The 57671-nt window shown below is 49.3% G+C and carries 51 protein-coding genes (2 of these 51 only partly in view); 15 read left to right on the forward strand and 36 right to left on the reverse strand.

The features are described 5' to 3' along the window. From AC1DF0_RS18535 to AC1DF0_RS18545, 3 genes are all read left to right on the forward strand, one after another. Positions 1-602, forward strand: the 3' portion of a protein-coding gene (locus AC1DF0_RS18535; protein ID WP_477574919.1) for a helix-turn-helix domain-containing protein. It extends 229 nt beyond the left edge of the window; 602 of the gene's 831 nt are visible here — the last part of the coding sequence; its start codon lies beyond the left edge, outside the window; it ends in the stop codon at positions 600-602. A 102-nt stretch (positions 603-704) separates the two neighbouring features. Further along, positions 705-1655 (forward strand): phosphodiester glycosidase family protein, encoded by a 951-nt coding sequence (locus AC1DF0_RS18540; RefSeq protein WP_477574920.1) that lies wholly within the window; start codon positions 705-707, stop codon positions 1653-1655. 3 nt (positions 1656-1658) lie between these two features. Continuing rightward, the gene (locus AC1DF0_RS18545) at positions 1659-2723 is read left to right on the forward strand and encodes a glycosyltransferase (protein ID WP_477574921.1); all 1065 of its coding nucleotides are present in this window, start codon (positions 1659-1661) and stop codon (positions 2721-2723) included. 8 nt (positions 2724-2731) lie between these two features. Here AC1DF0_RS18545 and AC1DF0_RS18550 read toward each other — a convergent pair whose 3' ends face one another. After that, complete coding sequence (locus tag AC1DF0_RS18550; protein ID WP_477574922.1) at positions 2732-4990, reverse strand: glycoside hydrolase family protein; 2259 nt, start codon at positions 4988-4990, stop codon at positions 2732-2734. A gap of 172 nt (positions 4991-5162) precedes the next feature. Between AC1DF0_RS18550 and AC1DF0_RS18555 the strand changes: the two genes are divergently transcribed. The 5 genes from AC1DF0_RS18555 (at position 5163) to AC1DF0_RS18575 (ending at position 13356) form a co-directional block, all read left to right on the forward strand. Beyond that, the gene (locus AC1DF0_RS18555; RefSeq protein ID WP_477574923.1) at positions 5163-7232 is read left to right on the forward strand and encodes a right-handed parallel beta-helix repeat-containing protein; all 2070 of its coding nucleotides are present in this window, start codon (positions 5163-5165) and stop codon (positions 7230-7232) included. Positions 7233-7263: 31 nt separating this feature from the next. Then, positions 7264-9648: a helix-turn-helix domain-containing protein gene (locus AC1DF0_RS18560; RefSeq protein WP_477574924.1), complete on the forward strand. Its 2385-nt coding sequence runs from the start codon at positions 7264-7266 to the stop codon at positions 9646-9648. Between the two features lie 209 nt (positions 9649-9857). Further along, positions 9858-10838 carry an ABC transporter permease gene (locus AC1DF0_RS18565; protein ID WP_442048096.1) on the forward strand — a complete coding sequence of 327 codons (981 nt, stop codon included), beginning with the start codon at positions 9858-9860 and terminating at the stop codon, positions 10836-10838. Positions 10839-10855: 17 nt separating this feature from the next. Then, complete coding sequence (locus AC1DF0_RS18570; RefSeq protein ID WP_442048097.1) at positions 10856-11746, forward strand: carbohydrate ABC transporter permease; 891 nt, start codon at positions 10856-10858, stop codon at positions 11744-11746. A 50-nt stretch (positions 11747-11796) separates the two neighbouring features. Further along, on the forward strand, positions 11797-13356 hold the full coding sequence (locus AC1DF0_RS18575; RefSeq protein WP_442048098.1) for an ABC transporter substrate-binding protein: 1560 nt from the start codon (positions 11797-11799) through the stop codon (positions 13354-13356). Positions 13357-13473: 117 nt separating this feature from the next. Here the strand turns inward: AC1DF0_RS18575 and AC1DF0_RS18580 are convergent, their stop codons facing one another. The 10 genes from AC1DF0_RS18580 to AC1DF0_RS18625 form a co-directional block, all read right to left on the reverse strand. Next, complete coding sequence (locus tag AC1DF0_RS18580) at positions 13474-14181, reverse strand: multicopper oxidase domain-containing protein (protein ID WP_477574925.1); 708 nt, start codon at positions 14179-14181, stop codon at positions 13474-13476. Between the two features lie 64 nt (positions 14182-14245). Then, a complete protein-coding gene (locus AC1DF0_RS18585) occupies positions 14246-15208 on the reverse strand; it encodes an NAD-dependent epimerase/dehydratase family protein (RefSeq protein ID WP_477574963.1) in 963 nt (320 codons plus the stop codon). A gap of 108 nt (positions 15209-15316) precedes the next feature. Then, positions 15317-15850 carry a TetR/AcrR family transcriptional regulator gene (locus tag AC1DF0_RS18590; protein WP_477574926.1) on the reverse strand — a complete coding sequence of 178 codons (534 nt, stop codon included), beginning with the start codon at positions 15848-15850 and terminating at the stop codon, positions 15317-15319. 153 nt (positions 15851-16003) lie between these two features. After that, complete coding sequence (locus tag AC1DF0_RS18595) at positions 16004-17485, reverse strand: hypothetical protein (RefSeq protein ID WP_477574927.1); 1482 nt, start codon at positions 17483-17485, stop codon at positions 16004-16006. Between the two features lie 14 nt (positions 17486-17499). Beyond that, complete coding sequence (locus tag AC1DF0_RS18600; protein WP_477574928.1) at positions 17500-18999, reverse strand: AAA family ATPase; 1500 nt, start codon at positions 18997-18999, stop codon at positions 17500-17502. A gap of 23 nt (positions 19000-19022) precedes the next feature. Next, a complete protein-coding gene (locus AC1DF0_RS18605) occupies positions 19023-20696 on the reverse strand; it encodes a hypothetical protein (RefSeq protein WP_477574929.1) in 1674 nt (557 codons plus the stop codon). Between the two features lie 77 nt (positions 20697-20773). Next, positions 20774-21607 (reverse strand): hypothetical protein, encoded by an 834-nt coding sequence (locus tag AC1DF0_RS18610; RefSeq protein WP_442051446.1) that lies wholly within the window; start codon positions 21605-21607, stop codon positions 20774-20776. Between the two features lie 82 nt (positions 21608-21689). Continuing rightward, a complete protein-coding gene (locus AC1DF0_RS18615) occupies positions 21690-22652 on the reverse strand; it encodes a helix-turn-helix transcriptional regulator (protein ID WP_477574930.1) in 963 nt (320 codons plus the stop codon). Between the two features lie 139 nt (positions 22653-22791). Continuing rightward, on the reverse strand, positions 22792-23619 hold the full coding sequence (locus AC1DF0_RS18620) for a TrmH family RNA methyltransferase (protein WP_477574931.1): 828 nt from the start codon (positions 23617-23619) through the stop codon (positions 22792-22794). A gap of 13 nt (positions 23620-23632) precedes the next feature. Next, a complete protein-coding gene (locus tag AC1DF0_RS18625; protein WP_442051450.1) occupies positions 23633-24298 on the reverse strand; it encodes a potassium channel family protein in 666 nt (221 codons plus the stop codon). A 149-nt stretch (positions 24299-24447) separates the two neighbouring features. Here AC1DF0_RS18625 and sspI point away from each other — a divergent pair, with 149 nt between their 5' ends. Beyond that, the gene (sspI, locus tag AC1DF0_RS18630; protein WP_477574932.1) at positions 24448-24684 is read left to right on the forward strand and encodes a small acid-soluble spore protein SspI; all 237 of its coding nucleotides are present in this window, start codon (positions 24448-24450) and stop codon (positions 24682-24684) included. Between the two features lie 17 nt (positions 24685-24701). On the opposite strand, the gene AC1DF0_RS18635 is transcribed toward sspI, so the two are convergent. The 9 genes from AC1DF0_RS18635 to AC1DF0_RS18675 all read right to left on the reverse strand — a co-directional run bounded on the left by AC1DF0_RS18635 (position 24702) and on the right by AC1DF0_RS18675 (position 33827). After that, entirely contained in the window at positions 24702-25919 is a 1218-nt protein-coding gene (locus AC1DF0_RS18635) for an alpha-D-ribose 1-methylphosphonate 5-triphosphate diphosphatase (RefSeq protein ID WP_477574933.1), read from the reverse strand. A 145-nt stretch (positions 25920-26064) separates the two neighbouring features. After that, positions 26065-26466: a PucR family transcriptional regulator gene (locus tag AC1DF0_RS18640; RefSeq protein ID WP_442051453.1), complete on the reverse strand. Its 402-nt coding sequence runs from the start codon at positions 26464-26466 to the stop codon at positions 26065-26067. Positions 26467-26490: 24 nt separating this feature from the next. After that, complete coding sequence (gene allB / locus AC1DF0_RS18645) at positions 26491-27903, reverse strand: allantoinase AllB (protein WP_477574934.1); 1413 nt, start codon at positions 27901-27903, stop codon at positions 26491-26493. Positions 27904-27975: 72 nt separating this feature from the next. After that, on the reverse strand, positions 27976-29019 hold the full coding sequence (locus AC1DF0_RS18650) for a DUF6282 family protein (protein ID WP_477574935.1): 1044 nt from the start codon (positions 29017-29019) through the stop codon (positions 27976-27978). 44 nt (positions 29020-29063) lie between these two features. Beyond that, a complete protein-coding gene (locus AC1DF0_RS18655) occupies positions 29064-29921 on the reverse strand; it encodes a carbohydrate ABC transporter permease (protein WP_442051456.1) in 858 nt (285 codons plus the stop codon). After that, positions 29922-30821, reverse strand: coding sequence for a carbohydrate ABC transporter permease (locus AC1DF0_RS18660; protein ID WP_442051457.1), 900 nt, complete (start codon positions 30819-30821; stop codon positions 29922-29924). A 70-nt stretch (positions 30822-30891) separates the two neighbouring features. Continuing rightward, positions 30892-32238 (reverse strand): extracellular solute-binding protein, encoded by a 1347-nt coding sequence (locus tag AC1DF0_RS18665; protein WP_477574936.1) that lies wholly within the window; start codon positions 32236-32238, stop codon positions 30892-30894. 89 nt (positions 32239-32327) lie between these two features. Beyond that, a complete protein-coding gene (locus tag AC1DF0_RS18670; protein ID WP_442051459.1) occupies positions 32328-32990 on the reverse strand; it encodes a GntR family transcriptional regulator in 663 nt (220 codons plus the stop codon). Between the two features lie 270 nt (positions 32991-33260). After that, positions 33261-33827, reverse strand: coding sequence for a GbsR/MarR family transcriptional regulator (locus AC1DF0_RS18675; protein ID WP_477574937.1), 567 nt, complete (start codon positions 33825-33827; stop codon positions 33261-33263). Between the two features lie 241 nt (positions 33828-34068). On the opposite strand from AC1DF0_RS18675, the gene AC1DF0_RS18680 reads away from it, so the two are divergent. The 3 genes from AC1DF0_RS18680 to AC1DF0_RS18690 are packed head-to-tail and all read left to right on the forward strand — an operon-like array spanning position 34069 to position 37016. Further along, a complete protein-coding gene (locus tag AC1DF0_RS18680; protein ID WP_477574938.1) occupies positions 34069-35268 on the forward strand; it encodes a quaternary amine ABC transporter ATP-binding protein in 1200 nt (399 codons plus the stop codon). Next, the gene (locus AC1DF0_RS18685) at positions 35265-36110 is read left to right on the forward strand and encodes an ABC transporter permease (protein WP_477574939.1); all 846 of its coding nucleotides are present in this window, start codon (positions 35265-35267) and stop codon (positions 36108-36110) included. Before AC1DF0_RS18680 ends, AC1DF0_RS18685 begins: the two co-directional genes overlap by 4 nt. 33 nt (positions 36111-36143) lie before the next feature. After that, positions 36144-37016 (forward strand): glycine betaine ABC transporter substrate-binding protein, encoded by an 873-nt coding sequence (locus AC1DF0_RS18690; RefSeq protein WP_477574940.1) that lies wholly within the window; start codon positions 36144-36146, stop codon positions 37014-37016. A 64-nt stretch (positions 37017-37080) separates the two neighbouring features. On the opposite strand, the gene AC1DF0_RS18695 is transcribed toward AC1DF0_RS18690, so the two are convergent. The 13 genes from AC1DF0_RS18695 to AC1DF0_RS18755 all read right to left on the reverse strand — a co-directional run bounded on the left by AC1DF0_RS18695 (position 37081) and on the right by AC1DF0_RS18755 (position 53169). Continuing rightward, positions 37081-38181, reverse strand: coding sequence for a Gfo/Idh/MocA family oxidoreductase (locus tag AC1DF0_RS18695; RefSeq protein ID WP_475819493.1), 1101 nt, complete (start codon positions 38179-38181; stop codon positions 37081-37083). Positions 38182-38242: 61 nt separating this feature from the next. Continuing rightward, on the reverse strand, positions 38243-38965 hold the full coding sequence (locus AC1DF0_RS18700; RefSeq protein ID WP_477574941.1) for a ThuA domain-containing protein: 723 nt from the start codon (positions 38963-38965) through the stop codon (positions 38243-38245). Between the two features lie 70 nt (positions 38966-39035). Further along, a complete protein-coding gene (locus AC1DF0_RS18705; RefSeq protein WP_442051464.1) occupies positions 39036-40202 on the reverse strand; it encodes a Gfo/Idh/MocA family protein in 1167 nt (388 codons plus the stop codon). A 21-nt stretch (positions 40203-40223) separates the two neighbouring features. Next, positions 40224-41243, reverse strand: coding sequence for a LacI family DNA-binding transcriptional regulator (locus AC1DF0_RS18710; protein WP_477574964.1), 1020 nt, complete (start codon positions 41241-41243; stop codon positions 40224-40226). A 173-nt stretch (positions 41244-41416) separates the two neighbouring features. Beyond that, positions 41417-42244, reverse strand: a complete 828-nt coding sequence (locus AC1DF0_RS18715) for a PIG-L deacetylase family protein (protein ID WP_477574942.1) — start codon at positions 42242-42244, stop codon at positions 41417-41419. Continuing rightward, positions 42241-43080, reverse strand: a complete 840-nt coding sequence (locus AC1DF0_RS18720; protein WP_477574943.1) for a PIG-L deacetylase family protein — start codon at positions 43078-43080, stop codon at positions 42241-42243. The genes AC1DF0_RS18715 and AC1DF0_RS18720 overlap by 4 nt, the downstream gene beginning before the upstream one ends. Next, the gene (locus AC1DF0_RS18725; protein WP_477574944.1) at positions 43073-45349 is read right to left on the reverse strand and encodes a helix-turn-helix domain-containing protein; all 2277 of its coding nucleotides are present in this window, start codon (positions 45347-45349) and stop codon (positions 43073-43075) included. Before AC1DF0_RS18725 ends, AC1DF0_RS18720 begins: the two co-directional genes overlap by 8 nt. A 34-nt stretch (positions 45350-45383) precedes the next feature. Next, positions 45384-46901, reverse strand: coding sequence for an extracellular solute-binding protein (locus AC1DF0_RS18730; protein WP_442051468.1), 1518 nt, complete (start codon positions 46899-46901; stop codon positions 45384-45386). Positions 46902-46936: 35 nt separating this feature from the next. Beyond that, positions 46937-47830 carry a carbohydrate ABC transporter permease gene (locus AC1DF0_RS18735; protein ID WP_477574945.1) on the reverse strand — a complete coding sequence of 298 codons (894 nt, stop codon included), beginning with the start codon at positions 47828-47830 and terminating at the stop codon, positions 46937-46939. A gap of 21 nt (positions 47831-47851) precedes the next feature. Further along, a complete protein-coding gene (locus tag AC1DF0_RS18740; protein ID WP_337102737.1) occupies positions 47852-48760 on the reverse strand; it encodes an ABC transporter permease in 909 nt (302 codons plus the stop codon). A gap of 221 nt (positions 48761-48981) precedes the next feature. Continuing rightward, positions 48982-50568: a peptide chain release factor 3 gene (locus AC1DF0_RS18745; RefSeq protein ID WP_442051470.1), complete on the reverse strand. Its 1587-nt coding sequence runs from the start codon at positions 50566-50568 to the stop codon at positions 48982-48984. Between the two features lie 47 nt (positions 50569-50615). Further along, positions 50616-52172 carry a glucose-6-phosphate dehydrogenase gene (gene zwf, locus AC1DF0_RS18750; RefSeq protein WP_477574946.1) on the reverse strand — a complete coding sequence of 519 codons (1557 nt, stop codon included), beginning with the start codon at positions 52170-52172 and terminating at the stop codon, positions 50616-50618. Between the two features lie 142 nt (positions 52173-52314). Then, positions 52315-53169, reverse strand: a complete 855-nt coding sequence (locus AC1DF0_RS18755; RefSeq protein WP_442051472.1) for a YwmB family TATA-box binding protein — start codon at positions 53167-53169, stop codon at positions 52315-52317. A 164-nt stretch (positions 53170-53333) separates the two neighbouring features. Here AC1DF0_RS18755 and AC1DF0_RS18760 point away from each other — a divergent pair, with 164 nt between their 5' ends. The 3 genes from AC1DF0_RS18760 to mobB all read left to right on the forward strand — a co-directional run bounded on the left by AC1DF0_RS18760 (position 53334) and on the right by mobB (position 55145). Then, entirely contained in the window at positions 53334-53702 is a 369-nt protein-coding gene (locus tag AC1DF0_RS18760; RefSeq protein WP_477574947.1) for a hypothetical protein, read from the forward strand. A gap of 217 nt (positions 53703-53919) precedes the next feature. Beyond that, the gene (locus tag AC1DF0_RS18765; protein ID WP_477574948.1) at positions 53920-54528 is read left to right on the forward strand and encodes a hypothetical protein; all 609 of its coding nucleotides are present in this window, start codon (positions 53920-53922) and stop codon (positions 54526-54528) included. A 104-nt stretch (positions 54529-54632) separates the two neighbouring features. Next, the gene (mobB, locus tag AC1DF0_RS18770) at positions 54633-55145 is read left to right on the forward strand and encodes a molybdopterin-guanine dinucleotide biosynthesis protein B (RefSeq protein WP_477574949.1); all 513 of its coding nucleotides are present in this window, start codon (positions 54633-54635) and stop codon (positions 55143-55145) included. A 15-nt stretch (positions 55146-55160) separates the two neighbouring features. On the opposite strand, the gene AC1DF0_RS18775 is transcribed toward mobB, so the two are convergent. From AC1DF0_RS18775 to AC1DF0_RS18785, 3 genes are all read right to left on the reverse strand, one after another. Then, positions 55161-55829, reverse strand: a complete 669-nt coding sequence (locus AC1DF0_RS18775; RefSeq protein WP_442051476.1) for a response regulator transcription factor — start codon at positions 55827-55829, stop codon at positions 55161-55163. 93 nt (positions 55830-55922) lie between these two features. Further along, complete coding sequence (locus tag AC1DF0_RS18780) at positions 55923-56906, reverse strand: sensor histidine kinase (RefSeq protein ID WP_477574950.1); 984 nt, start codon at positions 56904-56906, stop codon at positions 55923-55925. Positions 56907-57008: 102 nt separating this feature from the next. Next, positions 57009-57671, reverse strand: the 3' portion of a protein-coding gene (locus AC1DF0_RS18785) for a PspA/IM30 family protein (protein ID WP_337102728.1). It continues 51 nt past the right edge of the window; 663 of the gene's 714 nt are visible here — the last part of the coding sequence; its start codon lies off the right edge, out of view; it ends in the stop codon at positions 57009-57011.

The following is a 57671-nucleotide window of genomic DNA, read 5'->3' on the forward strand; positions in this document are numbered from 1 at the left end:
CATACGAGCGCATATCGCTTCATTTTGTTGCCGGATTTCTGCCGCGCGAGTACCAATCCGTCCTCTTGTCTCCCTTTCATACCGAAGGCGGCTCAAGTAACATTTACTTCGCGCAAGGCGTGAAGGACGAGCTGTTCTCCTTCTTCAAGCAGCTCATGGATTGCCGCGATTTCGAAGCTGATATTCGCGAGCTGTCGCTCCGCATTCGGCTAGAAGCGCTGCTATCGCAAATATTGCAAATGAGCCATTCGCTTAAGAGCCATACGGAAGCTTCCGCCTCTTCTACTACCGTTTCCCGCGTCATTCAATATTTGAACGATCACATCGCCGAACCGATTACGCTCGATGAGCTCTCTGCCCATTTTTTCATAAGCAAACATCACCTGAACAAAGTTTTTCGCCAGGCAACCGGCACCACTGTGCTTAATTACGTCATCCACAAACGGGTCGTGATGGCCCAAAATCTCATGCTGCAAGGCCAATCCGCTAATAGCGCCGCGGCCTCGGCCGGCTTCGGCGATTACTCCTCCTTCTACCGCGCCTATAAGAAAATATTCCGGCATGCGCCTTCGATCAAGCAAGCCCCTATGCTTCTCCATTAAGTCAGCTTCTTTCCCCTTGGCGATTCCTTTAACCCTTAAGGTTCGTTTAAGCTGCCTGATTTATCGTTAGGAAACCCTAACAAACAGGAAGTGATAACAGCCATGAACTCATCCCGAAAATCAAGAAAAAAGCTATACGCCATTATCATTACCACAGCAGTAGTCGTTATCGGCGGCATCCTGTACGCCCTCGCTGACCGTTACTTAATCGAAAAGGTCGAGGTCGTCGTGGAAACGCCGCAAAGCGTCGATACCGACGATAGCAGCGCCACTCAAGAGCCTGCCGCAGAGCAAGCCGAATACGACGATTGGAATTACGAGAGCGATGAAATCAGCATTAGCATCGATCAGGTTCAGACGGGCTCCGGCGAGGACATGATTACGTATTTCGTAGCCGATGTACAGCTGTCGGGTGACGCGACCCTAAGCTCGGCTTTTGCCAAAAACAGCTTCGGCCGCAACGTGATCGATTACACCTCCAGCATCGCTGAAGACAATAACGCCCTCTTCGCGATTAACGGCGATTATTACGGCTTCCGCGGCGACGGCGTTATTATCCGGGGCGGGACGGTGTATCGGGACGAGCCGGTTCGTATCGGACTTGGCTTATTCGCGGACGGTACGATCAGCAGCTTTGACGAGACGGAAGTTTCCTCATCCAGCCTGCTCGCGGACGGCGTCGTCGACACGCTGTCATTCGGCCCCGCCTTAATCCAAAACGGGGAGATCGCGGATGACCTAGGCAGCGTAAAGATCGATACGAACTTCGGCAATCGCTCCATCCAAGGCGCTAACCCGCGAACCGGCATTGGAATGATCTCAGCTAATCATTATGTGTTCGTCGTCGTCGACGGTCGTAAGTCGAATTACAGCAGAGGCATGACGTTGGATGAATTCGCTGAGGTGTTCGCCGATCTTGGCGCAACCGAAGCTTATAATTTGGACGGCGGCGGCTCGTCTACGATGTATTTCATGGGCAGAGTCGTCAACAATCCGCAAGGCAAAAACAAAGAACGCGGAGTGAGCGATATTTTATATATCGCGGAAAGGTAGGTGATGGAGATGGTTATCCTTATTCCTTCCTACGAGCCGGATGTTAGACTGATCAAGCTGATCGAGGATCTGCAGATTTCCATTCCTGGCATGCCAATCGTTGTCGTCGATGACGGCAGCGGCGAGTCTTACAGCGAATGGTTCAAGCAAGTTGTTCAAATGGGCTGCATGCTGCTGACGCATAAAACCAATCTGGGCAAAGGCCGCGCGCTCAAGACAGGCTTCAATTATATAAGAAGCCATATGGATACCGATGGCGTCGTCTGCGCAGACAGCGACGGTCAGCATTTGCCTTCCGATATTAAGCGGATCGCCGAAGCTGTCCTCGAACATCCAGGCCGGATTGTCATGGGCGGCCGCCGGTTTACGGGCAATGTGCCTCTGCGCAGCCGCTTCGGCAATACAATGACGCGCAAGATGTACGCTTTCTCTACGGGAGTGAAGCTGTATGATACGCAGACCGGCCTTCGCGGCTATCCATCCGCCTTGCTGGACTGGCTGTGCAACCTTAACGGGGAAAGGTTCGAGTATGAGATGAACATGCTGCTTGAGGCGCCTGGAGCAGGCTACGCGTTCCATGAAATTCCGATCGACACCGTTTATTTGGACGAAAATAAATCGAGTCATTTTCATCCGATCAAAGATTCCGTTCGTGTTTATAAGCCGATCATCACCTTCATCGCGTCGTCGCTCTCTTCATTCGCCGTTGATTTTGTCCTGCTTCTCGTCTTGCAGCTGTTAAGCGGCCATCTCTTATTTGCCGTCATAGGCGCGAGAATTGGCAGCTCGATCGTCAATTACTCCCTCAATCGAAAATTCGTATTTCGCAAGGGCAGCCGGAAAACTTCGGCAGCAGCATCGACCACGGCATCGGCATCGTCATCGTCCTCCGTCACAAAGTCGCTGCCGAAATATTACGCGTTAGTAATCGTCGTTCTACTATTGAATTACGCCGTCCTGCATTTTCTCAATATTAATTTAGGCGTCCCATTACTGGCGGCTAAGCTCGCGACGGAAGCGGTTCTGTTCCTGTTCAGCTACTGGTCGCAGCGTAAATTCGTCTACTAGAACCCGTTTCAAAGGGGAATTGTCGTCGTTTCTCCCGGCCTCACTTCAACCCGCTGCCATCCGGCGGAAGCGCATTGCCCGAGGGGCTTTGCTGCTTCCGCTCTATTTTCGACCAGAACCTTAACCGCCGCGGGATAGACCGACTTATTGCATACCGAGAGGATACGCTCACCTTGCTCGTTAACGATAAGCCCGCACTCCACTTGATCGATCGCAAAAACCTTATCGTTGGCCAAGTCAACATAAATGCCGGGAAGCTCCGCATACGTAAGCATAAGCGAAACCTCGCACCAGCACGAATAAGGAATCACTTCTCCCACATAACCTTTACCTTCCCAATCGCTCATATTAACGCGCTCGCTCATATAACCCGGCGGCATATTATGACCATCCCAACCTCTCACCGGACGATCCGACCGTGACAAATATTGCGGCAGATTGCCCGCGATCTCTCGCAGCAGCTCCATATACATCGCTTTGCCGGTCGCACGATACAGCTTCAGCAACGAGTCACCGGACAACGTACAAATACCCGGTGCGCTATGCTTATTCTGAACGTTGGCAATTACCGAGCCGGTCGTACGAATGCCAAGCCTCCCGAATGTCGACTCCTCGGGAAAGCGGAAATCGTACGACACGCACCACGTCATCGCTTGTTGCGCCGCTTCCTCCGCCCGGTCTATCCAAGCCTTCTCGCCGCTCGTCTCATATAGKACAATATACGATTCGAGCAGTCCAAACGCCGATTCACTATCCGGGCATTGCAATATTTCACCCGGACCGCCTGTCGTAACTCCCTGGGCAGTGAATTGTTGATAGAAGGATTCGGCCGATTCCTTCGCAACCTCCATATACATGCTATCGCCGAAATAACGGCTGCAAAGAGCTAGCCCTGCCGGGGCAATACCCGCTCCAGCCGAACCGCCGATTATAATATCTCCAGTCCCCGTGTGCACCCATTGGCCGAATTGACCGTACGTTTGCCATAGTCTCACGAACGCATCGGCCAGCCTTCGCGTCCCGTCCGTCCAGCTAGGCGGCAATTGGAATTCAGGCTTCAACCGCTCAAGCGCGATGAAATGTTTCATAATGAAATAGAGTGCATCCGCGCTCTTGCGCAATATATGCCAGCGCTCCGGGTACAGTCGGTCCGGAGCGTCATTGAACTCATCCCCATACCACTCTCCCTGATAACAGACACCATGGAAAAATCCCGACTCCGTCTGGCTTCTGAACATAAATTCAAGCGTCTCAAGCGTCCGCTCAACTGACTCGTCATTGCCTTCCAGCAGTAAGGCGTAGCTGGACATTCCGCCTCCGACCCAGCCGATCTGCCAGTCCTGATGCTTCATATCGATTGTGCCTACCGCATAGTAGCCGAGCTGCTCATTCCAATTCAGCTCGTTGTACTTCTTCTCCTGAATCTCCCATGCGGCGGAGAAAGGCAGACTCGATGCAAGTTTCGCTGATGGCTTGCCCGAGGTTCGAATAGAAGCGAACTTCTGGAATAGTCCTTTCACATCTTCACATGGGAAACGATATACACGGCAGCGAACTTGCACGATTTCACCCAGTTCGAAATCATGCCCGCGATCGTCGCTTGGCGCTTTGGTCGTCGCCATCTCGTATTTCGTCACCGGCCTGACGCCCGGCGCTTGAAAAGAAATTCGCGCCGAGCTTCTGTCCAAGCTTTCTTCCATATGTATCGACGTATCGCCAAGCACAGTCGCTTGCTCTGTTTCGAACAACCAGCCGACAGACATTTTTTCGTCGAAGATGCCGATGATCGGCGTTGATGCATCGCCTGTCAGAAGGTGGAAGGCGGAAGACGTCTGTGGTTTCTTCGATAGCCTTGGCACATCGGTAATAATCGTCGGCACATCCGGCCCATGTTCATCGAGCTTCGTCCAGCATGGAGCATAAGGCAGCTCCCTGACCTCGAATCGATTGCCCGCGTATACCGCTCCCGGTACAAGTACATAGTTGGAACTCGACCAATCCGATAACGAAAAGGATACTGCAGCAGCCGATTGCTTAGCATAGCCTTCCGACCGAAACACCACAGTAAGAGCCAATCCTTCGCTGCTATCCATTGCTCCTTCATATGACAATTTCACCTTCCAAGCATCGCCGGATGCCCCAGCTACCGCCCCCCCTTGTTCTCCGTTCCAGTTAACCTCACCGTTCTCCACCGGAACCGCATCTTCATATCTCGTAATGAAGGCCCCCAGCTTAACGCCTGTTCCACCGAACAACTTGTTAACCATCAAAACAATCCCCTTTTTGATTACTGTAATTGATGGATACGTTATCATGGGATCTGAAAGCGGTCTACTGTGAAAAAAACGATTAAGTGTACTTATTTTGAAAGCCCTTGCAAGTGTAAAGACATCGGATTTATAACTATAATGTAGCTTTATAACCAAGGAGGGCTTCTTCATGGAAACCGCTTATTACGTAGCGCCATACGGCAATGATAGCCACTCGGGCAGCACCCATGCCCCTTTTCTTACGATCCGCAGAGCACAGGGGGAAGTCCGTACGAAAATTAGGAACGGCATGGATCAGGATATTACCGTTTATATGCGCGGTGGATTGTATGAAATGGATTCGCCTCTGCGCTTCGATGATAGAGACAGCGGCAGAGACGGATGGAAGGTTCGCTACTGCAGCTATCCGGGCGAAGAAGCACGCCTTGTAGGAGGCAGAGCGATAACAGGATGGAAGCCTTATAAGGGGAACATATGGCAAGCAAAGCTAGACAGTGATTTCCCTTCCTTCTATACGCTGTATGTGAACGAAGAAAGGATAAAGCTGGCGAGGCTGCCCGCTTCCGGCTACTTCGAGACGGCTGCCCATGAAGAAGGAGGAAATGCCTCTGACCAAGGAATTACTTTTCGCGATGCAGACCTTCCAGCCCAATATGATCTAACCGAGGCGCAAGCCTTCGTATGGCCGGGCGAAGGGGAATGGAATTGGTTCTCCGAGACGAAGAAGATTGCGTCGGTTAATTGGGAGAAGCGCTATATGAGCTTCGAGACACCGTCAACTTGGTCGATCGGAACTGGCTCGCGTTATTTCTTGCAAGGGTCGCTCGACTTCCTTCGCGCCCCCGGGCAATATCATTTGGATTCGGCTGCCGGTATCCTCTATTACTGGCCAGTAGATGGAGCAGCCGACCCGAATGAGCAGATCATTATCGCTCCATCGGTCAAGAGACTGCTCGACATTCAAGGCTCATCCGACGCTCGGACCGTTAAGGATCTTAGCTTCTCTGGCCTTGCGTTATCCTGTACCGACTTCTTCCGCGAGTATCGAATGATGGACGAAAATACCGAGCGTAAGGAACACCGCGAAGGCTTAATCTATATCAATCATGCTGAACACATCGAGATTAAGAGCTGTATGCTTCAACTGTCCGGCAGTTGCGGTATCTTCTTCGATTGTTATACGAAGCATATTGTGATCGAGGGCAACGACATCCGCAACCTCGGCTATTGCGGAATCAGCTTGAACGGATTCCCGCCAGGCCAAGGACCATTCGTAGATGCGGAATCCTCTTACACGAACTCTCATAATCGCATTGTGAACAACCGTATTACACACGGCGGAGAGCTGATCGGCCATGGCTGCGGCATATTCCTCTACCAAAGCGGTGACAACGACATCTCGAATAATATGATCGCCAAGATGCCTCGTTACGGCATCTCGCTCAAGGGCATGAGGCATAAGACACTGCCCGAGCAAGTATACGGTGTTCCGGTCACATGGGATAACCACTGGGATTTCCTTCACAGCCGCAATAACCGAATTGCATATAACGATATTTCCGAAGTAATGACGGACAGCCAAGACGGAGGCATGATCGAGGCATGGGGCCCTGGCCGCGGCAACGTTATTCATGGCAATGATCTGCATGACAGCGGCATTCACTTCTCGTTCGGTTTCGGCATCTATTTAGACGACGCCGCCGATGATTTCACCGTTACGAACAATGTGATCCGCGGGCTCTATTCAACTGGCGAAGGAAAGCTATGGATGCTTATTTTCTCCAAGGGCATCGGCAACCGAATCTACAACAATCTGCTTGTATCCAATCCTCATGCGATCTCGGCTATCGGCTCCCAAGAGATGGCGGACGAGGAGAATAAACTTATCGATATTGCCGGCAACATCATTTATAATTCAGGGTATCTCTATTACTTCGTCAATTATAGCGACGAACGCTTCGCTGCCGCCGATCGCAATCTTTACTGGCGCGAGGGCATGAGCTGCCAAGTAGCCGGCAACCTGCCGCTTGAAGCGAGCGGCGCTGATCCTCTTGAGAGGAACGAATACCCGCTGGAGCAGTGGCAACACCTCGCTAACGGCAAATACGACAAGCATACCTTAATAGCTGAGCCCGGATTCATCGATGCCGATCATGCGGATTACCGGCTCCGACCGGATTCGCCTGCTTACCGCTTAGGCTGGACCGACATCGATTTTGAACGAATAGGTGCGAAATAGTCAAATACCAATCACAGGGGGCTGGGATCGGATGAAGGTATTCGGCTTTTACAAATCCAAAAAGTATTTGCAGCGGGTCATGCTCTCCATAATGGCGTCCATGGTGCTCGTACTTGCCGCTTCATCGGTATCCAATACGTATATTTTAGAAAGATCGGTCAAGCGCATCCAAGAAGATTCCAACCTGAAGGTTCTCTCCCAAATCCAATACAATCTCTCTTATATGAACGACATTATTACGAGGCTGTCCAATTTCGTCTATCGCGACCATTTCCTTATACCGCTTATGTTCAACGGCGACTTGCCTAAGATGGATCTCATCCGCGGCTACCGCCAAATGTCCAACATTATGGAAAGCTCCTCTTTCCTGCACTCGATGGTGATTTATAATAAGTCGCAATCGGAGCTGTACGGCACGAGCAACAGCTTCCTGCTCGACGGCGGCATTACGAAGGAGAAGATCAGAAGCACGTTGCTCGATCCCGCCAATCCTCAGCCTACGAACCGGCTTATCCCCATGAGCATGTCTCAGGGCGATGAACGGATCGACTCGTTCGCTTTTATCGTGACCGATTCGCTTAAGCCGTTCTCAAGCAGCCAGTCAGGAATCATACTGTTCATTAAGTCCGACTGGGTGTTCGAAAGCTTGCGGAAGATGAACGTGGCAAGCAGCCGTGATCAAGGGGAAATCCTTATCCAAACGAAGGATGGCCAACTGCTGTCTTCCGATCCGAATGCCTCCTATTTGTCTTCGGAGCATCAGAATAATATTAACGAACTCGTCCTGAACGACAAACAAGCAGGCCAACATACGTCTGGCTTCGTCATTGGCGACCTGGCGGGGGAGAAAAACATGGTTACGTACATGGACGATGGCCTAGGTTCTTGGACGATTCTGTATATCCAATCCTATGGCAAGCTCATGGCCGACGTGACCAAAACCCGCAATCAATCGTTCATGCTGTCCGGACTGTTCCTGCTGTTCGCGATCGGCATATCGATCGGATTATCCTATAAGCTGTATAATCCGATTGAAAACATGCTCAAACGAATCAGACCGCATCTTCCGAGCACGCGGAAGGAAGACGCTCAGGAGGATGACAGCTCCGGCTCCAGTTCTGGCAGACACGCTAGTCAAAGCTACGGAGACGAGCTGACTTTGATGAGCGACAATTATATGCGGCTATCGGAGAAGCTGAACGAGATCAGCTCCGAGCATATCGTGAGCAAATATTATATCCGCCGGTTTCTGACGGATAGTCTGCTTTTCTCGCATCGCGACATGCAGCATTTGATCGAAAAGCACGAGCTGAACATTTCTGTCCGGGAACCGCTCATTGTATGCGTGCTTAAGATCGATCAGTTCGCGGTGTATGACCGTATGACGACAGGCAGTGCCAAAAAGCTGCACAGCTTCGCGATCGTCAATATTGCCCAAGAAATAATGGGCAAGACCTACCCTTGCGAATCGGTTGAAATCAGAGGCGATCATGTCGTGCTCATCCTCTCTCCAAGCGAGCTGGACGACAACGCGCAATTCAATCAGGTCAGAGCGCTGCTGCGCGACATTCAAGATACGATTGAGCGGTATTACGGCCTTTCGTTGTCCTGCGGCATTAGCGATGTGATCTCGCAATTCCCGTATCTGTCGACGGCATATGCCCAAGCGCTGCGCTGCAGCCAATATATGATCGTGAAAGGAAACAAGGCGATTATCGCGTCGGATGATATTAAGGAAAATCTGTCCAGCAAGCAAATGTCGCTGCCGGACGCCATAGAACGCAAGCTGGCCGAGGCGCTTAAGAAAGGCCAGCTGACGAATGCGGGCAATGAACTGGAGAAGGCGTTCTCCCATATCGCAACATTCAGTTACGAGGATATGCTTCGCGCCGTCAGCAATCTTGCCTGGACGATCAAGAACGCCGCTTCCGATATTGTAGAGCATCGCATTGGCACATTCTCCGTCGATATGGACTATATTCATCAGATTCCGCAGGAGAAGGAGACGCTTGAGGAAATGTATCTGTCCCTCCTCTCGCTCTGCGCCAAAATATGCGAAGGACAGCGGCCGGCCAACATGGAGCGGAACGAAATTATACTTGAGACAGTCAAGGAGCTCATCGAGCAAAAATTCGCCGATATCAATCTGAGCCAGCAGTCGATCGCATCGACCGTGAAGCTCTCCTCCGCCTACATCGGCAAGCTGTTCAAGGAAAGCTACAATATGACGATTACCGAGTATATGAACGAGGTTAGGCTGAATCACGCGCGGGAGCTGCTCGAGAGAGACAACTATACAATTGCAGAAATAATGGATAAATGCGGATATGCGAATCAAAGCTACTTTTTCCGGCTGTTCAAAGGCAAAGTCGGCAGTACGCCTAAAGAATATCGGATGAAAAAATCGATTTCTTAGAGCCATTTCAAGCACCTAACAGCCCCTTCCTCCACTGCTTAAAGTGGGAGAAGGGGCTTTTGCATGCCCGTATAGCGGGCAATTACACGAAATCGAATATTTTACAGTCGCAAACTACAGTTAATCCATCATTGTATTCTATCCGCTGTACTTCTTTCATGGCATGATGGGCATCAGAACAGGAAAACAACAGAAGGAGGAGATCATTAGTGGCACAAACCAAACTCGCCGATTCTAACGCCGATGCGCAGCGTCCATTGCCGAACAAGCCGAGCTGGCTTCGCAGAGAATGGAAACATCTGAAGAAAAACCGGGAATTGCTGCTGCTCGCGACGCCGGGTATTTTATTCAAATTCGTAATCGCTTATATCCCGATGATCGGGCTCATTCTTGCCTTTAAGTATTTCAGGTATGACCAAGGCATCTTCGGCAGCAAGTGGGTAGGCCTGAACAACTTCGAATTTCTATTTAAGGCGCAAGACGCGGTGCGCATCATCCGCAATACGCTGCTTTACAATCTTTCTTATATTGCCCTTGGAACGGTTGCCGCATTGCTTCTTGCATTGCTCCTGAACGAACTGAGCGGCAAATTGATCAAGATTTATCAAACAACGATGTTTCTGCCTTACTTCCTCTCCTTCGTCCTTGTCGGTTATATTACGAGCGCCTTCCTCGACCATAAGGGCGGTTTTCTTAATACGATGATCGGATGGATCGGCCTTGAACCGCACAAATGGTATTTGGAGACGGCGCCTTGGATATTCATCCTGCCGCTCGTCGCCCTGTGGAAGGGCATCGGCTTCTCCACGCTAGTCTACTATGCGGGCATTACCGGTATTAACACCGACTATTACGAGGCGGCCAGACTAGACGGCGCATCCCGTATCCAGATGATGTGGCGCATTACGCTTCCGCTGCTCAAGCCACTCGTCATCATCTTGTTCATCTTAGGACTCGGCAACATCTTCCGCGGCGATTTCGGCTTGCATTATTTCGTACCGAATAACGTTGGCCCGAACTTCCCGACGACTGACATCATCGATACGTACGTTTACCGAGCTCTGACGAAACTAGGCGATATCAACTCCGCGGCGGCAGTCGGCTTCCTGCAATCGGTCGTAGGCCTCGTTACTGTCGTAACCGCCAACTATCTCGTTCGGAGAACGGATAAAGACAATGCATTGTTCTGAACAAGGAGGAATTACACATGCAAAGCACCAGATCATTTAATTGGATGAACGGGTTCATCAATCTATTTCTAACGATTCTTTGCTTGATGATTGCCCTTCCGTTCGTCCTCGTCGTCATTATATCGCTGACCTCCGAGAACAGCCTTGTGCAGAACGGATATCAGTTTTTGCCGAAGGAATGGAGCGCGGAGGCGTACCGAATCATTTTCGAGAAACCGGATCCGCTGCTGAAGGGCTATCTCGTGACTCTAATCATTACCGTCATCGGTACAGTGACTTCGCTGCTGCTCACCGCAATGACTGCCTATCCGATYTCTCGGATGGACTTTAGATACAATCGTCCGATTACGTTCTATGTTTTCTTCACGATGCTGTTCAACGGCGGCCTGATCCCTTTCTACATCATGATGACGCAATACTTGCACTTAAAAAACTCATTGCTGGCAATCATCCTTCCGACGCTGCTCAGTCCTTTCAACATTATGATCATGAAAGGTTTCCTGGACAAAATCTCAAAGGAAATTATCGAATCCGCAAAGGTTGACGGAGCAAAAGAGTTCCGGATTTTCTTCGGCATCATCCTGCCGCTGTCGACGCCTGCGCTAGCGACGCTTGGCTTGTTCATCGCCTTCGGCTATTGGAATGAATGGTTCTACGCGCTGCTATTCATCGACAATGACAAATACATTCCGCTGCAGCTGCTGCTCGTGCGTATTCTGTCTCAAATCGAGTTTCTGGCCAACTCCCCCCTTGCCCAGGTTGCCGATAAGCTCGCTTATGCGAACTTTCCGACCTTGTCTGTTCGAATGGCAATGGCGATTCTCGCCGGCGGACCAATGTTAGTCATATTTCCTTTCTTTCAGAGGTATTTCGTGAAGGGTATTACAGTAGGTTCCTTGAAAGGATAAGGAGCGACTATTGTGCCAATATAAAAACAATATAAACGGAGGGTTCACAGATGAAAAAAGCAAAAGCATCTCTATTGGCCAAATGGTTCACGCTTACGCTATGTCTTGCCATTATCGCGGCATGCTCAAACAATGGCAACACGCCGAACGCTACCAATGCCCCAAGCAATGCCGGCAGCAGCACGAATGCTCCTGAAACTGAGACGCCTGCTGAGCCAGCTCTTCCCGAAGTGAAGCTTACCTTCATCTATCCGGTTTCTGCTCAACCTGGTCCGGACCAGCAGCTCGTCAATGACGAGATCAACAAATATTTGAAAGAAAAAATCAACGCGACCGTAGATTTGAAGCCGCTTACTTTCGATGAGTACGAGCCGAAGCTCAACGCCATGCTCGCAGCAGGCGAAGACTTCGACCTCGCATGGAGCTCGAAGGGCTGGCTAGGCAATTATCAGCCTTATATCGATAGAGGCGCTTACTTGGAAATTACGGAAGATATGATCAAGCAATATGCACCGGAAGCCCGTGCGAACATTCCGGATAAATTCTGGCCGGATATGCTTGCCGTAGATGGCAAAGTATACGGATTCCCAATCTATCAAGTAGCCGCCAAGACGAAGAGCCTTGTCATCCAGAAGCGCTTCGTAGACAAATACAATCTCGATGTAAATTCGATTCAATCTTACAAAGATCTTGAGCCATTCCTTAAGCAGTTGAAAGAAAATGAGCCGGATATCATCCCGCTCGGTCTTGCGCAAAACTCATGGGGCTTGTTCACGGACAAGACGAAGGTCGGCGAAGGGCTTGTGCTTAGCTACGCTAAAGACGATCCGTCGCTCAAATATATCGGCGGGCTGCAAATACTCGATGAGAAAAAAGAATACTACGATACGATGCGCAGCTGGTACCAAGCCGGATACATTAACGAGGATGCTCCGATCATCCAGAACATTAACGATTTGAAAGCCAAAGGCAATGTGGCGGTAGGCCTCGAATTCACTTCTAAGCCTGGCGGTGAAGTTGGCGAAATGGCTGTAAACGGCGGCAATGAAGTCGTCTATGCTCCGATTGCCGACAGCTACTTCACGGGTATCGCCGGCGCTATGCATGTCATCAACAAAAGCTCCAAAAATCCGGAGCGTACGCTTATGCTGATCAATCTGCTTAATACGGATCAGTACCTTTACAACTTGATTTGCAACGGTATTGAAGGCAAACACTATAACAAAACAGATGACAAGTTTATCGAGCCGATCAAAGATTCCGGATACGCGCCGAACGGCGACTGGGTATTCGGCAACCAATTCAACGCTTATCTGAAGCCAGGCCAAGCAGCGGATACGTGGGACAGAACGATCGAGCTTAACGACAGCGCCATCGTCCCTGCGACAAGCGGCTTCGGCGTTAACGAAGAGAGCATCAAAGCCGAGATCGCCAACGTAACGGCAGCCAACAACGAGTATCAAGCCGCGCTTGAATCCGGCTCCGTTGATCCAGCCAAGGAACTGCCGAAATACCGCGACAAGCTCATTGCTTCCGGCCAAGAGAAGATCGAGCAAGAAACCGAGGCGCAGTGGGAGAAGTTCAAGCAAGATAAAGGGTTAGTGAAATAGGAAGTTTTATAGCAAAAATAAGACCGCAATCGAAACGGTGCTGCCGTGTCGATTGCGGTTCTTTTCTAAATCTTTTTTTCCAAAGGCACCTCTCCATTCACGATTGCTCTCTTTGCTCTACAAATCCGGCAAATTCCCTGATTTTGTCCCCACCCGATAAGGCGTTGCGATACCTTCGTAATTGAACATCATGCTCATGCCCATGGAAGCGTGCATCAGATCGTGGCAATGCATCATCCATAATCCGGGATTATCCGCTAGTACATAAATCTCGTAGGTTTCGTCCTTTTGCGTTAAGAGGGTATCCAGATATACCGGACTTCCGGTCAAAGGCTGGCCGTTGCGGCTAAGAACCCGAGAGACATGTCCGTGCATATGAAACGGATGATTGCCGCCACCGGCATTCAAAATCGTAATTTTCACGCGATCTCCCTCCTCTACGATCATTGGAGGAATTTCATGAAAGCTTTTACCGTTGATCGTATTGATAAGAAATTCATAGTTATCCAGCAGTCCAGGCTCATTCAGGTCATGGCCGTCCATCGCAATGATCCGATAGGCTGCTCCGTTAACGCTTATGGTGTCCGTATCGTTCGTCGCATTGATCATTCTTACTCTGACCGTAGATCCCGGGGCGGCATCTATATTCAAATCGTTCGTTGATCCGTTCAACATATAAGTGCCGTTCAGTTGTTGGATGAGGACAGAGTCCTCTTCATCATAGTCGAATGCGTCTTCTTTCGGATCTATAATAAGTTTCCCCAATAACCCTTTTTTGGCTTGTACCGAACTAGCCTGATTTCCTTTGCGCGATAGCTTTCGCATAAGGGGTCTCCTCTTTCATGATTAATTATTGATTGATCAATAACTAAAGAGCAATTGAAAAGTGTTATACGCTCTTCTGCAATTCGCGAATGGTTGCAGCAATTCCGTCTGCGGGCTTTGTTACCTGGATTTTGCCAATTTGACGTTCATATTTTTCACCGCTTAGCCGTAAAGGTTCTTCCGTTAGATAAAGCATTTCGACCACTTCCCTCATGACCGGTACGAATAGGCCAAGCAGTGAAAGACCGTACTTGCCGAGCGGTATAACAGGTTTTGTTGTCCCGCTTGCTTGCTGTGCGATTCGAACGATGTCGCGACCGGAGATCAATTCCGAACCGGGAATATTCCAGTTTTGTCCATACGCGTGGTCATGATCGGATAGCTCGACAACCATTTTAGCCGCGTCTGGCAAATATACGTACTCCCGAGGAACTTTCATATTGCCGATAAAAAACGCCATTTTGCCGGCAGCGATTGCCTCAAGCGTTCCTCCCAAATACGAAGCCTGATTCGCGGTTGGCCCATAATAATCCGGCAATCGAACAATCATCGCTCGTGCCTCGCTCCAACGGCTGCTGAAGATCATCTGTTCGAATGCAAGACGAACTTTGCCCTTCTTTGTATGCGGCTGTTTCGGATGATCCTCTGTCACTTTGCTCATCTGTCTTCTGCCGTAAGGATAGATACCGTCTATCGCCACGACCTTCAGCTTCAAACGATTGGCAGCCTCCATTATGGCTTCGCCGAGCGGCAAAAGTTTGCTTGCCATCTCATGATAAGGTACATTCGCGCAATGGAATAGAACATCCGTTTCCTTAGCCGCATCTGCAATATCGTCGGAGTTGAAGGCATCACCTACGGCAATCGTTAGATTAGAGGGACTGCCTAATTGCACGGCAAGCTGCTCTAGCTTCTGGCGGGATCGTCCAAACGCAATCGTCGGTATCCCTCGTTTCGCCAGCTCTGCCGTAATCACCGCACCTGTACCGCCTGTCGCACCTACAACTATCGCTTTTTTCATTGTCATCATCCTCACTTTTATTATTTGTGATTGATTAATCACTAACTTGTTTTCACTATAGCATTTAGTTATTGATTGGTCAATAACTAAATGCTGCGGCTTGAATCGCCGGTCTTACCTTTGCTTCATCAACAGTTCCGGCATGTCGAGCGCCGATGAAATATTGCAAAGCATCCCCCGTGCTAGAAACAGGAATGTTCTTTCCTCCGCGTTGGGGATTTTGTTATTAACGAATGCATCCAAAACAATTTGCCGTACTTCTCGAAGTCCGGCCCGCATTGCCTCTCGAATCGGTTCTTCTTGAATTGTCTGTGCTTGCATCTGAAGGTAGGTTTCATTCATATGGGAGGCCAATATATCCTCGTAAGCCTTAATCAATTCGCTTTCCAACCGTTCCGGTGTTGCGGAATCCACGACTTGACGGAAAGATTGGCTTATTCTCATCCAGGACACCTCTAACGCGCTTAACAGTAAGGCTTCTTTCGTTGCAAAAAAACGAAAAATATAAGGCTGCGATATTTGAGCTCGTTCCGCTACCTGTGCTGTGGTTGCCCTGTAATAGCCGGTCTCCGCAAACACTTCGATCGCCGCCGATATAATATCGGTTTTACGATTAACGACTGCTTTTTCATCCTTTGGTTTTGGCAAGTTCTCTTCATCCTTTCGTTTAGTGACTAATCAATAATTAACTGGTTTGAGTATATCTCAAACCTCGTTGTGAAGCAAATGGATGTGCTAGGTGTAGAAAGATAAAATAACTGTCCCCACTAGCGAATAGGGGACAGTTATTTTATTCAAACCTTAAAATAATGACTTTATAAAATTTTTTGCTGTGTTATATGCTTTTCCGACTGCTTTTGCACCAGACTTGATCATATTTACCGCTGTACTTCTTACCTTCTGTCCCGCTTTGCAGATTGTTTCACCTATCGTTGAACCAGCCATATAAGCAACGGTTCCGCCAACCATTGAGCCTAATACCGCTCCAGCAACCGTTCCGACCACGGGTATCCAACTTAGTGCCATTGCCCCCACTATTGCTCCTTCAGCAGCACCGAGACCGCTGCAAATAAGTCCGCTAACCGCCGATACGGTAACACGCTCCATTTTTTCTAATCCTTGAACTATCGTTAATTCACCATTGGCTACTTTTCCTAACACTTTCACATTCTCAATGGATACGCATGCCACATTTGCTATTACTCCTGCTGGGGTACCTTTCGGTATCATTGCAATTAGCCCTTTTTCAGAAGCTATCTTTAGCGCCACAGCCGTTGCGCTTTTGACGCCAGCATCAGCTCCCGTTCTTAAAGCTGCTTTCACAACCTCATGACCCTTTATTTCTTGATTGGTCATTTTTTTATGAACAAGGTCAAATCCTACAGCAACAGTCGCGGATTGAAAGCCAGCCAATGCAATATTTTTAGTCATATGGGAGGTCAAGTCTTTCAACTTATAATAGTTCCAATCCGTATCGAGAGACTGTCCTTCTTGAGCAAGCTTTTGCAATTGTTTTCCTTCTGCCTTATCCATAGGACGGCTTTTCAGGTTATCGTTGCCTATCGATTCTCTGCCATTAGATACATCAAGTGCCTGACCTTTGGATATTAACTTCCCCTGAAAGGCATAGTTACCTTTATCGAATGCTCTATTGGTCGCAACCGCATCTCCACTAAGCTTTGCTTGGTACTTCTTCACGATCGTGCCAAACTCATCCTTAATGACAAGATCAACTGAATTTTTGGTGTACGTCTCACCTGGCTTAGGTGATAATACTTCTGCTCTTAAATTGCTTTTTCTTAATGCAGCTTCCATATTAAATGTATTGGCATGGTGGTGCTCAAATATAAATCCATCTAGATTCGAATTCATATTGATAGAACCGTCCAAATTGGTTATCGCATCTCGCATCTGCTGATTCGAAGTTGCAATCACATGATCAATTTCTTGAAGGTACTGTCCGACTTTGCTAACTTCCATACCAATTGTTGCTTCTTGGACCTTTATTTGCAGCCATTTTTCTTTGGTCGTCCCTTGTTCGACTGCATTACTTAGACTCTTTAAATTCGCATCATGAACTTCAACAGATTGTATGATTTCAATTTTGTACTTTTCAGCCTCAGCATAACTCATCTCAGGCAAATGTTTTCTCAGTTCGTCTTCGATCCATTGTTCTTCGGACATAGACTGCTCTTTAGTAGAAAAGCTTTCTACAACATCTCGAACAATATCAATCACTTTTTCCTGGTCATGATGCGAAGCGTTCATTGGACTGGCACTCATTCCGCTTCATCTCCTTAACTTTTAGATGCTGATTTAAAATGATTCTTTTTGTACGCGTCTGACAAAACTTTTATTTTATCTTTGAATAAGACGGATAGGGATGCTGTGTCCTCAATGATTGAAACCATATCTTGAGTAGTCACTTGTTGTTTCCCAGAAACAAAAGCTCTTTCAATCCCTTCCTTTACAACCCMTTCAATATCAGCTCCGCTAAAACCTTCTGTTTTCCTGCTCAGCTCGGCAAAATCAATCGCTGCCATATCGCCTCTTCTTCGTTTTGTAAAATGGATTTCAAAGATTCGTTTTCTATCCACCGCAGTCGGGAGATCGACATAAAAGATTTCATCGAATCTTCCCTTTCTTAGCAGCTCAGTTGGAAGGTTTGAAATATCATTTGCAGTTGCAACGACGAAGGTAGGACTGTTTTTTTCCTGCATCCACGTTAAAAAGTATCCAAACAATCTTGTAGCGACCTCCGCATTAGCACCGTTTCCTATGCCGGCGAACGCTTTCTCCAATTCATCGATCCATAACACACAAGGGGATATCGCTTCTGCCAGCTTGATCGCTTTACGCATATTGCTTTCCGATTCCCCAACGTACTTGCCTAATAATCTCCCCATATCCAATCGTAATAGAGGGACTCCGAATAATTGGGCTGTTGCTTTGGCATTTAGGGATTTACCGCACCCAGGCAGACCGGCGATTAACACACCTTTTGGGATATCTACTCCATATTCCAATGCCTTGTTCATATTTTTAAAAACCTTCGCTTTATTGGAAAGCCATGATTTCAGGTTTTCAAGACCGCCGATTTCATGAATTGTTTCATTCTGTGGGATCATTTCCAAAATCCCTGATTTCTTTATTACTTGGAACTTTTGATCGTAGATGAGCTCCAAATCCTTTTTCGTCAAATCTCCGTCTTTCGAATAGGCAAGTGATAAAATATTTACAATTTCATATTCGGTAAGGCCCTTAAAAGCAATTGTTAATTCATCCAATAATTCATTTGCAATATCGGGCAACTGGTTGTCACGAAGAAATCTCCTGACTAATTGTTTAACATCCTGTTCCTCCAAATAGCCAATTTCGATTATCGTTATGTATTTCTCTAACTCCGTCGGGATCTTCAATACAGGGGAAACCAAGAACAATACCGTCTCGAGTCCGTTATAGATCTTTAAGGCGATTTCCTTTAATGTGCTTATGACATGAGGATTATCCAAAAAGTGATGAATATCTTTAAGTACTAGTATTTTGCCATTCAACTCATCATCTTGGCTTAAGGCATACAATATTTCTTCAACTGTTTTGATACTGTCGAGCAAAGGGCTCTTCGTTTCGAAATGAACAAACCCTTTTGAAGCATTCCATTCAAGTATCTCTCTGCCATATGCCACTGATTTAATGAGGCTGTCGACCTTGGTCTCTTCAAAAGTATTCAAGTATAGTAATGGAAATTGGGCATCTACATAGTGCAAAATCGTCTGACTAACCGGATTCTTTAGCATAAAAATCGACTCTCCTACTTTGTCTATTCATAAATGTATACGGTGTCTTCACACATAACCGCGAGTTTATCCTCGCACAGATCGATGTCAAAATAACTTATGTTCCATGCGCTATCATTTTTTAATTTGATCGTTTGAATCAACTCGAGTGTATGAATATCCCATAATTTAATTTCACTGAAGCCTGAACAGGTTAGCAACACATCATTGGCTATCTTCATTAAAGTGATGTCTTTTTCATGGGCCTTTATGTTTCCAAGCTGTTCCCCGGTATTTAGATCAAATACTGCAATATTTCCTATTGCAACCAAGCTATCCCGGCTAACGCCGTCTCTAAACATAGCATCTTTAGAGAAGCTGCTCAGAGCAAATAGTTTATTGTGACCAATAACGAATTTGCCGATTGATCCGCTGAAACTTAACAAAGGGCCTTTGGTTGTTGAACGATGCAGCTTCCTCTCTCTTGGCAAGAAATAATATAATTCTCCTTCATAGCAGTAGGAAGAAACTCCATTAAAAAATGATCTTGAACCGACGTAATTCAATTMAATTTTCTCACCTGGGATCAGACGCTTATTTGTCATTTCAATACGACTTGATGCCATTTGGAAATTATCAGAGTCATTCACGTTCGAACGAACTGCGAACATTTTTAATATGTCTTCTGCAACTCCCATTATGTTATATGATTCCACTTTATCAAAAGAAGCATAGATGGTTTCCCGTTTGGTAGGATCATTTAAATCAACCTTAAACACTTTATACAAGTCGACCCACCCACGACCGGATACACTTACGTTATCAATATCAAGACAATAAACGGAATTTAGGTGCTTTATCGTTGTTACATACTGTTCATACTCATACGTCTCTATCTTATTAATCATTCGATTATTACGAATATCGTAGAAAGCCAAGTATCTGCCAATCTCGACACATAGCGTATGTCCGTATATATGAATTTTTCTTGGCGACGGTGATGATCTTGTGAATAGGCCACCTGCATTTTTGTATGAATCTTTGTTGATTTTAATGGTTTTGGCGTAATTTCTAAGTGCTGCACCCTGTCTAATCTTTGACTCATCTATTTCAAAGTCAGATATAGACGACGGATTCAACTTAATCTGTGCGTGTGCAGTCAATAACACGTTCTCGAAATGAATATTTTTATTTTTTGCATCGAACATGTGGGTCCCAATCAACGTTAATGAAGGCTGATTGATACCGACATAATGAATTCGTTCGGCCGTTTCACTAACTTCAAACGATTCACCTAATAAGTAAATCGTTCTTGAAGCATCGTCCGCCGTATCTTGAATCATCTGATCAAGTTCACCTTGAGACATAGCAATGAAATGAAGCTGACTCGATATAATTGGATCGTCCGTATATTGATTGATGATCGACAGCTTATCTCGTTTGCTCTTGAACGCTTGTATATCAAATGGAGCACTAATTGCAACTCCGAATATTTGGCACAGTTTTTCCGAAATTTCTGATTGATCCTCAGTAGCCAATTTCTCTAGAAGTTCAGCTTCCGCTTTATAAAAGCGTTGTTCTAACCACGTTTTCAATCTACCGTCAAAATAATATTCAACGATCGTTTCCATTTCAAAACTTTCTTTCAACTCTTCTATAGTCCTTACTTGAACCCCGTTTTTCATTACGATAGGAAACTTTATGTTTCTGTTGAGCATTAAATATTCCTCACCTTATTAGTTTATATTCTACATTTTCCATAAGTAATTATTAATTATTTTTGATAGAACATCAGCTAAGATATATATGATTTTCCTTTTAGCATGTCTCGATGATGAACATAGTACCCACGATCTTGTAACATTGTTACGTATTCGGGTTCGCCACTGCTATACAACCATTTTCTATTTAGTTCCTTAAATACTGTTTCAACTTGGTCTGCGGTAAGCCTGACAGTCGTAGACAGGTACAAAAGTTCCTTAACTTCATCACTAATAGTAATTTCTTCAATCTCACCGAACGATGCTATCAATGCCATAATCGTTGACTCTTTATCTGGTATTAATTTAACATTCTGAAATACAATATTGTTTCCTTTAGCATCAAAAGAATAACTTTCTTTTAAAATCACTGTAGGGTTATTTACGCCAATATAGATAATATTAGAAATATTATGACTAATATTGAAGATAGTACTAGCATCATCTAATAAATAAACGATACTATTATTAGAATTCGTCATTTTCTCAAGAAGCGTATCCAACTCACTTTGGGAGACTGCAACATATTCATAATTTTCTAGTATCACCTGATCTGTAGTATACTTATTTATCACTTCTAATTTTGATCTCTTTTCAAAATATTGACGAGAATTAAACGATACATCTTCTATATTCACACCAAAAACCTTAGCGATTTCCAAATGCAAAGAATCATTATGTTCATTGATATTTTGTAATAATTGAAGTTGACTTGTGTAAAATCTTTGCATAAGCCACGTTTTTAACCTTCCATCCAAATAATAACCAACGATCGTATCTACTTCAAAATTCTCTATTAATTCTTCTAATGTTCTTATTTGCATTCCATTACTTAGTACAATTGCAAACTTAATATTTCTCTTCAACATATATTATCTACTTCCTCTCCTTTAGCTACTTCCTCTTCAACTCCTGACTAACATTAATATATTGGTATTTCTTGGTGATTTATCACTCATACCGATCAATCATCGACCTAATTGTAGTCTTCATCTGCTCCCTTATGCTTAACGGGCTTATGACTTCGACATTGCTCCCTTGACTAAGAAGCCACATGATACAGCCTTTCCCATACACTTCTGCTTCGATTAGCCAGCCCTCATCCATTTGTTTGACTACTTCTGCTGTCGGTAATCGATCCAGCACTGCTGATAGAGAAGAACCGAAATAGTTAAATCGAAGCGTGATCAATTCACCGGCATACATAAACTGAGCACGTTTCCTTAACTCTCCCACCTCTACTCTGTTTTTCTCTGGAATAACGAATCTATCGGCTAATATTTCAAAAGATACAATTCGATCCAATCTAAAAAAAGCTGGTGACTCATATTCACTGCCATCAATAAAGGCAATCAAATAATAATAAAATTCAGAGAAGATAACGGATACTGGCTTTATCTTTCTTCTGGACTCCGTCCCATTCATCTTTTCATAACGAATTTCAATCATATTCTGTTTTCTAATGGTGAAGCAGATGTCCCAGATCATTTTTAACAACGGTTTGTTATGCGTTATCGATTGAAAATGAATTAATTCATTGCCTATAAACTCTTTGATGGCTTTTCTCTCCATGCCTGTAACCAGATCAAGTATGGACTGAATGAGTCCGTTCATCTCATCTTTGGTAAATGCTCKACTCTCAATGATGATCTTCGTGATAGCCAACACTTCCGCACCAGACAAGCTCTTATCATCCGCTATATTTTTTATATAACCCTTTTTAAGGTAATCATAGATAACCTCATGACCTGGATAATATTCAGCTAAATAAGCTCTAATATCCTCCAAGTAGCGTTGTACCGATTTGTTATCTATCCCGAATTCATCTGAAAGCATACGCTTGTTCAATACTTCTCCTCGGTTAAGTCGGTCATGCAGCAGTAGAATTCTATTAGACTTTGACTCTTTGCTCATTCGATCACCACTTTGACGATAATTGCCTGCAAGGGATATCTTACCATAGTTGGTTAGACATATTCTGTCCAACTGGATAAAAAAAGACGGAAGGGATCTGCTGTATGCAGTTCCCTTCCGTCTTTCTTTATTTGAAAAATTAATTAAACTTCCTCTGCCTTAACCCCTCGAACAGCAGCACCGCCGTAGCGGTTGCAACGTTCAAAGATTCGGACCCGCCTGGCATCGGGATGATGACCGACTCGTCCAACTGCAGGCGCACGTCCTGAGATAAGCCGTCGGACTCGCTGCCCATGAGCAGCCAAGTCGGCTGCTTCCAATCGTAGGAGTAGCAGGTATGAGTAGCCTGCAGACTTGTACCCACAAGCTTGATGCCCCGCTCCCGGGCTGCCGACATCAGTTCTGTTAGATCGCCTTCGATGATCGGCAGATGGAACATCGACCCCATCGTTGAGCGAACCGTCTTCGGATTGTATAGATCGACGCAGCCTTTGCCAAGAATGACGGCATCTGCCGCCACCGCGTCCGCGCTGCGAATGATCGTGCCGACATTGCCTGGATCGCGCACACCATCGAGCACGATGACGAGACTATTTTCACGGTAAAGCGCGCTTTGGTCATGCTCCGGCTTGGACACTACCGCGAAGACAGGAGGCGGCGTATCCGTCCCTGTGCACTTGGCCATCACGGACCGTGAAGCTTGAACCCATTCCGCTGCCTTCGCAGCCTCATATCCGGTCGTGCCAAGCTTAGACTCTTGCCTTAGCTCAACAGGGATGCCTCGTTCATTATCATAAATGATGACGGAAACATCGATGCCGCTCTTCAGCGCCTCTATTACGAGATGAACGCCTTCAATAATAAATTGACCGCTGCGGTCGCGATGCTTCTTATCAAGCAACGAAGCCCATTGCTTCACACGTTCATTTTGGATCGAAGTAATAAGTAGATCATAATTAGGATTCATAAGTGTCGTTAGCCTAGCCTTCCGAATATGCATTTTCTAAATTTCGAACATCCGAGTTTTTACCGACAATAACAAGCACATCATTCATACGAATAAGATCGTCGGCATACGGAGCGATGTTCATCTCCGGCCCCGTCTTGATCGCCATAACATTACATTTGTATTTTGCGCGAATGTCCAGCTGCTTAAGGCTCTTGCCCACCATCGCATTGGACGCTTTCATCTCTACAATACTATAATCATCCGATAGCTCGATATAGTCGAGAATATTCGGCGACGCCAAATGATGCGCCAAGCGAAGTCCCATATCCCGCTCCGGGTATATCACTTTGTCAGCGCCTATTTTCGAAACCACCTTGCCATGGAGCTCGTTCTGCGCTTTGACAATTAACGTCTTCACGCCTAGATCCTTCAAGATAATGGTTGTCAAAATGCTTGCTTGTATATCTTGTCCAATCGCCACGACTACAACGTCGAAGTTTCGTACGCCTAGCGCCCTCAACGCTTCTTCATCTGTGGAGTCGGCCGATACTGCGTGTGTCACCGTGCCTACAACATCCTGAATGCGATCCTCGCTCGAGTCAATGGCCAGAACCTCATAACCCATTTCCGTCAAAGCTTTTGCTACGCTGGAGCCGAAGCGCCCCATGCCGACAATCGCGAACTGTTTCTTGGACATTACCGTAATTCCTCCTAAACTAAGCATGGTTCGAAGTGGAATTCTGTATCGTCACTCTAGTATAACATACGACCGCGACAAGGATGAAACAAGGCCCCGCAGGGAATAGTAACGACGTAACTCAGAACGATGCAGGAGGATGCGACAACATGAATAATGTTACCGTTGATTTGCGTCAAGCCATTATTAATCGAGTACAAGCCAATTCCGTACAAGATCTGACTGAGGTCATCGAGGAATCAATCGGAGCAGACGAGAGAACTCTCCCAGGACTCGGCGTTCTATTCGAGATGATATGGCAGCAATGCAGCCAGCCTGAGCAGCAACGCATGGTTGAAGCATTGCACCAGCAATTGCATCAAGGAGAAAATCCTAGTCCTAGCTAGCTCATTACCGGCGACTCCTAATAATAAGTTGCTGCGCGGTAAACGATATTGCCGCCGACTATCGCACAAGTTACCCATGGCAGCTTCTCGTAACGGTCAACAATAATGATGTCCGCCGCTTTGCCTGGCTTGATGGAACCCAGCTCATCATTCGTGCCCAAAGCTTCGGCCGGATGAAGCGAACCCATCTTCACCGCCTTAGGCAAAGCGGCAATCCCCTCATCCGCCAGCTTGAATATTGCCGCCAGCATCGATGAAGGATGATAATCCGAGCAAATGATATGAGCCGAGTCAGCGGAGATCGCATCCACTGCTCTCAAGTTGTTGTCATGCGATGCGCCCCTCACAATATTAGGAGCCCCGACACATACGCGTTGCCCCTTACTCGCGGCATAACTCGCCGTTTCCAAATTAATCGGAAATTCACATACGGTAGCGCCGAGCTGCGCAGATTGATCTACGCTATCCTCCGTATCATTATCATGAGAGGCGATCGCTATTCCATTCTCCATCGCTAACTTCCCCAGCTCGTGCAAGCGTATCCAATCCACCTGCTCTCTGCGCTTCGCCAAATCATCGACGATTATGCCTACTTCCCCTCTGTCTACTCCCTGATTTTTCATAACATATTGCTCGAACGACCCGGCCTTCCGGTATTGACCTTGCCCCGGCGAATGATCCATGAACGATAAATATTCAATCTGTTTATTACGCAAGCAACGTTCAACAATCGAAAGCCCGTTCAAATGCGAAATTTCATACCGCAAATGGATACGATTGCGAATGACCGATCTATTCTCCCGGTAACGATTAATTAATTCAATCATTTCCGTAAGCAGATGATCGCCGCGAAGACTAAGACCCACCCCAAGCGATAATGAATGATACATCGTCGTAATACCATGAAGCGGAAGCTTGCGCTCGAATTCGAGCAACGCCATCTGAAGCGGAAACAGCGTATTCGGGCGAGGCTGTATTTCCTTCTCTATTGCGTCGCAGTGAATATCGATTAACCCCGGAAGGACGTATTTATGTTGTGCATCGATAACAAAAGCATCCAAATTGCTGCTCATCCAGCGGTTAATCTCTCCATCCTGAACAAACACGGCTTCTATCCGTCCGTGTGCTATTCCTATTGCGACGTCTGCAATCTCGTTCTCCAACACAACCATACCGTTTTTGATCAATATCGGCCGTGTCCGCGAGTCAGGCTTCGTAATCGATAAATTATTCATATGACGCTCATTCCTCTTTCACCTATACATATTTTATAAGATTAACATAAGCTCGCATCATTAATCATATCACGCCTAAGCTCCATTAACGTCCGACAATAAACAGAAAAAGCCTGCGCTCGCGCAGACTTTTTCATTGACCTTGCTATCGTCGACTATTCAGCATTTCCCGAAACAAAAACGCGAGTTTCAAACGCAGCAAATTATCCGTTTGCCGAAGCGGCAGGCCAAGCACCTTCTCCAGCTTCTCGATTCGGTAAGCAGCGGTATTCCGATGGATGAACAGCGCCCTGGCCATTTCATTCATATTGCCGTCGCAAGCGATAATCGTCTCGAGCGTAAGCAGCAGCTCAGCCCGTTGCATCCTCTCGGTACGATCCTTCAAATCCCGCCTCTTCTCCAAAAGTTGCGGTTCGTCCGGCAATAGCTTGCTCAAGTACTTCCCGACATAGTCCTCCATGGATGCCTGGGGTAAAGTTCCGAATAACGCCTTCCATTCGTTAACCAAATCGTCCCCGTCAGCTTTTCTGTTCACAATCGGTTCCATCTGCATCAACCTCCGTGAGCGTTTCTAGAGTGCGTTGCTCTTCTCCTTCTTCCTGGGCAAGAAACATTCCAAGCCTGCGCGCGATTGGTTCGTACCGAGTCCTTCTTCATAAACGGCCTTTCCTCTAAGCAGCGTCATTCTCACTTTGCAGCCGAGCTCCCTATCCATATAAGGCGTTTGCATGTGCCTTTGAAATAACCGATCAGCCGTTAAACGGTATCCGCCGTTTAAATCCACCAGTACGAGGTCCGCGTCATGGCCGACTTGGATCGCGCCCTTCCTGTGATGAAGGCCGAAGCGCCGAGCGGGAGCGCTTGACAGTAATTGGCTAATTTGCGTTAACGGTATGCCTCGCTTCAAATGCCCTTCGTCAACTAGCAGCTCCAGCGAGCTCTGGGCTCCCGAAATGCCTCCCCAAGCCGCAAACATATCCGTATGCTCCTTGAGCCCGGCAGGACAAGGCGAATGATCGGAAGCAATGAGATCAATTAAGCCCAGATCCAGACATTGCCACAGCTTCGCTTGTTCGGCTGCGCTCCTCAACGGGGGCGCGCACTTGGCGACCGCCCCCAAATGCGCGAAGTCATCCTCCGTCAGCGTCAAATAATGCGGACAAGTCTCCAGCGTCACATCCTGCCCGGTCCGCCTGGCATGCCAAATAACCTTCACGGCTGCTTCGCTGCTAATATGGGCGAAATGCAGACTGCAGCCTGCTTGCTTCGCATAATCCAGCGCTTTCGAGACCGCCTCCAGCTCGGCTTCGATCGGACGCGAAGCCGAATAGTCGAACGCGCCGCTGCGCCCCTCCGATAAAGCCTGCTTGGAAAGTCTCATTACGATGTCTTCATCCTCGGCATGAAGCACAAGCACTTTGCCAAGCTCCGCAATCCTCTTCATTCCCTCCAGCAGCGTTCCGTCGTCGCTTCGCCGGAACGCCTCCTCATGCTCGTCGCCAGGGGATGACATAAACGCTTTAAACCCAACGACTCCCGCTCTCGCAAGAAGCGGCAGCTGCTCCAAGTAACCTGGCATCAAACCGCCCCAGAAGCCGTAATCAACTAGCGATACGCCACACGCGCGCCTCCGCTTCTGCTCCAACGCGGCCACAGTCACGGTCGGCGGCACGCCATTCAACGGCATATCGATGAATGTCGTACAGCCGCCTGCCGCCAGCGCGTTTGAACCCGTGGCATACCCTTCCCAGTGCCCGAACCCCGGTTCATTGAAATGGACATGCGCGTCTATCATTCCCGGCAGAACAGCCAAGCCGTCAGCATCGATCACGCGGGCGCCGCTGCGTTCCAATGATGCTCCAATTTCCGCTATGCGTCCGTCTCGGACGCCAATCTCTGCCTTCTCGACACGATCCTCAAATACGACAAGACCGTTAATAACGACAAGATCATACGGCAATGCGGTTACCCTGTTATCCATCATCCGTATCGTTCACTCCATTCGTCATCCCTAGCTGCTTTACCCTCGAACTCATATCCGCTTCCTCTGGGCAAGCTAGTCGTCGATACCGATCAGCTTAGCCGGGTTCTCGGCGATCATCTTATAGATGTCTTCCGGCGCGAACTGGTAATCCAGCATCGAAGCTACCATCGTTCGCATGCCTTGCACCGGTGACGGAGCGGCGCGGATGCCGTAATCCGTGCCGAGCACGAAACGGTCGATGCCTACCTCCTTGATCGTCTTCATCCATTTCACCGCGTTGGAGAAACGTCCCAATTCTGCGCCCATGTCCATATATTCCTTCTCGACATAATAGTGCGTTCGCGGAACGTCCGGGTATAACCAGTCGACCAGACAAGCTTCCAAGAACGCCCCCCTTGCGGCAGCCTCTTTCTGTTGCTCGATCGTCATGCTTCCCCTGACCGGATGCGCGATCAGCACCTTCTTGATGCCGTATTCTTCGGCAAGATCGAGCAAACGAAGCGCCTCCGGCACAGACACATGCCCCGTATTCAAGTAAACCTCCGGCTTCTGCGCCACCAATGTAAGTATTTCGTCAAGCTCCTCGGATATCGGCCCCTCTACGGGAATAGACGTCGCAACCGACAATTCCTTCTCGGCAAACTTTGGAAAAGCGTCCTTGAATGGCACAAGCTTGCCATCAATCAGCGTAGATTCGCGTTCCGCCGAATGGCGGGTGCAATGCGATCCGAAGCTGATGAAGCGGCACCCCTCCTCGATATGGAGCGCCGTCTTGACAGCTCTTGGATTCATACCGCCGTGACCCGAATTCATTAGGTAGCCGCCGTACGTATGGATGCCTGGAACGTGACGGTTGACCACCCATGCCATGCCCGATGCGCCGCCGAATACATCATAATACACGATGCTCTTCATGCCTGCGGCTGCTGCTTCCTGCGCAACCTGAATGGGATCGAAATGTCCTGGATTGGAATTCAATACGGGCCCTGCGTGCACATGGCTGTCGATCGCCCCGATGAGCAACTCATCCGGCAGCTCCATCGAGCGGCTGTAAAACGATTCCTTCCATTTGGAGCGGTCCGGTGTACGTAGAATCGGTTGTTCATAGTTCAGCATGTTATATTCCTCCTATAATTGTAGTCGTCTCATACTTGCGGTGATCAGCCTTTGACCGCGCCGGCCATTACGCCAGCGATGATTCGGGAACTGAATGCGAAATAAATGACCGTAACCGGCAGCATGGACAGCACCATGCCCGCCATTAGCTGAGGATAATTCGTGCTGTGCTGGGATTTAAAAAAAGACATCCCGAGCGGAACGGTACGCATCGCCTCATCCTTCAACAGTACAAGGGCGAACGAAAACTCGTTCCAACAGGCAAAAAACTGCAATATGGCAACTGTAGTCAACACCGGCACAGCCATAGGCAAAATAATTTTCCACATTGCCCCGCTGAAGCTCAGTCCGTCGATAGCGGCTGCTTCTTCGATTTCCTTAGGAATGGCTACGATATAGCTCGTTACGAGCAAGATCGGCAACGATAAGTTAAAGGCAACATACGGAATGATAAGCGTAAACCATTGATCGGCGAGTCCCGACTGCTTGAACAGCAGATAGACGGGAACGAGCAGGGCATGTATGGGCACCAGCATACCGAACAAATAATAGAAGACCATCAGCTTCTTGCCTTTGAATTGCAATCTGGCTACCATGTAGCCTGTTACGAATGCAATCAGTACGATCAGAATGACCGACAGCAGCGTTACCCTTGCGCTATTCCAAGATAGCTGCAGCATGTTCGTCAGCTTGATCGCTTCCACATAATTGCCGAACTGCAGCTTCTCCGGCAGCTTCAAAATACTGTTCGAAAACTCCGGCTGCGTTTTTAAAGATGAATAACCGATCCATACGAGCGGAAATATGCAGCTGAACGTAAACAGCATCATCGCCGTATTGAGCAGCGCCTTCTTGAGCCCCCGCGAATATTTGGCGTAATTCCTTTCCATCGTCTCATTCATCTACGCTTCACCTCCGTTGTTGCCGCGTTTCCTTTGCAGCAGAAAGGTGCTAAGCAAAATAATGAGCATCGTCAGCGCCATGATCGTTATGGCAAGCGCGGAACCGTAACCATATCGGAATCTCAAAAATGACGTTTCATAGGCGTACAACGCCATTACGGACGAAGAATTACCCGGTCCGCCTCCGGTCATAGCGTAAATATGCTCGAATCCGCGCATATTGTTGGCGATACAAAGCAATGAAGCAACCATAAGCGTCGGTCTCGCCAGCGGAATCACCACATACCAGGCCTTGCGGAAGCCCGTTGCTCCGTCGATCTCGGCGACTTCAAGCACCTCCTTATTAATAGAGGAAAGTCCCGCAAGCATGAGCAGCGTGAAGAATCCGATATTTTGCCATGAAAGCGGAATCGAGACGAGCAGCACGATCGGTCCCGATAGATCCAGCCACGATTGCACGAATCGCCCCAGTCCAAGCACTCTCAACATTTCATTCAGCAGGCCGTTGTTATAGTTGTAAATAAGCGTCCACAGAAACGCGATGATGATCGGCGCAAGCGTCGAAGGAAAGAAGCTCATCGTCCGGTGCAGCCCTTTAAGCTTAACGAGCTTGGACATCAGGAACATCGCGAACACGAAGGCGATCCCGACTTGCCCAATCAACCCGTAAATCGTCATGAGCACGTTGTTCAGAAAAGAATGCCAGAACACTTCGTCGCGCAAAATTTCCAAATAATTATCGAGACCGATGAAGCTCAGCTTCGGCCCGCCTGTCCAAGAATAGAAGCCGTATCTAAAGGCAGATAGAATCGGAAGGAGTACAACAAAAGAGTAGATCACCAGCCCCGGCAGCAAATACAACAGCAGCAGCCACCCGGGAGGACGCAATGCTTTGCCCATTTTATCACCTCATCGTTATGGTTAATCAGGGGGGCAATCCGCTCTGGGATTGCCCTCTCCGGATTCACTGTTATGGTTTGGACAACAGCGTCTCGTACGCCTTTTGTGTCTCTTTCGCCATCTGCTCCGGTGTCTTGGAGCCGGACATGACGCTTTGAATTTCCGTATTGATAACCTCGACAACGGAAGCATCGAACCACAAGTCGAATATTTTCGTTGCATCGGCTGCCGCGCTCGCCTCGTAAGCGCCGAGAGCGACCGGATGCAGTTTAGCTGAGTCGAACTCACCAGGATCGTAGGCTGGGAAGCCTCCGACCTCCGCCATCAGCTTCGCGCTCTCCGACCCTGTCATGTAATCGAGCAGCGTAATAATGGCTTCAAGCTTAAGACCAGGCTGAATATCGGCATTTACGCTATAATACACGCCTGCTCCGCCCGATGAACTGAGCGGGTTGCCCTTGCCTCCGTCAATCGGCGGAAATACGGCGACCTTCGTCTCGTTCGTCACAGCTTCCGGAGCATTGTTCACAATGTTCATCGCCGACCAAATCCCGCTGACGAATGCTGCCGACCGCTCCTCGAAGTAATAAGTTACCATCGTATCCCCGTCAATGGAGTTCATATCTTTATTCAAGTATCCGGATTTGGAAAGATCGGACATGATCGAAATCGCCTTAATGAACGCAGGATCGTTAAACGAAGCCCCGCTTCCCGCCAATATCGATTCCGTCCATTCCGGTCCCGTCGAACGGTCGGTCAAAGCGCTGATCCAGCTCGAGAGCGCATAGCCCTTAGCCTTGTCTCCATACGAGAATAGGTTGATGCCTTTGTCCGCCAGCTTCTTGCCCGCATCCATCAGCTCGTCCCAAGTCTTAGGGAACTCGTTATAGCCAGCGTCAGCAAACATCTTCGCGTTGTAGTAGATGAGATGCGTTGGGCCCGCGGCAATCGGAATGCCGTACACCTTTCCTTCGCGCGTACCGGCTTCAAGCGTTCCTGCACGATAGCCGTCGCKCCATTCCGGTCGCTTGTCCAGCTCCTCGTTCAGCGGCAGTACGATCTCGTTGTTAACGAAATTCGTCATCCACGAGCCCGGTACGATGAACACGTCCGGCATATCGTCGGCGGCAGCCAGCGATTGCGCTTTGATCGAGTAGTCCTCGTTCTGCTGCTGCTCTTCGATAATTTCGATATTGGGATAATCCTGCTTGAACCGCTTCAGACCATCCAGCACGGCGGTGTCCTCCGGGCTTTTGCCGATGTTGGAATCCATGTAACGGTGCATGAGTGTAATCGATATTTTACCGTCGCCGGACGGCTCGTCCGTACTCTCCCCGGATGTCCCTGTATTGGAGCAAGCCCCTAACAACAGTGCAACAACAACGAAACAGCTAAGAACAATTGAATACTTTCTCATCTATTCTCCACTCCCTATATGTTTTGGCGACAGTTACGAACTGTTCTCTATTTGGCATCCGAAATTGGATACAATATTGGCTAAAAAAATTAGTACTGAAAAATATCGGACAGGTTCAGTACATTCGTCGTCGACACTGTGAAATTGAGCGAGCGCTCGATCTGGAGCAGATGCTCCGTCATAATTCGTGCAGCCTGTTCCCCATCCTTGCGAACGATGGCCCCGATCAAATCCTCATGATCATGGCAAAAGTTCTGGTTCGTTCCGTATAGGGCAATGATGACGGCCGTTAACGAAATCAATTCCTCCAAAAAGTGATAATAATACGTATTGTCCGCTAGCTCGGCGAGCTTTAAGTGAAAGTCGACGGTTACATCGAGCGCGCCTACGATGTCTCCGGCATGGCTTGCCTGGTGTTCTTCCTTCAGCAGCGCCTCCAATTGGGCAATTTGTGCCGGTACGACGATGCCGCATAGCTTGCTAACCATGGCGGACTCGATGATGCGCCTCATTTCGAATACGGCTCTTGCCTCTTCGACGCTCGGGCAGGAAACGAATGCCCCCCGATACGGAATAACGGTAACGAGCTTCTCCATCGCCAACCGGCGCAGCACGTTTCGAATCGGCGTTCTGCTCACTTGAAAAGCTTCGGCAAGCGAATCCTCCACTAACTGCATGTTGGGCAGCAGCTTATGCTGCGTAATCGCCAGCTTGATGTCTTTATAAATTTCCATTTCCTTCTTTTTAGACATGGCCCTCCCCCTTTTGGTTGAAGCATCGTTCATCCCTTCGGCCGAAGAAGATGTTAAATATAGTGACATTGTAGTTGTGTTTCTTCCGATGCGTCAATGGATAAGCGTTAATTTCGGCATTGTGCATAATTAAAGCGATTACAAATTAACATGGTTAAATATTGATAGCGCTTTCCTTGTTTTTAACTGACATATATATAACATCAAATGGGTTGATCGAACAAAAAAAACTGCGGCAACAAGAGCCGCAGTTCGCGCAATCGAACTATTTTATTCGGAATCGTCTTCCTTCGGTATGAATTGATAAATGTCTCCTGTCTCGAACGAATCGATTAGGCGGTCCAGCCACCGATAATATTTGAGCGCTTCTTCAATCTTGGCTGCATCGTTGTCGAGTACATGCACGAAATCCTGCTCATCCTCATGCTGACGCTTAAGCTCCGCAATCTCCTTTAATGAACGAGACAGCACATGCTTGTTTTGCTCCAGAGCCTTTCTCCATTTAATCGAGAAGAAATCGGCGAAGTTCTGATGCCAATCGGGAACAGCCTCATATAAGTCTTTGCGCGAGCCCTTGCCCCATACCTTATTGATCATCTTCAGATCAAGCAAGGTTCGCATGCCTGTACTCATTGACGTCTTGCTCATGCCCATCGTATGGCTCATTTCGTCGAGGGTGACCGGCTCTTGATTGAAATACATATTACCGTATAAGTGCCCAATGGATAATGTAACGCCGTATAAGTCCATATTTTTGCCGATCGATTCGATAACACGTCTGCGCGTACGCTGTAGCTTGTCTATCTGTTCGTCCGTTAACGCTGCAAGTTCATTCATTATGTTCCTCCAGGAGGGATCGTTATCCCCGTTCAATCCTACAAGAAGTATTGTAATCAAATGCTTGTCTATATGTAAAGATAACGTTTGGATCGAAAAAGGGAGTTATACGGAGCATTCCGTACGAAAAGTTTGTAAAGTTAAAACTGTACGTACATTACGAAGGCTCACGCGTTTTGACCTTTACAGGAATAACCACCTACACTTGTAGGAGACAAATATCGCACAAGGGGGACATTACATGGCCATTATAGAAGCCAAGAGGCTGACCAAAATTTTCGGACCCGATCCGAAAAAAGCGATTCCGCTGCTGGATAAAGGATGGTCCAAAGAAAAAATCCACGCGGAAACGAAACTTACTGTCGGTGTTAATCAGGCCGAATTCGCCATCGAGGCCGGTCAAATATTCGTTATTATGGGCTTGTCCGGGAGCGGCAAGTCGACGCTCGTCCGTCTGATCAATCGGTTGATTGAGCCGACATCGGGCCAAATCTTATTCAATGGAACAGATGTACTAAAGATGAATGCTGAGCAATTGCGTCAATTCCGCCGTAAGAACGTCGGAATGGTATTCCAGAAGTTCGCGCTGTTCCCGCATCGCACCGTTATTCAGAATATCGAATACGGCTTAGAGGTGCAAGGCATCGATAAGAAGAAACGGCGCGAGATGGCGATGCAGTCCTTGGAGCTAGTCGGTCTTTCCGGCTGGGCGAACAGCTATCCCGAGCAGCTTAGCGGCGGCATGCAGCAGCGCGTCGGGCTGGCTAGAGGGCTCGCGAACGATCCCGACGTCCTTCTTATGGATGAAGCGTTCAGCGCGCTCGATCCGCTGATACGCAAGGATATGCAGGACGAGCTGCTCGAGCTCCAGTCGAAAATGAAAAAAACGATCGTATTCATCACGCATGATTTGAATGAGGCGCTGCGTATCGGCGATCAAATCGCGTTAATGAAGGACGGCAGCATCGTTCAGATCGGCACGCCGGACGAAATTCTGATGCAGCCGGCTAATAAATACGTGGAACGGTTCGTCGAGGATGTCGACTTATCCAAGGTGCTGACCGCTTCCCGCGTAATGGAGAAGGCCGAGACGATAACGATTGAAAGAGGTCCGCGCGTTGCGCTTCAATTCATGAGAGATCGCGGCGTTTCCAGTCTGTATGCCGTCGACAAGATGATGAAGCTGCTCGGCGTTATTACAGCCGAGGATGCTTCCAGGGCGCTCAAGGAAGGACTAACGCTTCAAGAAGTATTGCTTCAGGAGGCTCCAACCGCAGCACCTGACGCTCTTATTAACGAGCTGTTCGAAGGCATGAGCAGTTACAAGCTCCCCGTAGCCGTAGTCGACGACAACAACCGTCTTTTAGGCGTCGTATTGAAGGGCGCTGTGTTAGCCGCGTTAGCAGGGAATACCGTGTTCGAGGCAGGTGACTCCGCATGAGTATGAACATTCCAAAGATCCCGTTAGCCGAATGGATCGAATCGCTCGAAGCATGGCTCGAAACGAATTTGGACCCGGTGTTCGGCGTCATTCGCACCGTTGTCGGCGGAACCGTCGGCGGACTGGATACATTGCTGAATAGCGTCCATCCGCTCCTGTTAATCGTTATTTTCACCTTATTGGCATGGTTTATCGGCAGATGGAGGATGGCAATCTTTACTGCTATCGGTCTGCTCGTGATCGACAACCTCGGTTTATGGAGCCAGACGATGCAGACGCTGGCGCTCGTATTAACGGCCGCCATCATATCCGTCATTATCGGCGTACCGATCGGCATCCTATGCGCTCGCAACAATAGCGTACAGAAAGTCGTGACACCACTGCTTGACTTCATGCAGACGATGCCGGCATTCGTATATTTATTGCCTGCCGTCACATTCTTCTCGCTTGGCGTCGTTCCAGGCGTCATCTCGTCGATCATATTCGCGATTCCGCCAACGATTCGTTTAACTAACCTTGGCATACGCCAAGTTCCGGCGGAACTCGTCGAGGCGGCCGACGCTTTCGGCTCGACGCCGTCTCAGAAGCTGTTCAAGCTTCAGCTTCCCATCGCGATGCCAACGATCATGGCCGGCATCAACCAGACGATCATGCTGTCGCTATCGATGGTCGTTATCGCTTCCATGATTGGCGCTCAAGGCGTCGGGGCTTACGTGTACCGCGCCGTAACGCAAGGCAACACCGGTGTCGGATTCGAAGCCGGCCTAGCCATTGTCATCTTGGCCATCATTCTTGATCGTCTGACGCAGCAGGTCATCCGCCGCACGAAAACAACCGGATAATCGGTAACTATTATTAAACGAAGGAGTGGTCTTTTGAAACGAAACAAATTATTCGTAATCGCAGCAGTCGTACTCGCCATTGCACTAGTAGCAGGATGTTCAACGTCTAATAACGGTGGCAAGTCGGGCAAAAAAATAACGCTCGCCTATGTCGCATGGGACTCCGAAATCGCCAGCACTTATGTGCTCAAGGAAGTATTGGAGCAAAAGCTCGATTATAAAGTTGAGCTGATGCAGGTCGACGCTGGCCCAATGTGGGCGGGCATCTCCGACGGAAGCGCGGACGCCATGGCGGCGGCATGGCTGCCGACAACGCATGAGTCGTATGCCGCGAAGTATGAAGGCAAGTACGACGATCTAGGCATCAACCTGGATGGAACGAAGATTGGACTCGTCGTACCGCAATATATGGACATTAATAGCATCGAGGATTTGACGGATGAAGTAGGCGCAACACTTGATTATACGATTATCGGCATCGAGCCGGGCGCAGGGCTTATGATGTCAACCGAAAAAGCGTTTGACGAATACGGCTTGCGCGATAAGTGGACACTGCTCGAGAGCTCCTCTGCCGCTATGACTCAGCAGCTCGAGAAAGCATATAACGATCAGAAGCCGATCGTCGTTACCGGCTGGACGCCTCACTGGAAGTTCGCGAAGATGGATCTGAAATATTTGGAGGATCCAAAAAACGTCTATGGCGGCGACGAGCAGATTTATACCGTTGCCCGCAAAGGACTGAAGGATGATCAGCCTGAGGCTTACGCATTCCTTGATGCCTTTAATTGGACACCGGATGAAATGGCCGATGTCATGATTCAAATCCAAGAAGGCAAGTCGCCGGAAGATGCCGCCAAGCAATGGGTGGAACAGAATCCGGACAAGGTTGAAACTTGGATCAAATAACAGGTTTATTCTATGCAAGAAGGCCGCTCCCGATCGGGAGCGGCCCTTGTTTTATTATGAATGACTAATCCAGGCAGAACGGTTGCAGACCAAGCGGCAACGGAGCCGGACGCTCGCAGCTGCTCTTCATCTTGTAATGCACGCCTTGTTCGGATGCATCATGGAAACCATGCATCGCTTCAAGCACATGGAAAGCCAGCTCGCCGCTAACGCGCGGTTTGCGGCCGGTAAGAATCGCTTTCGCCATATCGGCTGCGCCGACGCCGCGGGCGTTCTCCGAGTAGCCATGGGCAAGAGGGATTTCCTTCCACTCTTTCTGTCCAGGGCGATTAATATAGATCGGGCCGCCGAAGCCGTTCGGATCCGGAACTTGCATCGTGCCTGCGCTGCCGTATACTTCGATGCATGGAAGACGCGAACCGCCTTTCACGTCGAAGCTCGTAAGCAGTGTGCCGATAGCGCCGGAAGCGAAGTCCATTACGCCTGCGATATGCGTCGGTACTTCAACTTGCACCTTCTGCCCGTATTTCGGCTGGCTCGTGATCGTACGTTCAGGGAAGGAAATACGTGCCGAGCCCGTTACGCGGTTAATTGGTCCAAGCATCGCGACAAGCGCAGTCAGATAGTAAGGCCCCATATCGAACATCGGACCGCCGCCGTGCTGGTAGTAGAACTCAGGAGCCGGATGCCAAGATTCGTGGCCTCCGCCTACCATGAATGCCGTAGCGCCGATCGGCGTGCCGATCCAGCCATCTTCGATCAGCTTAATGCTCGTTTGGATGCCGCCGCCAAGGAATGTATCAGGCGCGCTTCCTGCATATAGACCTTTCTTGCGGGCAAGCTCGAGCACCGCAAGACCTTCCTCGCGCGTAACCGCGAAAGGTTTCTCTACATACACATGCTTGCCTGCTTCGAGCGCTCTTAAGTTAACGGAAGCGTGAGCTTGCGGAATCGTCAAGTTAATGACCATTTGAATATCCGGATCGGCAAGAAGCTCGTCGACGGAATAACCTTTAATGCCGTGCTCTTCAGCCTTAGCCTTTGCGCGCTCCACATCTAGATCCGCGCATGCTACTACTTGCATGGAATCGAATTTGCTTCCGTTTTGCAAATAAATGCCGCTAATGTTGCCCGTACCGATTATGCCTACTTTAATCTTCTCCATGTTCCTTCGTCCCTCGTCCCATATCATGATTATGATTAATGAATTGCTTCTTACCGTTGTCCTACAGTTGATTGTCCTGCATACCTGTGTACGCTCCGCCTTCTACGCCAGCAGCTACAGCCTTTGCTTTGCCTTCTGCGCACCATAGGAAGCCGCGGCGCATCAATTCCTTAACGGAATCCATCTCAACGATATTCGCTTGGTGACCAAGCGCATTGTAATACACGCGTCCTACGCCCCAACGCTTCGTCCATACGACAGGCATGTCAACCGCTTTGTTAAGCGAGTGCGGCCCAGGCGTAATAGGGAAACGCGTCGTAGCGAGCACTTCTACAGCCGGATCCACATGCAAATAATATTGCTCGGACTTCACCGTGAAGTCTTCCATGTCTTCCGTCAAAGCGCTCGTCGAATTGCGCATGTTCACAACGTATTCCACACCGTCATTACCCGGATGAGCGACCCATTGTCCGCCCGTCATGAACTGCCAGTCTACATTTTCCCGGAACGAGTCGCACATGCCGCCGTGGCAGCCTGCAAGACCGACGCCGCTCTGTACGGCAACGGATACGTTGTCCACGAGCTTCTGATCGATGCGCCCCATCGTCCATACCGGCACGATAAGATCAAGCGCCTTCAACTTCTCTCCATCCTCGAACGCTTCAAGCTTATCGGATACTTCAACCTCGAAGCCTTCCTTCTCAAGCACCTCTTGGAAAATACCAGCGACTTCCTTCGGCTGATGGCCGTCCCATCCGCCCCATACGATCAATGCCTTCTTCATGCTAACTCCTCGCTCTCTCTAGCCCTCTTTAGCTGCTTTCTTGTCTTCTTCTTTCGCTTTCGATACAACCCTATTTCAATTCGCTAATCGATACCCAGCGACGCTGCGCAATCGACAGATCAACCGCCTCAAGTACCTCTTGGCATTTCACGCCGTCATTGAAGTTCGGTACAGGCTGACGATCTTCGGCAAGCGCCTGCATGAATTCAAGCACCTCATGCGTGAACGTATGCTCGAAGCCGATCGTATGTCCTGCCGGCCACCAAGCATCCATGTAGGCATGCGCAGGATCGGTTGCCAGTACGCGGCGGAAGCCTTGTACGTCCTCTGCATCGTCCGTGAAGTACACTTGAAGCTCGTTCATGCGCTCGAAATCGAACTTGATGCTGCCTTTGCTGCCGTTGATCTCGAAGCCGTTCGTACAACGATGTCCGGCAGCGAAGCGCGTTGCTTCGAAGCTTCCGAGCGCACCGTTCTCGAAGCGCGTCATGAACAACGTAGCATCGTCAACCGTCACTTCGCCGCGAGGACCTTCCGCGCTGCCTTTGGCGCTAAGTCCCGTCATAGCCGATGCCAATGGACGTTCCTTGATGAACGTCTCGCTCATGCCGATGACTTCGTTGAATTCGCCGACGAGGAAACGAGCCATGTCGATCAAATGCGCGCCAAGGTCGCCGTGCGATCCCGAACCGGCAATGTCCTTCTGCAGACGCCATACGAGCGGGAAGTTCGGATCGATGATCCAGTCCTGCAGGAACATCGCACGGAAGTGGAAGATCTTGCCGATGCGGCCTTCTTCAATCAGTTTCTTCGCAAGCTGTACCGCAGGCGAGAACCGGTAGTTGAAGCCAACCATATGTTTAACGCCGGCTTTCTCTGCCGCTTCGAGCATCTCGCGGGAGTCCTCGAGCGTCAGCGCAAGCGGCTTCTCGCAGAACAAGTGCTTGCCTTCCGCGGCAGCCGCAAGCGCGATCTCTTTGTGCGCGTCGCTTGGCGCATTAATATCGATGAGGTCGATATCGTCGCGCTTAACGAGTTGTCTCCAATCCGTCTCTACGCTTTCCCAGCCGAACTGCTCGCGGGCTTGCTCGACGCCTTCCGGATCGCGTCCGCAAATCGCCGCCATAACCGGCTTCACCACCGACTTCGGAAAGAACATCGGAAGCGCGCGATACGCATTGCTGTGCGCCTTGCCCATGAACTTGTAGCCAACCATACCTACACGAATTTTTTCCATTTTCATACCGCCTCTCATGAATTAAGTTGTTTCCCTTGCAATCAGGCGTACGGGCAGCAGCTCAAGCTCGCCATCCGCGCCGTCTGCCTTATATTCCGCATCCAACAATCTTGCGGCAGCCCTTCTTCCCATCTCATAAAAAGGGACCGCTACCGTCGTCAGCATCGGACTTATAATTCTAGAACTGTCCGAATCGTCATAGCCGACAAGCGAATAATGACGGCCTGTCTCATACCCTTGCTCGCGCAGCCCTTGCATTAAGCCGATCGCCATCCGGTCATTGGCTGCGAATACAGCATCAATTGCACCTTCTCCTATCGCCTTGCCGATGCGCTCAGCCAGCTCATAACCGCTCTTGCGACTATAGTTGCCTACGAATATATGATTCGCGATTACCGGCATACCTGCTTCTTGGAGCGCAAGCGCGTAGCCTTGCTGCCTATCCGTACTATTCGAGTATTGCTCCGGCCCGTTCAGAAATGCAATCTTGCTTCGTCCGCGCTCTATCAGGTGATTCACCGCAGCTATGCTTCCCGCAATATGATCAGAATCGACTGTTGCATATGATTCCTCGTCATATCGCTGATTAACCAAGCAGAACGGATATCCCTCACGCTTCAATTCCGCGAGCGCAGCCCGCTCCTCCGGCACGTTCTCCGAGCCAAGCACGATGCATGCGTCAATCTTCTGCGTACGGAACAGCTTTGCATAGTCTCTCTCCCCGCCGTATTCTCTGAAAATAAGCAGCAGATCGTAACCGCAGCGCTTAGCCGTCTCGCCGATACCGCTTAATATTTCCGAGAAATAGTAAGTGGAGAACAGATGCACCTTCGGCACGAATGGCAGAATGACGCCAATGTTGCCGCTCTTCCTTCTTGCGAACTGCTGGGCCAGCGCATTCGGCACATAACCGATCTCCGCCGCGGCTCGCAGCACCCGTTCGCGAGTCTCCTCTTTCATAGGTCCAACATTGTTAAGGACACGAGATACGGTCGCCTCCGAGACGCCGGCCAGCTTCGCTACTTCTTTCCTGCTAATGATCGCTAGCCTCCCGTAAACTCATTTTCGCTGTAAAATTTTATTAATGTACACGCGTACATTATGGCATGAAAACGGTTTATCGTCAATAAACTTATTGGCTTAATTTTATCCGTCGTCTTAATAGACATAAAAATAACCGCCGGGTTAATCACCCCAGCGGTCTCTTATGCCTGTTAGCCGCGCAGCCTTGAAACGAGCTCCAACTGCCGCTCCGAAAGTTCTCCAGCGTTATAGTCCGCGAATTCGAACGGCTCTGCGAAACTAACCTTTTCCGCATCGTCCGCTCCGTAATCCCTCTTAAGCGCCGGCTGCATTTCATCCGATACCCGGAAGAACGTCGACCAGCCTTCCAATATAAACTGCCTCTTCCCTTCCCAGTCCTGCGGCACCGGCTTCGTCATCCCCTGCTCGAACGGCGCGAACTCATAGAATTGCGTGGCATGCGCATGACAAGCCAGCAGCTTCTTCTCAAGCGCTGAGCCGATATCGACGACGATATCCGCTTTGTACGATTCGCGCATGGAGTAATCCGGCATCAGCAGGAACAGCGGTTGTTCATCCCAGCAAGGCGTATCGGGAACGATATTCGGCACTTTGGCTACGAATGCGGAAGCGTCGGCTACGACCCGTCCCGCATATCGATTGTCGGTATGAGTCCCTCCTTCCGGATGAAAGGCAATGACGATGTCCGCCTTCCAGGAACGAATGCGCCGAATGACGGCTTCCCTCAGCTCCAAAGTCGGAAGAAGCGATCCATCATGGTTGTCTAGAATCTCATATTCCGCCACGCCTAAGTACCTTGCGGCCTCTATCGCCTCGGAAGCTCTGCGCCCAGCAAGTGCTTCGCCGGACATCTCGTAATGTCCCGCATCTCCATTGGTCAAAGAGAGAAATTTCACCTGATGGCCCCTCTCGGCCAACAAAGCCGTCGTGCCGCCTGCGTAAATTTCCGGTTCATCCGGATGCGCGGCAATGATAATAACTCGAAAAACGTCCTTCACACGCTAGCCTCCTCCGCCAACTTTTCAATAAATAAGCGGACTCGCTCTCCTGTTTCACCCGAATTGTATGAGGCGAGCTCGAACGGTTCCGCATACTGAAATCGGCTTGCCCTCTGCTCCCCGTACAATTCCACAAGCGAAGGCGTCATCTCTTCCGAAACGAGAAGATAATCCGCTATGTCTCTCAGCAGCCACTGCCGTCTACCTTCCCAGGCCGCAGGCACCTCATCCAGCCTTCCATTCGTCCATGGCTGATATTCGAAAAACTGCGATTCATGCGCACCGCAGCCAAGCAGCTTGCTCTCGAGCACGCCGTCGATTCCGACAACGACATCCGCGCGGTATCTCTTCTTCATGGAATAATCCGGCATCAGCAAATACAGCGGCTGCTTATCTAAGCTTCTTGTATCCGGCACGACATTCCGAACCAAGGCGACGAAAGCAGCGGCATCGCTTACCGCCTTGCCTGCATAGCGATTGTCTGCATGGGCGCCCCCTTCCGGATGGAACGTAATAACGACGTCCGCCTCCCACTCCCGAATCTGCTTAATGATGGCGTTGCGCAGCTCGAGCGTTGGCAGCAATGATCCATCATGGTTGTCTAGAATCTCGTATTCAGCAATCCCTAAGGCCGCTTGCGCCTTCTTCGCCTCTTCTGCCCGGCGTTGCACGAGCTCCTCGCCCGACATTTCGAAATGCCCTCCGTCCCCGTTCGTCAGCGACAGAAACTTCACCCCATGTCCGCGCCTTGCGAGAAGCGCCGACGTACCCCCGGCATACTTCTCGCCTTCGTCAGGATGCGCGAATATGACGATTAATTTCAATGATTCAGCCATTCCTTACAGCTCCTCTCAAATTCGACCTATAATCACTCGGAGTAACGCCTACTTCCTTTTTGAATACCGTAAAAAACGTGCTTCTCGACTGGAAGCCGGACTCGGCAGCAATCTCGGCGATCGTCTTGTCCGTCTGCACGAGCAAATATTTGACGAGCTGTATGCGTTCATTCAGAATGTAGCCTGCTACCGTAATTCCCGTTCGTTCTTTGAAGAGGGTGCGGGCGTAATTGACCGATAGCGAGACATGGTTGGCCATTTCATCGATCGTCAACATCGGATTGTGAATGTTCACCTTCAAGTAATGAATCATTTCCTCCACGCGTTCGTCGCGCCTCTCGCCCGCACGCCGCTCGTATAGACTGGCTATAATGGCCTCCGTCTCGCCCTTCAGCTTCTCCATCGCTTCATCCAGCGTGTTGAATCGGTCCAATTCCGAACGAATGCCGTTCATGCCGGATGAATTCATGACTTTTCCGAAAGATTTGTACAAATGATAGATGAGGAACGTCAGCTGCAGCTTGCATTCGTCGTAAGACATTTGGCGCAGCCTGCTTCCCGCTTCGTCCAGCAGCCGTATTGCCTTATCGGTCTGTCCGAGACGAATGGAGTCGATAAGTCCCGGCGGTATCGCTTCATCCGTTAATGACACCAAACTTGTCGCCTCATGCTCGTAATCCGTTTCCTGGTATATTCGGCTGTTCCCATCGATGAAGCTAAGCGTTGCAAGCTGGAACGCTTTGTCGTAAACAAGCTTCAAGTTGCAATCCGGCTGATGCAAATCGCTTAAACCAACGGTTAGATTAAGCTTGAGCCATTTCTGCACACTTTCGTTAATTTCTTCGAAATAGAAGCGAAGGTCTTTCATTTCGTCCTCGGCGTGAACGCCAACGAGAAAGACGAGATGATTGCCGCCGAAATCGACGCTTTCAACCTTCCATGCCTTATGCGCAGCAACGCTTTCGCTTGCAATATTAACGATCATGCTCTTAAGCGTTTTGCGGGAGGAGAAATCATGTTTCTCCGATAACGCCATATAGGAATCAATTCTGCATACGGCCAGAACGATGTACGGGTAGTCCAAGATCGTACTTACTTCCTGCAGCCGTTTGCGCGCCGCGTCCTCCAACCTGCCCTCATTCACCCACTCGCGCAGGTCATCTTCCTTCAGCCTTAGCCGCCCGTCTTGAACGGATTGATTCAACTGCTCGATCTTCTCCGAGAGTATGCCGAACCCTTGTTGAATCTGATGAACTTCAGCTTTCGGCAGCAGCCTTCTTCGCCAGCCGCCCTCCGCGGCCATTTCGAACATGCTGGATACTTGCCTTGCCAGCAAGCTGACGGGACGATGGTATTTACGAGCATTCCAGAACAAAATCGCAATTAACAATAGCAGCAGCCCTAAGAACGAATACAAAATTTTATGTTTAAATGATTCCACATTGCGGAACCAATCGTCCATCCTCGCCGAGTAATAGATCGTCCAGTCCTCGATGCCCGCCAGGTCGTAGGATACGATCCACTTGCTGCCTTGGACGCTCGTTCTGAACGTCTCTTTATGCTGTAGTTTCCCCTGCTCCCGAAGTTGATCGTGCAGCGCCTCGTCCGACTGACCAATGATGGAATCGCCGTTGCCGTCCGCAACGTGAATGAATACGCCGCTATCCTTATTCAGCTGTAGCATGGATTTCTGTATAGCATCGTCATTCAGCCTTATGACCAAGAAGCTCCTAGGCGTATTTTTCTCCAGCCCGAACGGCAGCGAGATGGCGAGTCCTTCTCGGCCTTCGAACAACAGCTTCGTTATGCGGAAATAGTTCGGCGAATCGCMTTGAACGAGCCTTTCCATCGCTTCCTGCATGATCTCGTTAGCCGGCAGCATGCCGGTCTGATAGTCGAATGCTCGCCCTAGATTCGTATTATACAAAATGACAGATTCGATATATGGCTCGTTGACTAGCCTTTTCTTCAGCAGTTGCACCATGGCGTTGAGCGCGAACGGATTCTCTTCCCGCAATTGGATCCACGTCCGAATTTCCGGTTCTTCGTACAGACTCAGCGTAACCCGCTTGAGCCGATCGAAGGTGAATAACAGATTTTCTTTCGTCTGCTCCAGCTTATAGCGATCATTGCGTTCGAGCTCCTGCGAAGCGTAATCGGAATATTGGTTCGACAGGTAGAAGGAGAAGGGGATGACGGCCGCGCTAAACAAAATAACCAAAATAAGAAAGACGTGCAGATAAGCCTCCGCTTGGATATATTTACGCATCGCTTGCTCCCTTCTCCCTCTGTTCGTCTGGACGTTATTTTTTCAAGAAAGCGTCAATTTGCTTTTGTCCTTCTTCTTGAATTTTTTTGAGCGCCGGTCCGGCTTTTTCCGCGAATTCCTTCCAGTACGTGTCGAGATCGACCGCTCCATTGTAGATCGGAAGCAAATACTGGTTCTCCAGCGCGTAAAATTGGGACAGCTCGTTCTGGACGGCGCTCGTATCGAAGTTAAAGCCCGTCAGAACATCAACCGTGAAGTTGTCCGCATTCATAATGAAACGGTTAAGATCGATAGCCGCCGGCTCTTGGTTGGCATCAAGACGGTCGAATTTCGGATTCCATATCCAATCGTAAGGGAACCATGGATATTTATCCGGCGTCAGCATCTTGTATTGCTGATCCCCTGCGTCTTCCCAGTTTACACCCTCGATTCCATAGGCGAGAAGATCATAATTTTCCTGAGAGGCGTTCGCCCAGTCGAGAAATTGGATCGCTTCTTTTTTGTGCTTGCTCGATTTCGGAACGGTCATGAAATTCCACTGCTTGAACGTTGACGAATTTTTTCCCACCGTCGGGTCGAACAGCGTATACGATTCAAGCTCCGAGCCAGGCAAGTTAGCCAGCAGCTTCTTCGCCAGGTCCGCCTTCAAGCCGAAGTCCGTCGCTAAATAAACCGCCGTAGGATGAGTCGTCACCCAATTGTCCGGATCCTTGATCGCCATGACGTCGGGATTAATAATTTTGTCCTGGTACAGCTTGCGGGCATTCTCGATCGCGCTCCAAATGACCGGGCTCGGGTCGTCCAGCATATTTCGGATAACAGGCGAATTCGGTGCCCGGTACAAAATAAAATCAGTCAGCATAGGCGTCATCATAACGTCCGTCCCTTGTGCTAAGCGGAAATGCACTTCAGACATCGGGATTTGCGTCTGCGGGGTCATCGGAATGATGTCCGGGAACTGCTCCTTTACTTTTCTGGCGAAAGCGACAATGTCATCGTACGATTGCATCGGCTGCAGACCGAGCTTTTCCCTCAAATCTTTCCGAATGTAATAGGTCGTAGGCTTATAAAAGGAATTGCCTAGCGGAATCGCGAGTATTTGGCCGTTGATTTTGTTGGCATCCCACATTTGCTGCGGGCGTGCCGCTAATATGTTTTTACCGTATTCGTTAAGCAAGTCCTCGAGCGGTTCATAGTAACCCGCCGAAGCCATGCTGTCGAGATGCATCCATGGCGCTTCGAACATCAAGTCGACCTGTTCGCCGCTCGTGAGCATAATTTGCGTTTTTTGATGAATATCCGACCAGGAGGAGAAGATCACATCGAGCTTCACGTTGAGCGTGCCTTTTATTCTATTCTCGATTTCCGCGATTACCTTATCCATGTCGGCAGGCCGGTCGCCGGGCATGACGATCTTAAGCGTCACGGGCTCCGAGGAAACCTTCTGTCCGTTTTCTCCGTTATCGGACTTCTCCCCAGTATTGCCCGAGCATGCCGCTGCGAGCAATGCGGTAATTAGCAGCATCGCGCTAAGTTTAAGCCATTTTTTCATATCGATAACCTCCACGGGGATCTCCCGACAATGTATTAACCTTTCACCGAACCTATCGTCAAACCCTTTACGAAGTACTTCTGAATATAAGGATACAGGAACACGATCGGACCGATCGTCAAGCAGACCGTCGCCAGCCGCACGCCTTGATTCGGCAAGCCGCCTCCGTATGCGCCGGGACTGCCCTGAATGTAGGACAAAATGTTTAAGTTGGAAATGAGCTGCCGAATCATGAGCTGCAGCGGCTGAAGCTTATAATTATCGACGAACAGCAGCGCCAGCCACCAATCATTCCAGTAGAAGATCGCATAGAACAAGCTGATCGTTGCGATCGCCGGTATCGATATCGGCCACATGATTCGGAAGAAGATCCGGTAATCGCCCGCTCCGTCTATAACGGCCGATTCATAGATTTCAAACGGCAGCGTGCGGAAGAATGAAACCAATATGAACGTATAGAACGGATTGATGAGCGACGGCAAAATCATGGACCATATGCTGTCCTTAAGTCCCAGCCATACCGAAATAACGATATAGAAGCCGACAAGACCCGTACCGAACAAAATCGTAAAATACGTAAAAAAAGCGAGATGGTTTTTGTACTTTACTTTGGGATGGGCCAGCACGTAGGCGAACATCGCCGTGATGAGCACGGCAAGCACGGTCCCTACCACCGTAACGAAGAGCGTAACACCGTAACTATAATAAATTTGATTGCCTGTAAGTAAATAACGGTAAGCGTCGAGAGACCATTTGCTCGGGAGCAGGCTGAAGCCGTGCAGCCCAAGCACGCTTTCGGAGGCGAATGAGTTAACGATAACGAGCCAAAACGGAATAAATGAAAACAACGCAAACGACGTAACCGTCAAATATACGATAGCTATGACTAGTTTGTCGGAGGCACCTGTGTGTTTAATGGAGCTTAACATGACGTATAGCCCTCCTCCCTTCTAGAAAATGCTCGAATCCTTGTCTATCTTCCGCACGATCCAATTGAATACGCATATCGTCACCAGCCCGAGCACGGACTGATACAGTCCGATCGACGATGACATGCCGAAGTTGCCTAACTGGCGCAGAGCGCGGTACGCATACGTGTCGATGACGTCCGTCGTCTCGTACAGAACGCCGTTGTCGCCGACGAGTCCGAAGATCATGCCGAAATCCCCGTAGAAGATACGGCCGATCGCAAGCAGCGTAAGCACGATGATCGTCGGTCGAAGCAGCGGCAGCGTAATATACCTTATGCGCTGCAGTCTCGTGGCCCCGTCCATTTGCGCGCTTTCGTAATAGTCCGGCGAAATGCCTGTTATAGCCGCCAAATAAATAACAGCCTGATAACCTGCCGTCTTCCATACGCTTATTACCGTTAAGATCGCCGGCCAATAGTGCGGCATGTTGTACCAGGACACCGCATCCAAGCCAAGCTCCTTCAAGGATCGGTTGATTAATCCATCCGAAGTATTGAGCAGGGAGAACAGCATCATGCTTACGACCATCCACGATACGAAGAACGGAAGAAACGCCATCGACTGCGTGATTCGCTTGAATACGGCCTGCCGGATCTCGTTAAGAAAAATAGCGAGCATGACAGAAATAACAAGCCCGAACGTAATGAACAGCGCATTTAGGAAAAGAGTGTTGAACGTCACGCGCAGCCAATCGCTTCCCCCGAAAAAGAACTTGAAATTATCGAGTCCCGTCCATGGGCTGCCCCAAATCCCGTCAAAGTAATTGTAGTTTTTGAACGCGATTACGTGTCCGAACATCGGTAAATAAAAGAAAATAACGAGCACCAGCAAACCCGGAACCGCGAGCGAATACAAGACGCGATTACGTATGATTTCTCGAAACGCCATTTGGTTTCACCCCCTTCACAACGTTATGATAACGTCATGTTGAGGTCACAATATAGTCTCCGATTCAATGATTCGGTTCAGATTTCATGGATTTTGGTACAACTCGTCCTAAATACGTCATTTTTTCTAACATGATACTAACATCATATTCCACCTACCGCAATTTGAATATAAAAAAAAGCATCCCTTCATGGGATGCTTGTCATATATTTATAGATCGTTTAAGGAGCTGTCTCCAAAAATTTCGAAGTCGGGTTTTTGTCCATCGCCGTGCGCATCGCGTATTCGTTCTCGAAGAGGACAACGTAGTTGCCTTTCTTGTCCTTCACGAGCGTCGTGTTAATGCGGAACTTGGACGGATCGATGTTGTCGTCGATAATCCAACGCGCGAACTGGAACGGCATCCGATGCAATTGAATGTCTACGCCATACTCCGCGCGCATCCGATGCTCGAATACCTCGAATTGCAAATGTCCGACTACGCCCAGAATGGTCTCGTCGAAGCCGCCAGTCGAATGGAACACTTGAATCGTGCCTTCCTCCGTCAGCTGATCGATGCCCTTCTGATATTGCTTATGCTTCAGCGCGTTCTTCACCGTTACCTTGGAGAAAATCTCCGGCGAGAACGTCGGCAGCTCATCGAACTCAATCTCCGAGCCTTGCGACAGCGAATCGCCGATTCGGAAGATGCCCGGATCGAACAAGCCGATAATATCGCCTGGATACGCAGTATTAACAATATCGCGGTCCTGCGCGAGGAATTGCTGCGGCTGCGACAGCTTAATGTCTTTGCCGTTGCGCACATGGCGAACGCTCATGCCGCGCTCGAAGCGCCCCGAGCAAATACGCAGAAACGCGATCCGGTCGCGGTGAGCAGGGTTCATATTCGCTTGAATCTTGAACACGTAACCGCTGAACTTCTCATTCGTCGGCTCGACGATGCCCGTCGTACTATTGCGGGACGTCGGCTTCGGAGCCAACTGCAGGAAGTTCTCCAGGAACGTCTGCACGCCGAAGTTGTTAACGGCACTTCCGAAGAAGACAGGCGTCAGCTCGCCGCGCTGCACTTTCTCGTAGTCGAACGGATCGCCAGCGACGTCAAGCAGCTCTAAATCTTGAATAAGCTGATCGGTCAGGTAGTCGCCAGCCATCTCGCGAATGACCGGATCATTGTAATCGCCGACCTTCTTGACCTCGATTGTTGAATGATCATTGCCTTGGAATAGTTCGACCTGCGTTTTTGTCCGGTCATAGACGCCGCATAGTTCACGCCCCATGCCGATCGGCCAGTTCATTGGCACAGATCGGATACCAAGCACCCGCTCCAGCTCCTCCATGAGCTCGAACGGACTTTGCCCTTCGCGGTCCAGCTTGTTAATGAAGGTGAAGATCGGAATACCGCGCTTGCGGCATACTTGGAACAGCTTGATCGTCTGCGCCTCGACGCCTTTGGCGACGTCGATCAACATGACCGCGCTGTCGGCTGCCGTAAGCGTCCGATACGTGTCTTCACTGAAATCTTGGTGACCGGGAGTATCGAGAATGTTAATTCGATGTCCAAGGTAATCGAACTGCATCACGCTGGACGTAACGGAGATACCGCGCTGCTTCTCGATTTCCATCCAGTCGGACGTTGCATGGCGGCTTGCTTTCCGCGCCTTAACGCTGCCCGCTTCCCGTATGGCTCCCCCGAATAAGAGGAGCTTTTCGGTCAAAGTTGTTTTACCGGCGTCAGGGTGGGAAATGATTGCGAATGTACGCCGTTTGTCCACTTCTTGCTGTATTTCATCGCTTAACGTTTTACTCATGCTTGCCTTCCCTTCATTATGTGTCGCTACGGCAGCAGTAAAACGGCTTACTTACCGCTGTTCGACACCCAAATCACATTATCTTCCTCTTGGCCGTTAACCGGCCACCAGCGGAAACCTTCTACTGCGAGCAGCTGATCTGCCGCTTCCGGTCCCCACGAGCCTGCCGGGTAGTGTTTCAAGTCGCCCTTCTCCTCGCGCCATGCTTGCGCGATCTTATCGACGAACGTCCAAGCTTGGGATACTTCATCCCAACGCGTGAAGTAAGTAGAATCACCGCGAACCGCATCGTGAATTAAGCGCTCGTAAGCCTCTGGCGTATTGATGCCGATCTGGCAACTTTGGCAGAATTCCATAGCAACAGGCTGAACGGAATTGTTCTCGCCCGGCGTCTTCGCATTTACTTTAATATATATGCCCTCAAGCGGGTTAACGCGAATAACGAGCAGGTTCGGTGCTAAATCATGACGCTGCGCGAACAAGACGTTTTGCGGCATAGACTTGAACTCAATAACGACTTCCGTTGTTTTCACCGGGAGACGTTTGCCCGTTCTAATATAGAACGGAACGCCGGCCCAGCGGAAGTTGTCGACGAATACTTTCGCCGCGAAATACGTTTCCGTCGTCGATTCCTCGCCAACCGAATCTTCCTCGCGATAACCTGGCAATTCCTTGCCTTTCATCGAGCCCGCGCTGTATTGGCCGCGAACTACGTTCGCGCGCACATCGTCGCTGGATGCATATTCGCGCAACGAGCGAAGCACTTTCACTTTCTCGTCGCGAATATCTTCGCCATGCAAGCGGCTAGGCGGCTCCATCGCGATCATCGTCAGCATTTGGAGCATATGGTTCTGACCCATATCGCGCAATGCGCCGGATTTATCGTAGTAACCGCCGCGCTCTTCGACGCCAACCGTTTCGGACAACGTAATTTGAACGTTGGCAATATGGTTATTGTTCCACAACGGCTCGAAAAATGCGTTCGCGAAGCGGATCACTTGAATATTTTGCACCATCTCTTTGCCGAGATAGTGATCGATGCGATAAATCTCTTCTTCCTTGAACACTTGGCTGATTTGCTCGTTCAGCTTCTGCGCCGAAGGCTGATCGTAGCCGAAAGGCTTCTCGATCACAACGCGATGCCAGCCCTTCGATTCCAGCAGACCTCCATCGCGAAGATTGAACGAAACCGGACCGAACAACGACGGCGCCAGCGCCAAGTAGAATAAACGGTTGCCTGGAATGTTGAATTTCGCATCCAGTCCTTCCGACAAACGGCTTAGCTCGCGGAAGCCTTCCACATTGTTAATGTCCAGCGACATGTATACGAAATGCTCGGCGAACTTGCTCCACAGCTCCGCATCGTCTGCTTTGTAACGGCAGAATTCAACGATCGATTCATATAGGTCTTCACGGAATTGCTCATTCGTCCGAGGGCGGCGCGCAAGACCTACCACTGCAAAGTTCTCGGACAGCTTGCCTTCTTTATATAAACTGAATAGCGCCGGGAACAGCTTGCGCCGTGCCAGGTCACCGGTTGCTCCGAACAGATAGTATACGGCCCCTTCTGAGGAGACAGATTCAACAGCATTATTGTATGTCATTGGTCCCATTCTTTCCTATGAATTTTTATACAGCATCTAAAGTAGTTTATCATATGTAACATCAATCCGCTATTCGACAGCTCATAAAAATTACTAATAAGAAGCGTAAATTGTTCTGATCAATCCGCGCTCCCGTGCCGTTTCATTCGTTGCCTATACTGTAGTCGCCGGTAATAACAGGTACGCCAACGACTAACTCCAGTTTTTGCTCTTCCGTGCTGCGATGAACCGCGATCTGGAGGTTCGCCCGATGCCCGTTATCGACAATAACCTCATTTTTCAATTTGGCTGTGAAAAAAGTATCACTAACCGTTCCACCATCGACATAGGAATCAACCTGCTTAGCTGCGGCAAGACGAGAAATTCGGTCAAGCGCGTCGCTGTTTCCCGTGAACCCTTTCACATTCATACTGTTTTCATATTCGTCCGTGAATACTTCTACCTCTGAAGATACGGCATCCGCTGCCCGTATTAACTCGTGTTTCGTTAATTGCACGCCCCCAGATTCGCTCGCCTGCTCCGATTCATAGAGCAGCATGATCTGCTCTTTTTCAACGGTTGAAGCAATTAAGGATAGTGTCACTTTACCTCCGTAATTCGGCAGCACGCCCATAACAGACCTCCCGTTCTGGTCTGCCGTTCTGCCCGACGGATTGCCTGCCGCGTCCGTGAACAGCGCACGCTCAAGCGAAGCCATCGTACCGTCCCGAGCCGTTAGGTTCCACCTTATCGTCCACGTTGCTCCTCCCGATCCGCCAATCATGTCAGCATCGCTCATGTCCCATAGCGAGCCTAGATCGTCCAGCAGCATCTGCCGGGCAGGAGCCACTCTCGTCTGATGCTGCGCTTGCCAGATCGCCCACAACGAGCAAATAAGCAGTACCAAGATTGCAACTCGCTTGCCTCCCTTTCGCTTATTCGCATGTTTCACCTTCGTCAGGCTGGGATTCCTATTACTGTTGCTGGCTGGCTGATAGCTTTCATACGCTGCTAGCATGTTCACTAACCTCCATTATCGCTTGATAGCTTCCACAAACGGAATCGTTGCTTTCACTTTTCGGCCTAATCTAGGTAAACAACCATGCGCTTTCGCCCGTAGGTGAATATAATGCTTATTAATTCTTATGTTTCTACAAAAGTAATGGGAGGTATCATCGGCTAATGGAACCGATATATCCGATTCGCGAAGATGTCGTGCATCAATTCTGCGGGATGCCCGTATGCGTTATTATGCAAGACGGAACTCGCCAAGTAGGCATACTTAGCTCCTGCAAAGGCGGCAAGCTCACGTTAAACGGGGAGACAGGCGGACCTGACGGCAACGAAGCCATTGTATCGAAGACGCCAGCACAGACCGCGAAGAAGAAGGGCAAGAAAGGATCGAAGCAAGAAGCCGTCACACAGCAAACTGTCCAAACACAGGCCTATCCTTATGATCCCTATTATTATGAACCTCCAAGATATAATCCATGGGGTGCGGCATTCGCGATTGATTTAGCCCTCATCGCCTTCTTGTTCTTGCTCATCTAAGCTGCGGCAGCCGTCCATCATGGGCGGCTTTCTTGGAACACTGCGAAATCAACTTCGGAATGATTCAGATCCTTCTTTAAACGTTTATTGTTTATATAAGCTTGCCCAACTTATTTGACATAGACGCAACATTTACCTCCTTACAAATTCCGCCAGTATTTGCATATTCGATCCTGTATACTGACAACAAATTGACAAGAGAGGGAGTGAAACGATCATGAGAATCAACGAGAGCATGCGCTCCATTAGAGGTATTGAGAGGTCATCTGCGTATACGAGGATTGCGCCAACGAGCCGATATGGCGCATACCCATATCGGGAGGGCGAGCCCCAGCTTCCGCCGCAATCATCGAATGAGGATTGGAGCCGCGAGCTTCGAAGAGCGGCGGGCAGCGCCGCGGAATGGCAGCAGCTCGCGAAGCAAGCGCTAGCCGTAGTCGATCGTTTGATCGCAAATTTGGAACGCGAGCGGCGGCATCCTTCTGCTAACCCCTCTCCGCGTGATAAAGAGCTCGAACAGCTTGCGGCACATATGAATGCGCTTCGTACAAGCTATGCCAGCAATGCCGAATATTTAAGACCCGAGGCTTGGTTTCCTATCGAGCAGGCACTACGTCAGTTCGATGAGTTCAGCCCTCAGAAGCTGATCGATACCCGCTTCTTAAGGAATCTTAGTTCAGCGCTGGCCTCCTCCTCCGAACAACCTGTATCGGAGCTGATTCGCATATCGCCTCACCCTTCATTGCCATATGCAGCCTATTACAGCTCTGCGCAATCGTATTGGCCCTTGCCAGTGGTTGGCACGCTAATGAATCGCTATTATTAGTTTAATTCAGCAAGCAGCAATCCCCTACAGCCCCGCCATTCCTGCCAGTTGTATGATACACTGACACTGTAAGCATCTCACCGAACCCCGCGCAGGAGGCTGTAATGATCAACACTCATCGGGCACAACTTATCATCCAAATCGTCGGATACAAAAATACCGGCAAAACCACGATGGTTTGCCGGTTAACGGAATTGTTCAAGCAAGCAGGTTATGTTGTCGGCACCATCAAGCATGATGCCCATCATTTTCAAATGGATACGCCGGGTACAGATACATGGAAGCATCAGCAAGCTGGTGCGGATATTACCGCCATATCGTCCCTTGAGGGAACAGCCATACTCAAATCACATTCAGAGCCGTTAGAGCAGCTCATCGCGCAAATGCCCGAAGCCGATGTCATCTTGATTGAAGGGTTCAAGCTTGCCTCTTATCCGAAGATCGTACTCCTACGAACGCCGGATGATCTTCCGCTTCTAGAGCTTTCTTCAATTATCGGCATTGCGGCATGGCCGGAAGCATCCGCATTAATTGACGGCAATCGCCTTCACGTACCTCTCTTCGACATCGATCAGATTGAACTTTTATTTCAATTCATACTACAAAAATATAAATAACCTGTTACCTATAATTTAATCAGCAATCCCTTGCTTATGCGCATATATAGCTGCTTGCGTTCGATCGTCCACTTCCAGCTTATTAAAGATGTTCGTAATATGGAACTTAACGGTCTTCACCCCGATGAACAGCTCATCGGCAATCTCCTGATTGGACAACCCTTGCGCCACGCGCTTAAGGACATCCATCTCCCGCTCCGTCAGCTCCTCGTACAGCGGCGCTTGCTCCTGCTGCTTCGGCTGGCGGAATCGATTCATCATCTTCGCCGCAACTTGCGACTCCAATACCGACTGGCCCCGTGCCGCAGCGCGAATCGCATCGGCGATCTCGTTCGCACGCGATGTCTTCAATAAGTAGCTGAATGCGCCTGCTTCAATGACCGGATACAGCTTGCTGTCATCCAAGTAACTCGTAAGCACGATAACCTTGCACTCTGGATACAGCTCAAGCAGCTTCGCTGTCGTCTCCACGCCGTCCATGCCGTCCATAACAAGATCCATCAACACAACGTCAGGCTTATAAGCCTGGGCTAGCCGAATGCCATCCATCCCGTTGCTCGCTTCACCAACAACCTCAATTCCATCCTCTGTATCAAGCACAGCCGCAAGGCCGATACGCACCATCTCATGATCATCCACGAGAAGCACCTTGATCGGCTGGCTCAATTGCTCAACTGCCTCCATACTCACACCACCTTTATCTCTCTAAAATATATACATGGCTTGCCACTGCTTGCAACCGTAACTTTTTTTATTGTCAAAATCGTACTCCAGCGGTTAAGCTGGCACCCAAATGAGGATATGCGTCCCTTCGCCGGTTCTCGAAGTCATCTTAAGCGAACCGCCAAGCTCATTCACCCGCTCCTCCATCGTGAGCAGCCCATAGGACGTCTGCTTCTTTGCTTCCAGATCGAAGCCTATGCCGCTGTCGCTGATGCTCATCTGCACGCCGCCGTCACTGCGCAGCAGTCTAATATCCATACGTTCCGCCTTCGAATGGCGAAGCGTATTCGATAGCGCCTCCTGCGCAATGCGGAATAAGTGATCCTCCGCTTGCGGATTCAGCACAATCGACTCATCGACCTCGAGCGTAATCGCGATTGGCACTTTCTGCAGCAATTCATCTACAAGCGCGGATAGCGCTTGTCCTAGGTTTTTGCCKTCCAGATGGACGGGCCGCAGATGAAGCAGCAAAGCTCTCATCTCGGACTGGGCTACCGCTGCCATCTCCTCGATCAGCTGTACCTGACGCTTGGCGCGACTCCAATCGCGCTCGATCGTACGGCTCACAGCTGTCGCCGTCATCGAGATGGCGAACAGCTGCTGGCTTACCGCATCGTGAAGCTCGCGGGCCAGCCGCTGCCGCTCCTCGATAACGGCGGAGAACTTGACCTTCGCCGTCCACGCCGGATCGGGCTGAGCCTGCTCGCTCATCTCGCGTGTCGCTTGCTCTTCATTATCGAGCGTCACATTAAACCGGCGCTTCATCTGCTGCTCAGTAAGCCTCTTGAGCGCTTCCTTCAGCTTCGAATTTTGCAAATAACCGTTAATCGCTGCCGCCGCCAGCGCCACTCCGATTATAATAAGACCGATAATTGCCCACTTGCCATGAAGGGTGAACAGCTCTACATAACCAATCCCTTGCAGCATAATAACAACTAAGCTGACTATGATGAGAAGCCACAGTATAGTCTCCGTTATTTTCCGCTTGCGGGCTGTATGATGGGTATCGTTACTGTTGCTTGGCTTCTCTCGCTCCATTCAGCTCACATCCTCTATGTAACAGTATATCCTTTCACGCATAGAAGCAAGAAGAGCAGACCGTTATGATACGGTCCGCTTCTTCTTACTCGAAGATGAATCCTATTCTTCTGTTGCTTCCTTCGTCAGGCTTGGTGCGCTAGTTGCGCCGAGCTTAGCTTTCAATGCTTCAAGCTGCTCGTCAACCTTATGCTTCTTCTCGAGATCAGCTGCAGTTACAGTAAGCGTCTGGCCGCTAGCGCCATATGGCGTACGAAGCACGTCAGCTTCCGCTTCCAGTTGCAAAATCTTCTCTTCCATCCGGTAGAAGCCGCGTGATGCTGTACCGCTGTCAATCGTATGGTTGGAAGCAAGCTGAGCCATTTGCTTCTGAGCTTTCGCTACTTGAGCACGGGACGCAAGCTCATTGCGCTTGTTGCGAAGCTGGTAGAACTCATCCTTCATCGTATGAAGCTGTTGCATCAAGCCGTCCGCTTGCGTTTTCGCTTGTGCATGAAGTTCTGTGTATTCGCCAACCTTTTGGTCGAAGTACAGCTTCTCTTCAAGCAGCTTGCGGGCAAGCTCCTCTTGACCTGCGCGAAGCGCGGCCTCTGCTTTCGATTCGCGGTCGCCTACGTTGCGGATCGTTTCTTCGAGACGCTGCTTCATGCGGCGCTCATTCGCCATTTGCTTCGCAACCGTTACTTCTGCTTGATGAATCTCGGATTCCATATCACGCAGGTATTGGTTAAGCATAATAACCGGATCTTCTATTTTATCAAGCGC

This window comes from Paenibacillus sp. 05T425 (genome assembly GCF_056396205.1).

What these genes read in the sequence shown, in the direction of transcription:
- AC1DF0_RS18545 (WP_477574921.1), top strand. Translation starts at nt 1,659, where the DNA reads ATGGAGATGGTTATCCTTATTCCTTCCTACGAGCCGGATGTTAGACTG.
- AC1DF0_RS18755 (WP_442051472.1), bottom strand. Translation starts at nt 53,169, where the DNA reads ATGCTAGCAGCGTATGAAAGCTATCAGCCAGCCAGCAACAGTAATAGG.
- sspI (WP_477574932.1), top strand. Translation starts at nt 24,448, where the DNA reads ATGAATAATGTTACCGTTGATTTGCGTCAAGCCATTATTAATCGAGTA.
- AC1DF0_RS18675 (WP_477574937.1), bottom strand. Translation starts at nt 33,827, where the DNA reads ATGAATGAACTTGCAGCGTTAACGGACGAACAGATAGACAAGCTACAG.
- AC1DF0_RS18680 (WP_477574938.1), top strand. Translation starts at nt 34,069, where the DNA reads ATGGCCATTATAGAAGCCAAGAGGCTGACCAAAATTTTCGGACCCGAT.
- AC1DF0_RS18730 (WP_442051468.1), bottom strand. Translation starts at nt 46,901, where the DNA reads ATGAAAAAATGGCTTAAACTTAGCGCGATGCTGCTAATTACCGCATTG.
- AC1DF0_RS18540 (WP_477574920.1), top strand. Translation starts at nt 705, where the DNA reads ATGAACTCATCCCGAAAATCAAGAAAAAAGCTATACGCCATTATCATT.
- AC1DF0_RS18700 (WP_477574941.1), bottom strand. Translation starts at nt 38,965, where the DNA reads ATGAAGAAGGCATTGATCGTATGGGGCGGATGGGACGGCCATCAGCCG.
- AC1DF0_RS18595 (WP_477574927.1), bottom strand. Translation starts at nt 17,485, where the DNA reads ATGAGTGCCAGTCCAATGAACGCTTCGCATCATGACCAGGAAAAAGTG.
- AC1DF0_RS18670 (WP_442051459.1), bottom strand. Translation starts at nt 32,990, where the DNA reads ATGTCTAAAAAGAAGGAAATGGAAATTTATAAAGACATCAAGCTGGCG.
- mobB (WP_477574949.1), top strand. Translation starts at nt 54,633, where the DNA reads ATGATCAACACTCATCGGGCACAACTTATCATCCAAATCGTCGGATAC.
- allB (WP_477574934.1), bottom strand. Translation starts at nt 27,903, where the DNA reads ATGATGGATAACAGGGTAACCGCATTGCCGTATGATCTTGTCGTTATT.
- AC1DF0_RS18740 (WP_337102737.1), bottom strand. Translation starts at nt 48,760, where the DNA reads ATGGCGTTTCGAGAAATCATACGTAATCGCGTCTTGTATTCGCTCGCG.
- AC1DF0_RS18650 (WP_477574935.1), bottom strand. Translation starts at nt 29,019, where the DNA reads ATGCTGAACTATGAACAACCGATTCTACGTACACCGGACCGCTCCAAA.
- AC1DF0_RS18705 (WP_442051464.1), bottom strand. Translation starts at nt 40,202, where the DNA reads ATGGAAAAAATTCGTGTAGGTATGGTTGGCTACAAGTTCATGGGCAAG.
- AC1DF0_RS18610 (WP_442051446.1), bottom strand. Translation starts at nt 21,607, where the DNA reads ATGTTGAAGAGAAATATTAAGTTTGCAATTGTACTAAGTAATGGAATG.
- AC1DF0_RS18695 (WP_475819493.1), bottom strand. Translation starts at nt 38,181, where the DNA reads ATGGAGAAGATTAAAGTAGGCATAATCGGTACGGGCAACATTAGCGGC.
- AC1DF0_RS18560 (WP_477574924.1), top strand. Translation starts at nt 7,264, where the DNA reads ATGAAGGTATTCGGCTTTTACAAATCCAAAAAGTATTTGCAGCGGGTC.
- AC1DF0_RS18585 (WP_477574963.1), bottom strand. Translation starts at nt 15,208, where the DNA reads ATGACAATGAAAAAAGCGATAGTTGTAGGTGCGACAGGCGGTACAGGT.
- AC1DF0_RS18775 (WP_442051476.1), bottom strand. Translation starts at nt 55,829, where the DNA reads ATGGAGGCAGTTGAGCAATTGAGCCAGCCGATCAAGGTGCTTCTCGTG.
- AC1DF0_RS18555 (WP_477574923.1), top strand. Translation starts at nt 5,163, where the DNA reads ATGGAAACCGCTTATTACGTAGCGCCATACGGCAATGATAGCCACTCG.
- AC1DF0_RS18685 (WP_477574939.1), top strand. Translation starts at nt 35,265, where the DNA reads ATGAGTATGAACATTCCAAAGATCCCGTTAGCCGAATGGATCGAATCG.
- AC1DF0_RS18660 (WP_442051457.1), bottom strand. Translation starts at nt 30,821, where the DNA reads ATGGGCAAAGCATTGCGTCCTCCCGGGTGGCTGCTGCTGTTGTATTTG.
- AC1DF0_RS18735 (WP_477574945.1), bottom strand. Translation starts at nt 47,830, where the DNA reads ATGTTAAGCTCCATTAAACACACAGGTGCCTCCGACAAACTAGTCATA.
- AC1DF0_RS18620 (WP_477574931.1), bottom strand. Translation starts at nt 23,619, where the DNA reads ATGAATCCTAATTATGATCTACTTATTACTTCGATCCAAAATGAACGT.
- AC1DF0_RS18635 (WP_477574933.1), bottom strand. Translation starts at nt 25,919, where the DNA reads ATGAATAATTTATCGATTACGAAGCCTGACTCGCGGACACGGCCGATA.
- AC1DF0_RS18655 (WP_442051456.1), bottom strand. Translation starts at nt 29,921, where the DNA reads ATGAATGAGACGATGGAAAGGAATTACGCCAAATATTCGCGGGGGCTC.
- AC1DF0_RS18580 (WP_477574925.1), bottom strand. Translation starts at nt 14,181, where the DNA reads ATGCGAAAGCTATCGCGCAAAGGAAATCAGGCTAGTTCGGTACAAGCC.
- AC1DF0_RS18720 (WP_477574943.1), bottom strand. Translation starts at nt 43,080, where the DNA reads ATGGCTGAATCATTGAAATTAATCGTCATATTCGCGCATCCTGACGAA.
- AC1DF0_RS18760 (WP_477574947.1), top strand. Translation starts at nt 53,334, where the DNA reads ATGGAACCGATATATCCGATTCGCGAAGATGTCGTGCATCAATTCTGC.
- AC1DF0_RS18640 (WP_442051453.1), bottom strand. Translation starts at nt 26,466, where the DNA reads ATGGAACCGATTGTGAACAGAAAAGCTGACGGGGACGATTTGGTTAAC.
- AC1DF0_RS18765 (WP_477574948.1), top strand. Translation starts at nt 53,920, where the DNA reads ATGAGAATCAACGAGAGCATGCGCTCCATTAGAGGTATTGAGAGGTCA.
- AC1DF0_RS18745 (WP_442051470.1), bottom strand. Translation starts at nt 50,568, where the DNA reads ATGAGTAAAACGTTAAGCGATGAAATACAGCAAGAAGTGGACAAACGG.
- AC1DF0_RS18575 (WP_442048098.1), top strand. Translation starts at nt 11,797, where the DNA reads ATGAAAAAAGCAAAAGCATCTCTATTGGCCAAATGGTTCACGCTTACG.
- zwf (WP_477574946.1), bottom strand. Translation starts at nt 52,172, where the DNA reads ATGACATACAATAATGCTGTTGAATCTGTCTCCTCAGAAGGGGCCGTA.
- AC1DF0_RS18625 (WP_442051450.1), bottom strand. Translation starts at nt 24,298, where the DNA reads ATGTCCAAGAAACAGTTCGCGATTGTCGGCATGGGGCGCTTCGGCTCC.